52 protein-coding genes and 2 riboswitches (2 of these 54 cut by a window edge) are annotated in these 57,023 nt (G+C 72.0%); of the genes, 15 read left to right on the plus strand and 37 right to left on the minus strand.

The window, feature by feature from the left end; all coding sequences use genetic code 11:
- The 11 genes from NX794_RS23245 to NX794_RS23295 all read right to left on the minus strand — a co-directional run.
- On the minus strand, positions 1–1,956 hold the 5' portion of the coding sequence (locus NX794_RS23245; protein ID WP_258780700.1) for an MMPL family transporter. Its footprint begins 276 nt before the window's first position; only the first 1,956 of its 2,232 coding nucleotides appear in the window; the start codon lies at positions 1,954–1,956; its stop codon lies beyond the left edge, outside the window.
- Positions 1,957–2,203: 247 nt separating this feature from the next.
- Positions 2,204–3,718, minus strand: coding sequence for an Asp-tRNA(Asn)/Glu-tRNA(Gln) amidotransferase subunit GatB (gatB, locus tag NX794_RS23250; RefSeq protein ID WP_258780701.1), 1,515 nt, complete (start codon positions 3,716–3,718; stop codon positions 2,204–2,206).
- Positions 3,719–3,734: 16 nt separating this feature from the next.
- Entirely contained in the window at positions 3,735–3,974 is a 240-nt protein-coding gene (locus tag NX794_RS23255; protein WP_258780702.1) for a hypothetical protein, read from the minus strand.
- A complete protein-coding gene (gene gatA, locus NX794_RS23260) occupies positions 3,971–5,464 on the minus strand; it encodes an Asp-tRNA(Asn)/Glu-tRNA(Gln) amidotransferase subunit GatA (RefSeq protein ID WP_258780703.1) in 1,494 nt (497 codons plus the stop codon). The genes NX794_RS23255 and gatA overlap by 4 nt, the downstream gene beginning before the upstream one ends.
- Before the next feature lie 5 nt (positions 5,465–5,469).
- Entirely contained in the window at positions 5,470–5,766 is a 297-nt protein-coding gene (gatC, locus tag NX794_RS23265) for an Asp-tRNA(Asn)/Glu-tRNA(Gln) amidotransferase subunit GatC (RefSeq protein ID WP_018531282.1), read from the minus strand.
- A gap of 106 nt (positions 5,767–5,872) precedes the next feature.
- Positions 5,873–6,367 carry a cupin domain-containing protein gene (locus NX794_RS23270; protein WP_258780704.1) on the minus strand — a complete coding sequence of 165 codons (495 nt, stop codon included), beginning with the start codon at positions 6,365–6,367 and terminating at the stop codon, positions 5,873–5,875.
- A 234-nt stretch (positions 6,368–6,601) separates the two neighbouring features.
- A complete protein-coding gene (locus NX794_RS23275) occupies positions 6,602–8,857 on the minus strand; it encodes a putative bifunctional diguanylate cyclase/phosphodiesterase (RefSeq protein ID WP_258780705.1) in 2,256 nt (751 codons plus the stop codon).
- Positions 8,858–9,116: 259 nt separating this feature from the next.
- Positions 9,117–11,312 (minus strand): NAD-dependent DNA ligase LigA, encoded by a 2,196-nt coding sequence (ligA, locus tag NX794_RS23280; RefSeq protein ID WP_258780706.1) that lies wholly within the window; start codon positions 11,310–11,312, stop codon positions 9,117–9,119.
- 15 nt (positions 11,313–11,327) lie between these two features.
- Positions 11,328–12,335, minus strand: coding sequence for a methionine synthase (locus NX794_RS23285; protein WP_258780707.1), 1,008 nt, complete (start codon positions 12,333–12,335; stop codon positions 11,328–11,330).
- A gap of 31 nt (positions 12,336–12,366) precedes the next feature.
- Positions 12,367–13,065, minus strand: a complete 699-nt coding sequence (locus tag NX794_RS23290) for an SDR family oxidoreductase (RefSeq protein WP_258780708.1) — start codon at positions 13,063–13,065, stop codon at positions 12,367–12,369.
- Positions 13,066–13,072: 7 nt separating this feature from the next.
- The gene (locus NX794_RS23295) at positions 13,073–13,612 is read right to left on the minus strand and encodes an LOG family protein (RefSeq protein WP_258780710.1); all 540 of its coding nucleotides are present in this window, start codon (positions 13,610–13,612) and stop codon (positions 13,073–13,075) included.
- 51 nt (positions 13,613–13,663) lie between these two features.
- Here NX794_RS23295 and NX794_RS23300 point away from each other — a divergent pair, with 51 nt between their 5' ends.
- Together NX794_RS23300 and NX794_RS23305 are read left to right on the plus strand one after the other, a co-directional pair.
- On the plus strand, positions 13,664–13,987 hold the full coding sequence (locus NX794_RS23300) for a DUF427 domain-containing protein (RefSeq protein ID WP_258780711.1): 324 nt from the start codon (positions 13,664–13,666) through the stop codon (positions 13,985–13,987).
- Positions 13,988–14,038: 51 nt separating this feature from the next.
- Complete coding sequence (locus NX794_RS23305; protein ID WP_258780713.1) at positions 14,039–14,821, plus strand: alpha/beta fold hydrolase; 783 nt, start codon at positions 14,039–14,041, stop codon at positions 14,819–14,821.
- 12 nt (positions 14,822–14,833) lie between these two features.
- Here NX794_RS23305 and mnmA read toward each other — a convergent pair whose 3' ends face one another.
- Entirely contained in the window at positions 14,834–15,964 is a 1,131-nt protein-coding gene (mnmA, locus tag NX794_RS23310; RefSeq protein ID WP_258780715.1) for a tRNA 2-thiouridine(34) synthase MnmA, read from the minus strand.
- A gap of 59 nt (positions 15,965–16,023) precedes the next feature.
- Between mnmA and NX794_RS23315 the strand changes: the two genes are divergently transcribed.
- Positions 16,024–16,719: an N-acetylmuramoyl-L-alanine amidase gene (locus tag NX794_RS23315; protein ID WP_258780717.1), complete on the plus strand. Its 696-nt coding sequence runs from the start codon at positions 16,024–16,026 to the stop codon at positions 16,717–16,719.
- 260 nt (positions 16,720–16,979) lie between these two features.
- Here NX794_RS23315 and NX794_RS23320 read toward each other — a convergent pair whose 3' ends face one another.
- The 3 genes from NX794_RS23320 to NX794_RS23330 all read right to left on the minus strand — a co-directional run bounded on the left by NX794_RS23320 (position 16,980) and on the right by NX794_RS23330 (position 18,830).
- Positions 16,980–18,149 carry a cysteine desulfurase family protein gene (locus tag NX794_RS23320; RefSeq protein ID WP_258780719.1) on the minus strand — a complete coding sequence of 390 codons (1,170 nt, stop codon included), beginning with the start codon at positions 18,147–18,149 and terminating at the stop codon, positions 16,980–16,982.
- Positions 18,150–18,345: 196 nt separating this feature from the next.
- Entirely contained in the window at positions 18,346–18,630 is a 285-nt protein-coding gene (locus NX794_RS23325) for a DUF4190 domain-containing protein (RefSeq protein ID WP_258780720.1), read from the minus strand.
- Positions 18,631–18,662: 32 nt separating this feature from the next.
- The gene (locus NX794_RS23330; RefSeq protein ID WP_258780721.1) at positions 18,663–18,830 is read right to left on the minus strand and encodes a hypothetical protein; all 168 of its coding nucleotides are present in this window, start codon (positions 18,828–18,830) and stop codon (positions 18,663–18,665) included.
- A 144-nt stretch (positions 18,831–18,974) separates the two neighbouring features.
- On the opposite strand from NX794_RS23330, the gene NX794_RS23335 reads away from it, so the two are divergent.
- Positions 18,975–19,607: a TetR family transcriptional regulator gene (locus NX794_RS23335; protein WP_258780722.1), complete on the plus strand. Its 633-nt coding sequence runs from the start codon at positions 18,975–18,977 to the stop codon at positions 19,605–19,607.
- Positions 19,608–19,628: 21 nt separating this feature from the next.
- Here NX794_RS23335 and NX794_RS23340 read toward each other — a convergent pair whose 3' ends face one another.
- Positions 19,629–20,585: a helix-turn-helix transcriptional regulator gene (locus NX794_RS23340; RefSeq protein ID WP_258780723.1), complete on the minus strand. Its 957-nt coding sequence runs from the start codon at positions 20,583–20,585 to the stop codon at positions 19,629–19,631.
- Between the two features lie 122 nt (positions 20,586–20,707).
- Between NX794_RS23340 and NX794_RS23345 the strand changes: the two genes are divergently transcribed.
- Positions 20,708–21,319, plus strand: coding sequence for a TIGR03086 family metal-binding protein (locus tag NX794_RS23345; protein WP_258780725.1), 612 nt, complete (start codon positions 20,708–20,710; stop codon positions 21,317–21,319).
- On the opposite strand, the gene NX794_RS23350 is transcribed toward NX794_RS23345, so the two are convergent.
- A complete protein-coding gene (locus NX794_RS23350) occupies positions 21,306–22,163 on the minus strand; it encodes a thioesterase family protein (protein ID WP_258780727.1) in 858 nt (285 codons plus the stop codon). The two genes, NX794_RS23345 and NX794_RS23350, sit on opposite strands and share 14 nt — an antisense overlap.
- A 152-nt stretch (positions 22,164–22,315) precedes the next feature.
- Here NX794_RS23350 and NX794_RS23355 point away from each other — a divergent pair, with 152 nt between their 5' ends.
- The gene (locus NX794_RS23355) at positions 22,316–23,617 is read left to right on the plus strand and encodes an alpha/beta hydrolase (RefSeq protein ID WP_258780729.1); all 1,302 of its coding nucleotides are present in this window, start codon (positions 22,316–22,318) and stop codon (positions 23,615–23,617) included.
- Here the strand turns inward: NX794_RS23355 and NX794_RS23360 are convergent.
- From NX794_RS23360 to NX794_RS23405, 10 genes are all read right to left on the minus strand, one after another.
- Positions 23,526–24,185, minus strand: a complete 660-nt coding sequence (locus NX794_RS23360; protein ID WP_258780730.1) for a trimeric intracellular cation channel family protein — start codon at positions 24,183–24,185, stop codon at positions 23,526–23,528. The genes NX794_RS23355 and NX794_RS23360 overlap by 92 nt on opposite strands.
- Before the next feature lie 47 nt (positions 24,186–24,232).
- The gene (locus tag NX794_RS23365) at positions 24,233–25,624 is read right to left on the minus strand and encodes a M1 family metallopeptidase (protein ID WP_258780732.1); all 1,392 of its coding nucleotides are present in this window, start codon (positions 25,622–25,624) and stop codon (positions 24,233–24,235) included.
- Between the two features lie 98 nt (positions 25,625–25,722).
- Positions 25,723–27,117, minus strand: coding sequence for an ABC transporter ATP-binding protein (locus NX794_RS23370; protein WP_258780733.1), 1,395 nt, complete (start codon positions 27,115–27,117; stop codon positions 25,723–25,725).
- Positions 27,118–27,140: 23 nt separating this feature from the next.
- Entirely contained in the window at positions 27,141–28,238 is a 1,098-nt protein-coding gene (locus NX794_RS23375) for an ABC transporter ATP-binding protein (protein ID WP_258780734.1), read from the minus strand.
- Positions 28,235–29,233, minus strand: a complete 999-nt coding sequence (locus NX794_RS23380; protein ID WP_258780735.1) for an ABC transporter permease — start codon at positions 29,231–29,233, stop codon at positions 28,235–28,237. Before NX794_RS23380 ends, NX794_RS23375 begins: the two co-directional genes overlap by 4 nt.
- A 107-nt stretch (positions 29,234–29,340) precedes the next feature.
- A complete protein-coding gene (locus NX794_RS23385) occupies positions 29,341–31,128 on the minus strand; it encodes an ABC transporter substrate-binding protein (protein ID WP_258780736.1) in 1,788 nt (595 codons plus the stop codon).
- 70 nt (positions 31,129–31,198) lie between these two features.
- Positions 31,199–32,206 carry an ABC transporter permease gene (locus tag NX794_RS23390; protein WP_258780737.1) on the minus strand — a complete coding sequence of 336 codons (1,008 nt, stop codon included), beginning with the start codon at positions 32,204–32,206 and terminating at the stop codon, positions 31,199–31,201.
- Positions 32,207–32,496: 290 nt separating this feature from the next.
- Complete coding sequence (locus NX794_RS23395) at positions 32,497–33,282, minus strand: enhanced serine sensitivity protein SseB C-terminal domain-containing protein (RefSeq protein WP_258780820.1); 786 nt, start codon at positions 33,280–33,282, stop codon at positions 32,497–32,499.
- Between the two features lie 162 nt (positions 33,283–33,444).
- A complete protein-coding gene (locus NX794_RS23400; RefSeq protein ID WP_258780738.1) occupies positions 33,445–34,236 on the minus strand; it encodes an enhanced serine sensitivity protein SseB in 792 nt (263 codons plus the stop codon).
- A 494-nt stretch (positions 34,237–34,730) separates the two neighbouring features.
- Entirely contained in the window at positions 34,731–35,423 is a 693-nt protein-coding gene (locus NX794_RS23405; protein WP_258780822.1) for an AAA family ATPase, read from the minus strand.
- 172 nt (positions 35,424–35,595) lie between these two features.
- A riboswitch (glycine riboswitch) is annotated at positions 35,596–35,693 on the plus strand.
- Positions 35,694–35,807: riboswitch (glycine riboswitch) on the plus strand.
- A gap of 44 nt (positions 35,808–35,851) precedes the next feature.
- Here NX794_RS23405 and gcvT point away from each other — a divergent pair.
- The 4 genes from gcvT (at position 35,852) to NX794_RS23425 (ending at position 40,234) form a co-directional block, all read left to right on the plus strand.
- Positions 35,852–36,979: a glycine cleavage system aminomethyltransferase GcvT gene (gene gcvT, locus NX794_RS23410; protein WP_258780739.1), complete on the plus strand. Its 1,128-nt coding sequence runs from the start codon at positions 35,852–35,854 to the stop codon at positions 36,977–36,979.
- 121 nt (positions 36,980–37,100) lie between these two features.
- Positions 37,101–37,478, plus strand: coding sequence for a glycine cleavage system protein GcvH (gene gcvH, locus NX794_RS23415; RefSeq protein ID WP_258780740.1), 378 nt, complete (start codon positions 37,101–37,103; stop codon positions 37,476–37,478).
- Positions 37,479–37,492: 14 nt separating this feature from the next.
- On the plus strand, positions 37,493–38,758 hold the full coding sequence (locus tag NX794_RS23420) for a serine hydroxymethyltransferase (RefSeq protein WP_258780741.1): 1,266 nt from the start codon (positions 37,493–37,495) through the stop codon (positions 38,756–38,758).
- Positions 38,759–38,866: 108 nt separating this feature from the next.
- A complete protein-coding gene (locus NX794_RS23425) occupies positions 38,867–40,234 on the plus strand; it encodes an L-serine ammonia-lyase (RefSeq protein ID WP_258780742.1) in 1,368 nt (455 codons plus the stop codon).
- Between the two features lie 264 nt (positions 40,235–40,498).
- On the opposite strand, the gene NX794_RS23430 is transcribed toward NX794_RS23425, so the two are convergent.
- Complete coding sequence (locus NX794_RS23430) at positions 40,499–43,360, minus strand: AfsR/SARP family transcriptional regulator (RefSeq protein WP_258780743.1); 2,862 nt, start codon at positions 43,358–43,360, stop codon at positions 40,499–40,501.
- 986 nt (positions 43,361–44,346) lie between these two features.
- On the opposite strand from NX794_RS23430, the gene NX794_RS23435 reads away from it, so the two are divergent.
- Complete coding sequence (locus NX794_RS23435; RefSeq protein WP_258780745.1) at positions 44,347–46,587, plus strand: TOMM precursor leader peptide-binding protein; 2,241 nt, start codon at positions 44,347–44,349, stop codon at positions 46,585–46,587.
- A gap of 22 nt (positions 46,588–46,609) precedes the next feature.
- Complete coding sequence (locus NX794_RS23440) at positions 46,610–48,139, plus strand: SagB/ThcOx family dehydrogenase (RefSeq protein WP_258780747.1); 1,530 nt, start codon at positions 46,610–46,612, stop codon at positions 48,137–48,139.
- A gap of 22 nt (positions 48,140–48,161) precedes the next feature.
- Here NX794_RS23440 and NX794_RS23445 read toward each other — a convergent pair whose 3' ends face one another.
- Positions 48,162–48,971, minus strand: coding sequence for an alpha/beta fold hydrolase (locus NX794_RS23445; protein WP_258780748.1), 810 nt, complete (start codon positions 48,969–48,971; stop codon positions 48,162–48,164).
- Between the two features lie 29 nt (positions 48,972–49,000).
- Positions 49,001–49,459, minus strand: coding sequence for a cupin domain-containing protein (locus NX794_RS23450; RefSeq protein ID WP_258780749.1), 459 nt, complete (start codon positions 49,457–49,459; stop codon positions 49,001–49,003).
- 128 nt (positions 49,460–49,587) lie between these two features.
- On the opposite strand from NX794_RS23450, the gene NX794_RS23455 reads away from it, so the two are divergent.
- Together NX794_RS23455 and NX794_RS23460 are read left to right on the plus strand one after the other, a co-directional pair.
- Entirely contained in the window at positions 49,588–50,193 is a 606-nt protein-coding gene (locus NX794_RS23455) for a TetR/AcrR family transcriptional regulator (RefSeq protein WP_258780750.1), read from the plus strand.
- 93 nt (positions 50,194–50,286) lie between these two features.
- Positions 50,287–50,844, plus strand: coding sequence for a glycoside hydrolase family 25 protein (locus NX794_RS23460; RefSeq protein WP_258780751.1), 558 nt, complete (start codon positions 50,287–50,289; stop codon positions 50,842–50,844).
- A gap of 27 nt (positions 50,845–50,871) precedes the next feature.
- On the opposite strand, the gene NX794_RS23465 is transcribed toward NX794_RS23460, so the two are convergent.
- Together NX794_RS23465 and NX794_RS23470 are read right to left on the minus strand one after the other, a co-directional pair.
- Entirely contained in the window at positions 50,872–51,531 is a 660-nt protein-coding gene (locus NX794_RS23465) for an NADPH-dependent F420 reductase (protein WP_258780753.1), read from the minus strand.
- Between the two features lie 136 nt (positions 51,532–51,667).
- Positions 51,668–51,880, minus strand: coding sequence for an EF-hand domain-containing protein (locus NX794_RS23470; RefSeq protein ID WP_258780754.1), 213 nt, complete (start codon positions 51,878–51,880; stop codon positions 51,668–51,670).
- Positions 51,881–52,050: 170 nt separating this feature from the next.
- Between NX794_RS23470 and NX794_RS23475 the strand changes: the two genes are divergently transcribed.
- Complete coding sequence (locus NX794_RS23475) at positions 52,051–52,725, plus strand: GNAT family N-acetyltransferase (RefSeq protein ID WP_258780756.1); 675 nt, start codon at positions 52,051–52,053, stop codon at positions 52,723–52,725.
- Here NX794_RS23475 and NX794_RS23480 read toward each other — a convergent pair.
- From NX794_RS23480 to NX794_RS23500, 5 genes are all read right to left on the minus strand, one after another.
- Positions 52,696–53,880: a YncE family protein gene (locus NX794_RS23480; protein ID WP_258780758.1), complete on the minus strand. Its 1,185-nt coding sequence runs from the start codon at positions 53,878–53,880 to the stop codon at positions 52,696–52,698. The genes NX794_RS23475 and NX794_RS23480 overlap by 30 nt on opposite strands.
- Complete coding sequence (locus tag NX794_RS23485; protein WP_258780760.1) at positions 53,880–54,680, minus strand: polysaccharide deacetylase family protein; 801 nt, start codon at positions 54,678–54,680, stop codon at positions 53,880–53,882. The genes NX794_RS23480 and NX794_RS23485 overlap by 1 nt, the downstream gene beginning before the upstream one ends.
- Positions 54,681–54,778: 98 nt before the next feature.
- Entirely contained in the window at positions 54,779–55,282 is a 504-nt protein-coding gene (locus NX794_RS23490) for an ATP-binding protein (protein ID WP_258780762.1), read from the minus strand.
- A gap of 298 nt (positions 55,283–55,580) precedes the next feature.
- Complete coding sequence (locus NX794_RS23495; protein ID WP_258780764.1) at positions 55,581–56,348, minus strand: enoyl-CoA hydratase/isomerase family protein; 768 nt, start codon at positions 56,346–56,348, stop codon at positions 55,581–55,583.
- Between the two features lie 79 nt (positions 56,349–56,427).
- A protein-coding gene (locus tag NX794_RS23500; protein WP_258780766.1) for a L,D-transpeptidase crosses the window boundary here: on the minus strand, positions 56,428–57,023 show its 3' end. Its footprint extends 637 nt past the window's final position; only the last 596 of its 1,233 coding nucleotides appear in the window; its start codon lies off the right edge, out of view; its stop codon occupies positions 56,428–56,430.

The raw sequence follows: 57,023 nt of genomic DNA on the forward strand, positions 1-57,023 counted from the left end.
GAAGGCGAGGAAGACGCAGATCATGATGACCGCGGCGGAGTTGATGACCCGGCTGGTCTCGGCCAGTCCGACCCGGACGGCCCGCCGGTTGTCGCCGGTCTCCAGCCACTCCTCGTACATCCGGCTGACCAGGAACACCTGGTAGTCCATGGAGAGCCCGAAGAGCACCGAGACCATGATGACCGGCAGGAAGGGTTCGATCGGGCCCGCGCGGCCGAGGCCGAGGAGTTCGCTGCCCCAGCCCCACTGGAAGACACAGACCACGATGCCGAACGCCGCCGCGACGGCCGCCAGGTTCATCGCGGCGGCCTTCAGCGGGATGCCGAGCGAGCGGAAGGCGACGAGCAGCAGCAGGCAGCCCAGCCCGATCACCACGCCGACGAACAGCGGCAGCTTGCCGACGATGACGGCCGCGAAGTCGTCGTAGCCGGCCGTCACCCCGCCCACCTGGACGTCGAGGGAGGTGCCGCGCTCCGCGCGCGGCAGCACCTCGCCGCGCAGCCGGTCCACCAGGGCGCTGGTGTGCTGGGACTGGGGCGCGGTGGTGGGGACGACCGTGAGGTAGGCGGTCTCGCCGCCGGCTGAGTAGACGACCGGGGTGACGGAGGCGACGCCGTGGGTGGCGCGCAGGGCGGTGTCGAGGTTGTCCAGGGCGAGTTTGTCGTCGCCGCCGTCGACCCGGGTGACCAGGGTCAGCGGCCCGTTGACGCCGGGCCCGAAGCCGTCGGCGAGCAGGTCGTAGGCCTTGCGGGTGGTCGAGGAGCGCGGGTCGTTGCCCTGGTCGGAGGTGCCGAGATGGAGGGAGAGCGTCGGCAGGGCGAGCAGGGTGACGACGGCCAGGGCGAGGGCGGCGAGCAGCTTGGGCCGCCGCTCCACCAGCGCCGACCAGCGGGCGGCGAGCCCGGTGGGCAGCTCCGGGCGCGGACCGTGCTCGGCCAGCCTGCGCCGCTCCCGGCGGCTGAGGGCGCGCGGGCCGATCCAGCTCAGCAGCGCGGGCAGCAGCGTGACGGCGGCGACGACGGTCAGCACCACCGTCAGACAGGCGGCCACGGCGACGCCGTTGAGGAAGCTCAGCCGCAGTATCAGCATCCCGAGCAGCGCGATGCACACGGTCGCACCCGCGAAGACGACCGCACGTCCGGTGGTGGCCACGGCGTGCGTCGCGGCCTCGGTGACGTCCAGGCCGCGTTTGAGCCCGCGTCGGTGTCTGGTCACGATGAACAGCGCGTAGTCGATGCCGACGCCGAGGCCGATCAGCAGGCCCAGCATGGGCGCGAAGTCGGCGACGGTCATGGCGTGGCCGAGCAGCGCGATGCCCGCGTAGGCGGTGCCGACGCCGATCAGCGCGGTGGCGATGGGCAGCAGGGAGGCGGCGAGCGAGCCGAAGGCGACGAACAGTACGACGGCCGCCACGGCGACGCCGACGATCTCGGCGGTGTGGCCGCGCGGCGCCTCGGTGATCCCGACGGCGCTGCCGCCCAGCTCCACCTGGAGCCCGGGACGCTCGGCGGACTCGGCGGCGCGCACCACGGCCCGCGCCTCGGCGTCGGGGATGTCCTCGGCCTGCCGGGTGAAGGTGACGGTGGCGTAGGCCGTACGGCCGTCGAAGCTGACCTGGTGGGCGCCCTGTCCGCCGTAGGGACCGGAGACCGAGGCGACGCCGGGCAGCGCGGCGATCTCGTCCAGGGTGCGGGTCATGGTCCGTTCGACGGCGGGGGCGCGCACGGTGCCGGCGGCGGTGTACCAGACGACGGTGTCGCCGTCCCCGCCGAGGCCGGGGAAGCCCTCGGTGAGCAGCCGGGCCGCCCGGCCGGACTCGGTGCCGGGCACCTCGTAGTCGTTCGAGTACGACGCACCGGCCACACCGGCCGCGGCGGTGACCCCGCCGAAGGCGAGGAGCCACAGCAGCACGGTGGTCAGCCGGTGCCGGACACACCAACGCGCGAGGACGGCCACGGACGTGCTCCCAGAGGACGATGTGTGGATCTTTGGCCGGGAACGCTCGTCCGTAAACGGAACAGCCCGCAAAGAACGCATGAGCAACTGCGCGACACTCTTGCAGGTGAAAGCGATCGTTTGCCGGGTTCGTGGGCTTGTTCACAGGAATGCGCGGGACGTCACGGACTGTCGTCCGTCCGGCTGTCCTACGGCCACGGCCCCGGAGGGGATGCCTCCGGGGCCGTGCGCGTGACGGGGTGCGGGGTCAGCCCTCGGTGACGCCCAGCTGATCCAGGATCAGTTCCTTGACGCGGGCCGCGTCGGCCTGGCCGCGGGTGGCCTTCATGACCGCGCCGACCAGGGCGCCGGCCGCGGCCACCTTGCCGCCGCGGATCTTGTCCGCGATGCCCGGGTTGCCGGCGATGGCCTCCTGGACGGCGGCCGTCAGCGCGCCGTCGTCCGAGACGACCTTCAGACCGCGCTTGTCGACGACCTCGTCCGGGGTGCCCTCGCCCGCGAGGACGCCCTCGATGACCTGACGGGCCAGCTTGTCGTTCAGATCGCCCTTCGCGACCAGCTCGGTGACCCGGGCCACCTGCTGCGGGGTGATCGCCAGCTCGTCCAGCGAGGTGCCGGACTCGTTGGCGCTGCGCGCCAGCTCGCCCATCCACCACTTGCGGGCGGAGGCCGCGTCGGCACCGGCGTCGATGGTGGCGACGATCGGCTCCAGCGCACCGGCGTTCAGGATGGCCTGCATGTCGGTGGCCGAGATGCCCCACTCGGCGAGCAGCCGGCTGCGGCGGGCCAACGGCAGCTCGGGCAGGGCCGCGCGGATCTCCTCGACCCACTCCCGCGAGGGAGCCACCGGGACGAGGTCGGGCTCCGGGAAGTACCGGTAGTCCTCGGCCTCCTCCTTCACGCGGCCCGAGGTCGTGGACCCGGTGTCCTCGTGGAAGTGGCGGGTCTCCTGCACGATGGTGCCGCCCGAGGACAGCACGGCCGCGTGCCGCTGGATCTCGAAGCGCGCCGCGCGCTCCACCGAGCGCAGCGAGTTGACGTTTTTCGTCTCCGAACGGGTGCCGAACTTGTCCGCGTCCTTGGGCATCAGCGACAGGTTCACGTCGCAGCGCATCTGGCCCATCTCCATGCGGGCCTCGGAGACGCCGAGGGCACGGATGACCTCGCGCAGCTCGCGGACGTACGCCTTCGCCACCTCGGGGGCGCGCTCGCCGGCGCCCACGATCGGCTTGGTGACGATCTCGATGAGCGGGATGCCGGCGCGGTTGTAGTCCAGCAGGGAGTGGGACGCGCCGTGGATGCGGCCGGTGGCGCCGCCGACGTGCGTCGACTTGCCGGTGTCCTCCTCCATGTGGGCGCGCTCGATCTCCACGCGGAAGGACTCGCCGTCCTCCAGCTGCACGTCGAGGTAGCCGTTGAAGGCGATCGGCTCGTCGTACTGGGAGGTCTGGAAGTTCTTCGGCATGTCCGGATAGAAGTAGTTCTTCCGGGCGAAGCGGCACCACTCGGCGATCTCGCAGTTCAGCGCGAGACCGATCTTGATCGCGGACTCGACGCCGGTCGCGTTGACGACCGGGAGCGCGCCGGGCAGGCCGAGGCAGACCGGGCAGGTCTGGCTGTTCGGGTCCGCGCCGAGCGTGGTCGAGCAGCCGCAGAACATCTTGGTCCTGGTGCCGAGTTCGACATGGACCTCAAGGCCCATGACGGGGTCGTACGACGCCAGCGCGTCCTCGTACGACACCAGGTCGGTCGTGATGGTCACGGTGAAAACTTCCCTCTCAGCCCAGCAGGACGTCGTCGTCGCCCAGCCGCTTCAGCTCGCGGTAGAGGATGGCGAGGCCGGTGACGATCGCGACGGCGGACACGGTGGCGTCGATCAGCCGCAGCGTGTCCTGCTCGGCGCGCGCCTTCTTGATCTGCTTGGCCACACCGAGCGCGCCGAACGCGGTCCCGGCCATCGACAGGTAGGTGCCGGACTTCGACTTCTTGAAGCCCTTGGCCTTGTTCAGTGCGCTCACAGCGACGGAGCCTCCTCGATCAGCGGGTGTCCCCACTTTTCCACGAAGGCGGCCTCGACGGCGGCACCCACCTTGTAGAGCCGGTCGTCCTTCATCGCCGGGGCGATGATCTGGAGGCCGACGGGAAGGCCGTCCTCCGGGGCGAGGCCGCAGGGCAGGGACATGGCCGCGTTGCCCGCCAGGTTGGTCGGGATGGTGCACAGGTCCGCGAGGTACATCGCCATCGGGTCGTCGGCGCGCTCGCCGATCGCGAAGGCGGTGGTCGGGGTCGTCGGGGAGACGATCACGTCGACCTGCTCGAAGGCCTTCTCGAAGTCCCGCGTGATGAGCGTGCGGACCTTCTGCGCGGAGCCGTAGTAGGCGTCGTAGTAGCCGCTGGACAGGGCGTAGGTGCCCAGCATGACGCGGCGCTTGACCTCGGGGCCGAAGCCCGCCTCACGGGTGAGGGAGGTGACCTCCTCCGCCGAGTGGGTGCCGTCGTCGCCGGTGCGCGCGCCGTAGCGCAGGCCGTCGAAGCGGGCCAGGTTGGAGGAGCACTCGGACGGCGCGATCAGGTAGTACGCCGACAGCGCCAGGTCGAAGGACGAGCAGTCCAGCTCGACGATCTCGGCGCCCAGTTCCTTCAGCAGCTCGACGGACTCGTCGAAGCGCTGGATGACGCCGGCCTGGTAGCCCTCGCCGCGGAACTGCTTGACGACGCCGACGCGCATGCCCGTCACGCTGCCGTTGCGGGCGGCCTCGACGACCGGCGGCACCGGGGCGTCGACGGAGGTGGAGTCGAGCGGGTCGTGGCCGGCGATGACCTCGTGCAGCAGGGCCGCGTCCAGGACCGTACGGGCGCAGGGGCCGCCCTGGTCGAGGGAGGAGGAGAAGGCGACCATGCCGTACCGGGAGACCGCGCCGTACGTCGGCTTGACGCCGACCGTGCCGGTGACGGCGGCCGGCTGGCGGATGGAGCCGCCGGTGTCGGTACCGATGGCGAGCGGGGCCTGGAAGGAGGCGAGCGCGGCCGAGGAGCCGCCGCCGGAGCCGCCGGGGATCTTGGTGAGGTCCCAGGGGTTGCCGGTCGGCCCGTAGGCGCTGTTCTCGGTCGACGAGCCCATGGCGAACTCGTCCATGTTGGTCTTGCCGAGGATGACGACGTCGGCGGCCTTCAGCCGCTTGGTGAGCGTCGCGTCGTACGGCGGGATCCAGCCCTCCAGGATCTTCGAGCCGACGGTCGTGGGCACGCCCTCGGTGGTGAAGATGTCCTTGAGCGCGAGCGGGACGCCGGCCAGCGGGCCGAGCTTCTCGCCTCGGGCCCGCTTCTCGTCCACGGCGCGCGCCTGCGCGAGGGCGCCCTCGCAGTCGACGTGCAGGAAGGCGTGGACCTTCTCGTCCACGGCCTCGATGCGGGCGAGGTGGGCTTCGGTGACCTCGACGGCCGTCAGTTCGCCGGAGGCGATCTTCTCGGCGGTCTCGGCCGCGGTGAGCTTGATGATGTCCGTCATCGTGATCAGTCCTCCCCCAGGATCTGCGGCACCTTGAAACGCTGCTGCTCCTGGGCGGGGGCGCCGGAGAGCGCCTGCTCGGGGGTGAGCGAGGGACGGACCTCGTCCGCCCGCATGACGTTCGTCAGCGGGAGCGGGTGCGAGGTCGGCGGTACGTCTTGGTCGGCGACCTCGCTGACGCGGGCGACCGCGCCGATGATGTCGTCGAGCTGGCCCGCGAAGTGGTCGAGTTCTTCGGGCTTCAGCTCCAGACGCGCCAGCCGGGCGAGGTGGGCGACCTCCTCGCGCGTGATGCCAGGCATGCAGCGATCCTCTGGGGTGAGTGTGTGTGCTTTGGGGCCAATCCTATGGGGCGGGGCCCCGTGCCCGTGAAACGGTTTGCCGAGGGCCGCACCCGCCGGGTCCGGGTCAGCCGCGCCGGCCGTCCCAGGTCTCGCTTCTCAGGAAGTGGTTGTCGTACAACTCCTGCACCTCCAGCAGGCTCTCCGGGGTGGCCTCGCCGAGGCGGATGCGCTGGAGGTGGCGGAAGTAGTCGAAGCGTTCGACGCCGGGGGCGATGACGATCAGGAGGTCGGCGGTGCTGCCGGGCGCGGCGGCGAACGCGTGCGGGCGGTCGGGCGGGACGATCACCAGGTCGCCCTGGCGCGCGGTGACGACGTCGTCGCCGGAGAGCAGCTCGGCCTCGCCGTCGAGCAGGAAGAACATCTCGGCCGAGCGGTGGTGGACATGCGGCCGGGCACCATCGGCCCCCTCCGCGAGGGTGGCCCGCACGGTCGACAGCGCACCGCCCGCGTCACCGCTGTCGGCCAGCAACTTCACCCCCACCGGGACCCGCCCCACCACCTCGGCCTCGGCGTCCCGCACCACCACGGTCTCATCGAACCGCGGCACGAACAGCGACATCTGCCCGTCTCCCCCCTGCCTCGAACACCGCCGGCCCACACGAAACGGCCCGGCTCTCACGGGTACAACGACCGAGGGGGCGAAGTGGATCCCGAGGGCACGGTTTTCCTCCCGGCGGCCCGGCAGCGCAGCGCGCGGACACGGGAGCCCGCAGCCGCCGACGGCGAGCCACCCCCACGGGAAACGGCCACCTCTGCGGCGGGCGGTGACGGGCGGGCGGGTGGGAAAAGGGTGTTATTCGGCGGCCGGCAGCGCGGCGCGGGGACGTTGCCAGCCGTGGGAGCCGCGGGCCAGCAGCCACGCCGTGGTCTCGTCGGGCGGCATCGCGGCGGCCACCAGCCAGCCCTGCACCGCGTCGCAGCCGAGGTCACGGAGCCGTTCCCAGGTCTCGTCGTCCTCCACGCCCTCGGCGACGACGAGCAACCCCAGGGAGTGCGCGAGGTCGACGGTGCAGCGCACGATCTCCGCGTCCTCGGTGTCGACCGCCAGCCGGGCCACGAAGGAACGGTCGATCTTCAGCTCGCTGACCGGCAGCCGCCGTAGATGGACCAGCGAGGAGTACCCGGTGCCGAAGTCGTCCAGGGACATCTTCACGCCGTGCCCGGTCAGCGCGGCGAGCGTGTCGGCGGCCCGCTGCGGGTCCTCCAGCAGCACATGCTCGGTGATCTCCAGCTGGAGCGCCCCGGCGGGCACCCCGTGCCGGGCCAGCCGCGCGGCGACCGAGCCGGCGAAACCCGGCGTGTGGACGTCACGCGGGGAGACGTTGACGGCGACCGGGACCCGGAGCCCCTGCGCCCGCCACCGGGCGACCTGGCCGAGCGCGGTCTCCAGGACGTACTCGGTGAGGTGGGGCATCAGCCCCGAGGACTCCGCGATCGCGATGAACTCGTCCGGTGGCACCTTCCCGCGCTCCGGGTGCACCCACCGCACCAGCGCCTCCAGGCCGGCCACCTGGCCGTCGAAGCGGACCTTGGGCTGGTAGTGCAGTTCCACCTCGTGCGCGTCCAGCGCGCGCCGCAGGTCGCCGAGCAGGCCGAGCCGGTCGGGGGTGTTGGAGTCGCGCTTGGACTCGTAGACCTCGACGCCCGTACGGTCCCGCTTCGCCTGGTACATCGCCACGTCCGCCCGCCGCAGCAGCCCCTCGGCGTCCAGCGCGTGGTCGGGGTAGACGGCGACCCCGGCGCTGGCCTCCAGGACGAGGGTGAGGCCGTCGAGGTCGAGCGGTGAGCTGAGCGCGGTGACCAGGCCGCGGGCGATCCGGGTGGCGGAGGTGGTGGAGTCGGCGACGGGAAGTAAGACCGCGAACTCGTCGCCCCCGAGCCGCGCGGCCTCCGCGCCGCGCGGCAGGGCGAGCCGCAGCCGGTCGGCGATCTGGAGCAGCAGCCGGTCCCCGGCGAGATGGCCGAGGGTGTCGTTGACCGACCGGAAGCGGTCGAGGTCGATCAGCATGAGGGCGGCGCGGGCGCCGATGCGTTCGGCGTCGTCCAGCGCGGTCCAGATCCGCTCCAGCAGCCACTGCCGGTTGGGCAGCCCGGTCAGCGGGTCGCGCAGTTGCTCCTCGGCGCGGGCGCGGGCCATCCAGAGGGTGGAGTCGAGCGCGATCAGCGGGATGGCGAACAGCGGGAGCAGGACCGGCTTGGCGTCGGCGACCACGCACAGCAGGGGCGCGATGCCGAGCAGGGCGACGGCGACGAGGCCCTGCCTGACCAGGGCGGTGCGGGCGATGGCGGGCAGCTTGCCGCCGCGCGGCGCGTGCAGGTACCACAGCAGGCCACGGCTGACGGCGAGATAGGCGACCGCGGCGAGGACGACCTCGGGCACGGTGGCCGGGGTCCAGCTGTCGGGCCGCCAGGGCTCCTCGACGCTGGGCACCCGGCCGAACGCCCCGAGCAGCAGCGCGCCGGTGCCGATGCCGAGGATGTCCACCGCGCCGTGCAGCAGCCCCTGCCGCCAGCTGTGCCGGCGGGCGACGCCGACGAGGACGACGACGGTGAGGCTGACCAGGCCGGCGGGCACCCAGCCGTACAGCAGCAGGACGGCGAGGGTGAGGGCGGCGCCGGAGCCGGTGCCGCCCCACCAGCGGGCGCGGCCCAGCATGACGAGGTGGCCGACGATGACGCCGGTGAGCAGGGCCAGCGCCCAGCCGACGGTGCCGCCCGGGAAGAGGGCGTGGTGGCCGGCGAAGGCGCGGTAGAAGCCGGCGCCGAGGGCGAGCGCGGCGGCGGTGACGACGGCGGTGGTCGGGGAGGGCAGGGAGGGGCTCCGGGGTCCGGCTCCGGGCAGCCCGGGGGCGGGCTCCAGGGCCAGGGGTATCGGGGTGTGCGGTTCACCGGACGTGCACGGTGCGCCGGGGGTGCCCGGTCCGGGCGGGCGGGACCGCCCGGCCGTCCGCGCGCCCGCCCGCCCCGTCCACCGGTGTCCCCGCCATGCGACCGCGCGGCGGCGCAGGCGCAGCCGGGAGTCCGGGGCGACGCTCTCGGTCGGTTCCATTCCCGTCCCTCTCACAGCCGGCGGTGCCCACGCCACGCGGTCCGCTGTCCGACGACCCTCAGCGGCTTCGCGTCGAAGAAACCTTCCTCGCGCCCTCGCCGGGCAGGGGGATGCCCCGGCCGCAGCCGGCCACGGCAGGCGCGCCCCTCAACACTAGGCCGCTGAAGGCTTCCACGGGCAGCGGTCGCCGACGGTTGCCCGAATGCGCCCGGGCCACCCGTATGCAACTGATATGCGCCGATCGGGTGGCCTTCAACCGCTACTCCTCGGTCGGAAGCGCGACTTCGGCCGCCGCTTCGGGGCCCTGCTCCAACAGGACGGTGAATCCGTCCTCGTCGAGCACCGGAACCTTCAATTGCACGGCCTTGTCGTACTTCGACCCGGGACTGTCGCCCACGACGACGAACGAGGTCTTCTTCGACACCGAGCCGGTCACCTTGGCGCCCCCGCTCTGGAGGGCGTCCTTGGCGCCGTCCCGGGTGAACTTCTCCAGGGTGCCGGTCACGACGACGACGAGTCCCGCCAGCGGGCGAGGGCCCTCGTCCTCGCCCGTCGACTCCTCGACCAGCGGAACTCCGGCCGCCTTCCACTTGCGGACGATCTCGCGGTGCCAGTCCTCGGCGAACCACTCCTTGAGCGCGGCGGCGATGATGGGGCCGACGCCGTCGGTGCCGGCCAGCTCCTCCTCGGTGGCCTGTTCGATGCGGTCGAGGGAGCGGAACTCCCGGGCCAGCGCCTGCGCGGCGACCGGTCCGACGTGCCGGATGGACAGGCCGTTGAGGAAGCGGGCCAGCGGGCGCTCCTTGGCCGCCTCGATGTTCCGCAGCAGCGCGAGGGTGTTCTTCTTCGGCTCGCCCTCCTTGTTGGCGAAGACCGTGGCGACCTTCTCCTCGCCGGTCTTGGGGTCGCGCTTGGGCAGCCCGCTGTCCGGGTCGAGGACGTAGGCCTTGATGGGCAGCAGCTTCTCCACCGTGAGGTCGAAGAGGTCGCCCTCGTCCACGAGCGGCGGGTCGGCCGGCTCCAGCGGCTGGGTGAGCGCGGCGGCGGCGACGTCGCCGAAGTGCTCGATGTCCAGGCACTCGCGGCCCGCGAGGTAGGACAGCCGCCCGCGCAACTGGGCCGGGCAGCTGCGGGCGTTGGGGCAGCGGAGGTCGATGTCGCCCTCCTTCATGGGCCGCAGCGGCGTCCCGCACTCGGGGCACTCGGCCGGCATCACGAACTCCCGCTCGCCGCCGTCCCGCAGGTCGGCCACCGGGCCGAGGATCTCCGGGATGACGTCACCGGCCTTGCGCAGCACCACGGTGTCGCCGATGAGCACGCCCTTGGCCTTGACGACCTCCTGGTTGTGCAGGGTGGCGAACTCGACCTCGCTGCCCGCGACGGTGACCGGCTCGACCTGGGCGTAGGGCGTGACCCGGCCGGTGCGGCCGACGCCGACCTTGATGTCGACGAGCTTGGTGTTGACCTCCTCCGGCGCGTACTTGTAGGCGATGGCCCAGCGCGGCGCCCGCGCGGTGGAGCCGAGCCGGCCCTGGAGGCGGATCTCGTCCAGCTTGACGACCACGCCGTCGATCTCGTGCTCGACGGAGTGGCGGTTCTCGCCGTAGTGGGCGATGAACTCCCGTACGCCGTCGAGGCCGTCGACCACGCGGTTGTGCGGGGAGGTGGGCAGGCCCCAGGTCTTCAGCAGGTCGTACGCCTGGGAGAGGCGGGTCATGCCCGAGAAGCCGGCCAGGGCGCCGATGCCGTGGACGACCATGTGCAGCGGGCGGGTGGCGGTGACACGCGGGTCCTTCTGGCGCAGCGAACCGGCGGCGGCGTTGCGGGGGTTGGCGAAGGGCTTGTCGCCGGCCGCGACCAGGCGTTCGTTGAGTTCGAGGAACCGCTCCATCGGGAAGTAGACCTCGCCGCGGATCTCCACCAGGTCGGGGACCTCCTCGCCGTGCAGCCGGTCCGGGATCTCCGCGATGGTGCGCACGTTGGGCGTGATGTCCTCGCCGGTGCGGCCGTCGCCGCGGGTCGCCGCGCGGGTCAGGCGGCCGTGCTCGTAGGTGAGGTTGACCGCGAGGCCGTCGACCTTCAGCTCGCACAGGAAGTGGTACTCCTGCTCGCCCAGTTCGCGCGCGACGCGGTCGGCCCAGGCGGCCAGGTCGTCGTCGTTGAAGGTGTTGTCGAGCGAGAGCATGCGCTCGCGGTGCTCGACCGCGGTGAACTCGGTCTCGTAGGACCCCGCGACCTTCTGGGTCGGCGAGTCCGGGGTGCGCAGCTCCGGGTAGCGCTCCTCCAGGGCTTCCAGGGACTTCAGGAGTTGGTCGAACTCCGCGTCGCTGACGACGGGAGCGTCCTTCACGTAGTACCGGAAGCGGTGCTCCTCGACCTGCTCCGCGAGCTGCCCGTGCTTGTCGCGGGCCTCGGCGGGCACCGCCGTCGTCTCCGCCTGCTTGTCGCCGGCCACCGTGTGGTCCTCCCGTTACTCTGGGTTGTCCGCGAGGGATCTCGCCGCCCGGACGCAGTGGGCGAGCACCTGGCGCGCGTAGGCGGGCGAGGCACCCGCCAGACCGCACGCCGGGGTGACCGTGACCGCCTCCGCGAGCAGCCCCGGACGCAGGCCCAGCCTGCGCCACAACGTCCTGACACCCCTGACGCTACCGGCAGGGTCCGACAATGGGCCGTCCGTGCCGGGCACGACACCGGCGAACAGCCGGGTGCCGCCCTCGACGGCCTCGCCGATCACGTCGTCGTCACGCTCGGTGAGAAGCGCGAGGTCGAAGGAGACGGCGGCCGCGCCGCTGCGGCGCAGCAGGGCGAAGGGGACGTCGGGGGCGCAGGAGTGCACGACGACGGGGCCGCCGGCGTGAGCGCCGACCACGTCGCGCAGGGTGGACTCCACGAGCTGCCGGTCGACGGCGCGGTGGGTGCGGTAGCCGCTGGCGGTGCGCACCTGGCCGCGTAGCACGGCGGTGAGGGAGGGCTCGTCGAGCTGGAGCACGATCCGGGCGCCGGGGACGCGGTCCCGCACCTCGGCGAGGTGCAGCCGCAGGCCCTCGGCGAGCGAGGCGGCGAGGTCGCGGCAGGCGCCGGGGTCGGACAGCGCGGCCTCGCCGCCTCGCAGCTCCAGGGCCGCCGCGAGCGTCCAGGGGCCCACCGCCTGCACCTTGAGGTCGCCCGTGTAGTCCTGGGTGAACTCCTCCAGGGCGTCGAGGTCCTCGCGCAGCCAGGACCGGGCCCGCCGGGTGTCCCGTCCGGGCCGGTCCCCGAGCCGCCAGCCGCTGGGCTCCACGCGCGCGTACAGCTCGACGAGCATCCCGGCGGTCCGGCCGATCATGTCGGCCCCGGGGCCCCGGGCGGGCAGTTCCGGCAGGAACGGGAAGTCCTCGAAGGACCCGGTCACGGTCTTGACGGCTTCCCGGGCATCCCCGCCGGGCATGGACCCGACGCCGGTGGCCCCGGGGAAGCCGAACACGCTGTTTTCGCTCACCGGGGCAGCCTACGGAACGCGTCCGCGCCGGTCAGCGCCCCGGTCGTACCGTCAGGTCGTTGACCTCCGCGTCCCGGGGCAGGTCGAGGGCCATCAGAAGGGTCGTGGCGACCGACTCGGGGTCGATCCAGCGATCGGCGTCGTAGTCCTTGCCCTCCTGCTGGTGGACCTTGGCCTGCATGGGGCTCGCGGTGCGGCCGGGGTAGACCGAGGTGACCCGGACGCCGGCCGGGTGCTCCTCCTGGCGCAGGGCGTCCGCGAGGGCCTTCAGGCCGTGCTTGGAGGCGGCGTACGCGGCCCAGTCGGCGTGCGCGGCGAGTCCGGCACCGGAGTTGACGAAGAGCACGTGGCCGCGGGCCGCGCGGAGCTGGGGCAGGAAGTGCCGGGTCAGTTCGGCGGGGGCGATCAGGTTGACGTTGAGCTGGTGGCGCCAGGACTTCGGGGTCAGGTCGCCGACCGGGCCGAGGTCCACGACCCCGGCGATGTGCAGCAGGGAGTCCACCCGGTCCGGGAGACTCTGGTGGGAGAACGCCCAGGAGAGCTTGTCCGGGTCCGCGAGGTCGCCGACCAGGGTGCGCGCGCCCGGGTGGGCGGCGGCCAGTTCCTTCGCGCGGCCCGCGTCGCGCGCGTGCAGCACGAGGTCGTCCCCGCGCGCGTGCAGGCGGCGGGCCACGGCCGCGCCGATGCCGGAGCCGGCCCCGGTGATCACATGAGTTGCCATGCCCGCCATGCTCGCATCAGTAGAGACCGGCCCGCTCCTCCAGGTGGGCCAGCGCCCGGGCCGGCTCGGCGGCGAAGAAGACCAGCTCGGACAGGGGGCGCGGCAGGAAGCCCTCGGCCTCCATGCGGCGGAACTGCTCTTCGAGGCCGTCGTAGAAGCCGGCGGTGTTGAGCAGCACGACCGGCTTGGCGGTGCGGCCGTGTTTCTTCAACTCCAGGATCTCGGTGGCCTCGTCCAGGGTGCCGGTGCCGCCCACCATGATCACCACGGCGTCGGCCTTCTCCAGCAGCAGCCGCTTCCGCTCGGCGAGGTCGGCGGCGATGATCATCTCGTCGGCGCCGGGGCGCGCCTTGTTGGCGAGGAACTCCACGGAGACGCCCAGCAGCCGCCCGCCCGCCTCGTGCACGCCGTCCGCGACCACCTTCATCAGGCCGGCGTCGGAGCCGCCCCAGACCAGGGTGTGACCGGCCTCGCCGAGCAGTTTCGCGAACTCGCGCGCGGGGCGCGTGTACCGCTCGTCGAGGTCGGCGGCGGACAGGAAGACGCAGATGTTCATGGCGTCCACCGTACGCGGGAAGAACCGGGCCCCTCCCGGTGCTGTCCCGGTATGGCCCAAGGACACACGATCACCATCGAATCCGGCGAGCGGCACGTGCGCGTGGTGCACGGCGACCAGGTGCTCGCCGAGAGCGACCGAGCCCTCGTGCTGCGCGAGACCGGCTGTCCCGAGCGGTACTACATCCCCGCCGAGGACGTCCGCCTCGACCTGCTGACCCCGTCCGACACCCACACCGTCTGCCCGTTCAAGGGCACCGCGTCCTACTGGTCGCTGCCGGACGCGCCCGACCTGGCCTGGGCGTACCCCGAGCCGAAGGCGGACGTGGCCGCGATCAAGGACCACCTCTGCTTCTACGAGCCCGACGTGTCGTGACCGACGTGTCGTGACCGATGAGTCCCGTGCGGTAGGGCAGTCTGCACGGACATGGACAAGAGGACGACTTCCCGCGACGGCACGGCCCTCGCCTACGACGTGAGGGGCCAGGGGCCCGCGGTGATCCTGGTGAGCGGCGCGATGTCCACCGGGGGCACCGTGGCACCCCTGGCCGAGCGGCTCGCGGACCGGTGCACGGCCGTCGTGTACGACCGCCGGGGGCGGGGCGCGAGCGATGACACGCCCCCGTACGAGGTGGACCGGGAGATCGAGGACCTGGCCGCGCTGATCGACGCGGTGGGCGGCGAGGCGGTGCTGTTCGGGGTGTCCTCGGGCGGCGCGCTGGTCCTGCGCGCGGCGGCGAGCGGGCTGCCGGTGCCCCGCGCGGCCGTCTACGAGGTGCCGTACGCCGACTTCCTGCCCGGCGGCGCCGAGCGCGAGGCCGCCTACAAGGAGCAGCTCGGCAAGGCGCTCGCCGAGGACCGGCGCGGGGACGCGGTGGAGCTGTTCCTGCGGCTGACCGGGCTCGGCGAGGAGATGATCCGGGGCGCCCGCCAGTCGCCGATGTGGGCCGGCCTGGAGGCCGTCGCCCCGAGCCTCGCGTACGACGACACGGTGATGGGCGACGGCCTGCTCCCCGGGGACCGGCTCGCCGCGATCGGCGTGCCGGTGCTGTCGGTCGCGGGCGGGGCGAGCCCGGGGTGGCTGCGCGAGGCCTCCCGCGCGGTCGCGGAGACGGTCCCCGAGGGCATGCACCGGGTCCTGGACGGCCAGACCCACATGGTGGAGCCGGACGTGCTGGGGCCGGTGCTGGCCGACTTCGTGACCGGGTGAGGCGCGGCGGTACTACACCGCCGCCGCCGTCGCGCGCGTGGTCGTCGCGATCGTCGCCGAGCCCACCACGCGCGTGCCGTCGTACAGCACGATGGCCTGGCCGGGGGCGACGCCGCGGACCGGTTCGGTGAAGGTGACGCGCAGCTCGCCGTCGACCGGCTCGGCCCGCACCTCGCTCTCGCCGCCGTGCGCGCGCAGCTGGGCGGTGTAGGTGCCCGGTGCGGTGGGGGCGGTGCCGCACCAGCGGGGCTTGATCGCGGTGAGGGCGGTGACGTCGAGGGCGGCGGCGGGGCCGACGGTGACCGTGTTGGTCACCGGGGAGATGTCGAGGACGTAGCGGGGCTTGCCGTCCGGGGCCGGGGTGCCGATGCGCAGGCCCTTGCGCTGGCCGATGGTGAAGCCGTACGCGCCCTCGTGGGTACCCACTCGCGTGCCGGACTCGTCGACGATGTCGCCCTCGGCCCGGCCGAGCCGGCGGGCCAGGAAGCCCTGGGTGTCGCCGTCGGCGATGAAGCAGATGTCGTGCGAGTCGGGCTTCTTGGCCACCGCGAGGCCACGGCGCTCGGCCTCGGCGCGGATCTCCTCCTTGGTGGTGACCGTGTCGCCGAGCGGGAACATCGCGTGGGCGAGCTGCCGGTCGTCCAGGACGCCCAGCACGTAGGACTGGTCCTTGGCCATGTCGGAGGCCCGGTGCAGCTCGCGGGAGCCGTCCTCGCGCACGATCACCTGGGCGTAGTGGCCGGTGCAGACCGCGTCGAAGCCGAGGGCGAGCGCCTTGTCGAGCAGCGCGGCGAACTTGATCTTCTCGTTGCAGCGCAGGCACGGGTTCGGGGTGCGGCCGGCCTCGTACTCGGCGACGAAGTCCTCGACCACGTCCTCCCGGAAGCGGTCGGCGAGGTCCCACACGTAGAACGGGATGCCGATGACGTCGGCCGCGCGGCGCGCGTCGCGCGAGTCCTCGATGGTGCAACAGCCCCGCGCGCCGGTGCGGAAGGACTGGGGGTTCGCGGAGAGCGCGAGGTGGACGCCGGTGACGTCGTGCCCGGCTTCCGCGGCGCGCGCGGCGGCTACGGCGGAGTCGACACCGCCGGACATGGCGGCGAGGACGCGGAGGGGACGGGTGCGCTGCGGGGTGTCAGTCATAACCCTTCCAGGGTACGGGGCGCGGGAACCGGGGCCGCCGGATATCCGTTGGGGATCACATGGGGGCGAGCGAGGGCCGCGCGGGAGCGGCGGGGAAGGACGGCGACGGCCGGCTCGGCCGGCGTGCGCTGCTGGTCGGCGGGGCCGCGGCGGCGGTCGGCTCGGCGGTGCTGGCACGGCAGGAGCTGTCCCGGCTGTGGTGGCGGCTGCCGGGCGTGGACCGGCCGCGGGTGGCGGGCGCGGTGGACTTCCGGGGCGCGCGCTGGGTGGGCGCCTCCCCGGCCAACTACCGGCGCGCGGACCGGCCGGACGACTACCGGGTGGACCGGGTGGTCGTGCATGTCACGCAGGGCGGTTACGCGTCGGCGGTGAAGGTGTTCCAGGACCCGGCGCACGGGGCGGCGGCGCACTACATCGTGCGCGAGGACGGCCAGGTCACCCAGCTGATCCGGGAGCTGGACGTGGCGTTCCACGCGGGCGACCGGGAGTACAACGAACGCAGTGTCGGCATCGAGCACGAGGGCTTCGTGACGGACGCCTCCTCCTTCACGGACGCCATGTACACGGCCTCGGCCCGGCTGACGGCGGCGGTCTGCGGGCGGTACGGGATGCCGGTGGACCGCGAGCACATCATCGGCCATGTGGAGGTGCCGGGCACGGACCACACGGATCCGGGGCCGCACTGGGACTGGGACCGGTATCTGGAGCTGGTGCGGCGGGAGGCTCGAAGACCCCGGAGGGGCGGGGCCGCGTGATCCGGACGAAAAATCAAGGAACAGGCCCTTTTTGTCCGGGATGTGGAGGCTTATGCTGAAAGCCAGACCTACGAGACGAGTGAGGGAGTCCAAGCGGAGTAGCCGACTTCAGCGAGAGGCAGAGAGTTTCCGCTGGTGCCGACGTCGACGCTCGGGCTGAGAGGCCGGAAGGTTGCTCGTACAGGACCGGACGGCGACCCCCAGCACCTGATCCGGACCATACCGGCGAAGGGAACCCGCCTCGTAGGTCGCCTGACGTCTCAGCTCAGTCCGGCCGCGCGGGCGCGTTCCACCGCCGGGCCGATCGCCTCGGCGACCGCCTCGACGTCCGCCCGCGTGGAGGTGTGCCCCAGCGAGAAGCGCAGGGTGCCGCGGGCCAGGTCCGGGTCCACACCGGTGGCGAGCAGCACATGGCTGGGCTGGGCCACGCCCGCGGTGCACGCGGAGCCGGTGGAGCACTCGATGCCCTGGGCGTCGAGCAGGAGCAGCAGGGAGTCGCCCTCGCAGCCCGGGAAGGTGAAGTGGGCGTTGGCCGGGAGCCGGCCCCCGGGCGCCGGGTCGCCGCCGAGGATCGCGTCGGGTACGGCCGTACGGACCGCGTCGGCCAACTGGTCGCGCAGGGCGCCGATCTCGCGGGCGAACCACTCCTGCCGCTCGGCGGCGAGCCGTCCCGCGACGGCGAAGGACGCGATGACCGGCACGTCCAGGGTGCCGGAGCGGACGTGCCGTTCCTGGCCGCCGCCGTGCAGGACGGGCACCGGGGTGTACTCGCGGCCGAGGAGCAGGGCGCCGATGCCGTACGGCCCGCCGACCTTGTGGCCGGAGACGGTCATGGCGGCGAGGCCCGAGGCGGCGAAGTCGAGCGGGACCTGACCGAAGGCCTGCACCGCGTCGGCGTGCAGGGGGATGCCGAACTCGCCTGCCACGTCGGCGAGTTCGCGGACCGGCAGCAGCGTGCCGATCTCGTTGTTGGCCCACATCACGGTGGCCAGGGCGACGTCGTCGGGATTGCGGGCGATGGCCTCGCGCAGCGCGTCGGGGTGGACGCGGCCGTGGGAGTCGACGGGGAGGTACTCGACGGTGGCGCCCTCGTGCTCGCCGAGCCAGTGCACGGCGTCGAGGACGGCGTGGTGCTCGACCGGGCTGGACAGGACGCGGGTGCGGGCCGGGTCGGCGGCGCGGCGGGACCAGTACAGGCCCTTGACGGCGAGGTTGTCGGCCTCGGTGCCGCCCGCGGTGAAGACGACCTCGCTGGGGCGGGCGCCGAGCGCCTCGGCGAGGGCTTCGCGGGACTCCTCGACCGTACGGCGGGCCCGGCGGCCGGAGGCGTGCAGCGAGGACGCGTTGCCGGTGATGCTCAGCTGGGCGGTCAGTGCCTCTGCCGCCTCCGGGAGCATCGGGGTCGTGGCGGCGTGGTCGAGGTAAGCCATGGTGAGCCGATTCTACGGGGCCCCTGCGGTGGGCTTCGGCGGCGAGGGGGTGCGGGGTCGACTCCGGGCGCCTTGTGTGGGCTGTCGCCGGGCTTGGTGGCGCGGCGCCCTGTGCTGTGGGCCGTGCCCACCCGTTCCGCCCTGCGCAACGATTGCCCACGGCGGGCGGGCGGGCGCCCGTCCGTCCGTCCGTCGGCTACAGGCTCCAGGACACCGTGTTCGTCAGCTGCATCGCCACGATCAGGACCACCAGGTCGGCCACGCCCAGGGCGAGGCCCAGGTAGGCGCGCGGGCGGCGGGTGGTGCCGCGCCAGAGGGAGACGGCGGCCAGGGCGATCGCGATCGGACCGAGGAAGACATTGAGGACGAGCAGCCCGAGCAGGCCGATGATGAAGGACGCGACGGCCATTCCGTCGGCGTCCCGCCCGCGCGGACGGACTCCGGCGTCGACGTGGCCGGTGGCGGGTGCGGTGAGGCGCATGGTGCTCAGCTCCTGAGGTCGGTGACGACGGTTCAGCTCGCCGGCGTGCGGTGCCGGCGGCCGTAGCGCTCACGGAGCGCGAAGACGGCGAGCCAGACGGCGATGACGGCGGCGAGCGCGCCGGTGACGGGCAGCGGCGCGTGGGCGACGGTGCCCAGCACCGTGCCGAGCAGCATGAGTGCGGCGACGAGGAACAGCATGGGATCGGATCCCCCTCCGAGATGCCTCGTGTCAGGCCGGTGTGACATTTGGGTGAACAGTTGTAGTAACAGTTGTTCACTGACTTCGAGTCTAGCGCGTCCGACGGCTTTCCAATTCCGGAGAACAGTTGTTAACTGGATGACATGAGTCACACCCTCGGCATCCGGCAGGCCCAGAAGCAGAAGACCCGGCAGGCGTTCCTCGACGCCGCCCTGGCGCTGCTGGAGGAGCAGAGCCTGAGCAGCCTGGGCCTGCGCGAGGTCACCCGGGCCGTCGGGGTCGCCCCCACCGCCTTCTACCGGCACTTCCGCTCGACCGCCGACCTGGGTGTCGCCCTGGTGGACGAGGCGCTGGGCAGCCTGCACCCGATGGTGCGGACGACGGTCTCCACGACCGGGGACAGCGAGGAACGCATCGCGCGGGCCGTCGAGTTGATCGACCAGCACGTCACCGCGTTCCCGGCGCACGTCCGCTTCATCGCGCGCGAGCGGCACGGCGGGGTGCAGCCGGTGCGCGAGGCCATCCGGGACCAACTCGCCCGGTTCGCCGCGGAGGTGAAGACCGAGCTGGCCAACGACCCCGAGGCGGCGGGCTGGAGCGATGACGACCTGCTCATGCTGGCGCACCTCTACGTGGACCAGATGCTCATCACCGCCTCGCTGTTCCTGGAGGCGCTGGAGGCTCCGCGCGCGGAGCGGGAGCGGGTGCGGCAGCGCGCCGCCCGCCAGTTGCGGCTCATCAGCATCGGCCGCGACCACTGGCTCGACGCGGAGTGAGGGCGTCCGCGCGGCCGTCCGTCAGGCGTACCGCGACAGGACCGACCGGGCCCCGTCCACCAGTTCCGCCCGGGCCGCCGGCGGGTCCAGTACCTCCACCTGCCCGGAGAACGCGAGGAGTTGGCGCACCGCGCGCAGCGTCGGATAGGACAGCCGGGCGGTGACCCACTCGGCCTCCCCGTCGCCCTCGGGCGGGGCGGCCAGTGCGGTGGCCGTCATCCGGCAGAACAGGTCCAGCACGTCGCGCCGTACCCGCACGGTGACCTCGACCACGCCGGGCCGTTCCTCCACCTGACGGCGCAACTCCTCCCACACGTCGGCGAGTTCGACCCCGTCCCGGCGCCGTACCGGGTCCCCCAGCAGCCGGGCCGAGCGCACCCGGTCGGCGCGGAACAGCCGTGGGGCGCGGCGCGTGTCGGCGACCAGGTACCAGACGCCGGCCTTGGCGACCAGGCCGTAGGGGTCCACGGTGTACGTCCGGGGCTCGCGCTGTCCGCTGTGCCGGTAGTGCAGCCGCAGCCGCCGGTCGGTGAAGACCGCGTCCTGGAGTACCTGGAGGTCCACGGCCCGGCTCGGGCCGCTCTTCCAGCGGGTGGCGTCGACCAGGACCCGTCTGCTGGTGGCCTCGGCGGCGGGCCGGTGCGGTGCGGGCAGCGCGGCCATCACCTTGCGCAGGGCGGAGTCGAGGGCCGCGTCGAGACCGAGCGCGGCGTGGGCGCCCTGGGCGGCCAGGATGAACAGGGCCCGGGACTCGTCGGCGGTCAGTCCCGTGACGTCGGTGCGGAAGCCGGCCAGCAGCCGGATGCCGCCGTGCCGGCCGCGCTCGGCGTAGACCGGCACACCGGCGGCCGACAGCGCCTCGACGTCCCGGTAGATCGTGCGCACCGACACCTCCAGCCGGCCGGCGAGCTCGTGCGCGGGCACCCGTCCGCGGGTCTGGAGGAGCAGCAGGATCGACAGCAGCCGGTCGGACTTCACTCCCCCAGCCTCCCGCCGTCTCGCCGTCCCGCGCAAATGCTGACGGCCGGTGTCAGGTTTTGCCGGGAACCTCTTCCTCGTCAGCGGTTCGCCGCGGTCCCCCACAGAGGAAAGGCACCACCATGAGCACCACCACCGGCACCACGGGCCTCACCGACCCCCGCCCCGTCTACGCCCGCGCCGCCGAGCAGGCCGCGGCCCTCGTCCGGACCGTGCGGACCGAGCAGCTCGGGCTGCCGACGCCGTGCCCCGAGTTCGACGTGCGGACCCTGCTGAGCCATGTCGTCGCCGGTACCCGGCGGGTCGCCGTCGTCGGCGAGGGCGGCGACGGTCTCGCGCTGAGCCGGTTCGCCGAGGACGTCACGGACGACGGCTGGGGCGCGGCCTTCGACGAGGCGCGCGCCCGCGCGGTGAAGGCGTGGGAGGCCGACGACCGGATGACCGCGGCGGTCCGCGCGCCGTGGGGCGAGGTGCCCGGCCGCGCGGCGCTCTCCGGCTATGTGATGGAGGTCGTCACGCACACCTGGGACCTCGCCGAGGCCCTCGGCGACCGGACCGGACTCGACCCGGAGCTGGGCGCGTTCGCGCTCGAAGCCGCCCGTCTGACGCTGCCCGACTCCCGGCCGCGCGACGCGGCGACGCCCTTCGCCGCCCGCCACGAGGTGCCCGAGGACGCGGACGTCTACACGCGGCTGGCGGCCTGGACGGGCCGGGACCCGATCAGCCGAGCCTGACCCGGGCGAGCTGCCGGGACTGGGCGACCAGCCGGTCCGCGCTGTCCCAGACCTCGGCGTCCTCCTCCAGGAAGCCGCCGGCCAGGTTGCGGGTGGTGATGGACACCCGCAGCGGGCCGGGGGCCGGGCGGTGCCGGACGTGCACGGTGAGTTCGACCGTGGGCACCCAGCCCTTGAGGCCGATCTCGAAGGCGGTGGGCGGCAGCGCGTCCACGGCGAGGAGCAGCGAGAGCGGGTCGGCGTCGCGGCCGTCGGCCAGCCCGAACCAGGCCCGCATCTCCCCCTTGCCGGAGGGCGCGCCGAGCGCCCAGCCGAGGGTGGCGGGGTCCAGTTTGAGCTTGAGCCGGTCGGTGATGGCCGAGCTGCCGGGTATCGGGGCCGGGGAGTCGTCGGGGCCGAAGCACTGCTCGGCCGGCGGGATCGCGGGCGGGGTGGCCGTCGTCCGGACGTCCTCGGGGAGCGTGGCGAGGTCGCCGTAGGAGGCGAGGACGCGGATGCGCTCGACCTCCCGGTCCTGGTCGTCGTACTGGAAGAGCGAGGCCTGGCCGGTGGAGAGGGTGCGGCCGGTGCGGACCGTCTCGGTGCGGATCACGGCGGGGCCGGGCTGGGAGGCGGTGAGGTAGTGCGCCGAGATGGTGAAGGGGTCCGGGTGCGGCAGCGCGTCCGCGAGTGCCCGGCCGAGCACGGCCAGCAGATAGCCGCCGTTGACGGCGTTGATGATGGTCCAGCCGGCCGAGAGGTCGATGTCGTAGACGCCGGGTTCGCGCCGGGTGACCGCGGTGTCGCGGTCGAACTCGCCGGCGCCGATCGCGGCTCGCGTCGGGGCGGGGGCTGCTTCTGGCATGGGGGAACGGTACAGCAGGCAATTACTAAGCGGTAGCTTTTTGTGTTGCGGCGGGATGACGGTTCCCGCCTCCGGGTGAGGTTCCGGCAATTTCTCGGTAAGTGTCCGGACACATCACGAACCCGGGCCCCCGGATTCCCCTCTATGAGGGCATGAGCCTCACCGGGACCCCGTTCCTCTACACGACCATCGTGCTGTCCGTGGTCGCCCTCATACTGCCCTTCGTCCTGTGGTCGCGGCTGCGCGGGCCGAAGGCGCTGCGGGCGGCCGGGCGGGCGCTGATGCTGCTGTTCGCGCAGGGCACGGCGGTCACGCTGGTCTTCGTCCTGGTCAACAACCAGAACAACCTGTACGACAGCTGGGCCGACCTGTTCGGCACCGGCGACCACGTCCAGCAGGCCGCCGACCTCGGCCGGGACGGCACCGGCGGCATAGCGGTCAAGCGGCTGCCCAAGGTGCGGCAGACGTTCACTCAGGCCGCGGGTCCCGGCATGCGCAAGGCCGGCGGTGTCCGGGTCACCCAGCTCAAGGGCCGCGTCTCCGGGGTGAACGCGGAGGTCTACGTCTGGCTGCCCCCGCAGTACGACGACCCGGCCTACCGCGGCCGGAAGTTCCCGGTGGTGGAGCTGCTGCCCGGCTACCCCGGCTCGGCGAAGGCGTGGTTCGGGGCGATGGCGGCCCACGAGCAGCTGCTCCCGCTGATGCGCAGCGGACAGGTGGCGCCGTTCATCCTGGTGGCCCCGCGCACCAACCTGCTGGCCGGCGTCGACACCGGCTGCGCCAACATCCCGGGGCAGGTCAACGCCGACACCTGGCTGAGCATCGACGTGCCGAAGATGGTCATGGACAACTTCCGGGCGCAGTCCGCGCCGCGCGGCTGGGCGGTGGCCGGCTACTCGGCGGGCGCGCACTGCGCGGCCAAGCTGGCCGTGGCGCACCCCGACCGGTACCGGGCGGCCGTGAGCATGTCCGGCTACAACGACCCGATCGGTGAGCGCAACTCGCTGGCCGCCCAGACGCCCGCGCTGCGCGCCGCGAACAACCCCTACCTGCTGCTGAAGAAGGCCCCGGTGCCGCCCGCGGTCGCGCTGTACGTCTCCGGCGAGTCCGGCGACGGCTACGAGGCGGGTCTGGCCCTGGAGTCCATCGCCAAGGCGCCGACGACCGTGCACACGGTGTTCCTGCCGCGCAGCGCGGGCGGCCACACCATGGCGCTGTGGGAGCCCCAGGTGCCGGCGGCCTTCCGCTGGCTGACCCTCCAGATGGGCCAGAACCGCGCCAAGGGCCAGGACGGCTCCCTCACCCGGACCCCGCACGCGCCGGGCGGCGAGGCGGGGGAACCGGCGGGGAACGCCGCGGGGGCTACTCCTCCGTCACGGTCGACCGGCGGTTCCACGCACGAGGCGCTCGCCAGTGGAACCGCATCGCGAGGAGGCGCAGCACGAAAGCCGTGACGACGGCGAGCCCGCTGGTGAACGGGGTGAGGGCGTCGTACCGGATGCACAGCACGACCATCGAGGCGCCGACGATCGCCGGGACCGCGTACAGGTCGCGGTCCCAGCGCAGCAGCGAGGGCACCTCGTTGGCGAGGACATCGCGCAGCACACCGCCGCCGACGGCGGTGGCGAGGCCCAGCGTGGCCGAGGCGGTCAGGCCGAGGCCGTAGCCGTACGCCTTCGTCGTCCCGGTGACGCAGAACAGGCCGAGGCCGGCCGCGTCGAAGACCAGCACCGCCGCCTGGATGCGCTCCACGTGCGGGTGCAGGAAGAAGACCACGAGGGTGGCGAGCAGCGGGGTCACGAAGTACCCGAGGTCGGTGAAGGCGGCCGGGGGCACGGCTCCGATGACCAGGTCGCGGAACAGTCCCCCGCCCAGCGCGGTGACCTCGGCGAGGACGGCCATGCCGAAGACGTCGAAGTTCTTCCGGACGGCGAGCAGCGCGCCGGAGATCGCGAACACGAAGATGCCGACGACATCGAGCGTGTGCTGGACGGAGGGGCTGAAGAACTGCTGGAGCTGCACCCTGCCATTCTCTCCTGTCAGCAGGGCCCAACCTTACAAAGAAAGGCTCACAGGGCCGGTTTCCCTGTCGTGAACAACCAGGTGTCGAAGAAGCCGTCCAACTGCTGCCCGCTGACCCGCTCGGCGAGGCGGATGAAGTCGGCGGTGTCGGCGTTGCCGTACCGGTGCAGCCGCGTCCATGTCGGCAGCAGCCGGAAGAAGGCGCGGTCGCCGATCTTCTCGCGGAGCGCCTGGAGGGTCATCGCGCCCCGCTGGTAGACGGCGGAGGCGAACATGGTGTCCCGCTGCGGGTCGGCCACCTTGATGTCCCAGAACGAGGAGTCGGCCGGGCGGGAGTCGTAGCCCGCGCGGAAGGAGTCGTGGGCGGAGCGGGTGCCCTGGTGCTCGGCCCACAGCCACTGGGCGTAGGTGGCGAAGCCCTCGTTGAGCCAGATGTCCTGCCAGCGCGCCACGCTCACCGAGTCGCCGAACCACTGGTGGGCCAGTTCGTGCACGATGGTCGTCTCGTTGCGCACGGCCGAGTAGACGGGCTTGCTCTGCACCTCCAGCGAGAACCCGGCCTCGGGCATGTCGTCCACGATCGCGCCGGTCTCCTCGAAGGGATAGGGCCCGAACACCTGCGACCAGTAGTCCGTGGCGGCGGCCGTGACGCCGTACACGTCCACGCTGTTGGCGTCCTTCAGCACCGGGTCGACGGCGACGTAGACCGGGATGCCGCCGGGTGTGCGGCCGGTGCGCACGTCGAACTTCCCGATGGTCGCGGTGGCGAGGTAGGTGGCCATGGGCCGGGACTCGCGCCAGTGCGTGTACGTCGCGGCGCCCCGGTCGTACGTCGACACCAGCCGGCCGTTGGAGACGGCGGTCAGGCCCTTGGGCGCCTTGACCCGGATGTCGTAGGTGGCCTTGTCGGAGGGGTGGTCGCTGGACGGGAACCAGGTGGAGGCGGCGTTGGGCTCACAGGCGACGAAGACGCCGTCCTTGGTCTTCATCCAGCCGTACTGGGAGCCGAACACGATCGGCCCGCCGAGGGGTTCGGGTACGCCGCCGTAGGTGACGCGCACCTCGAAGTCGCGGTTCTCGCGCAGGCTGTCGCGCGGGGTGACGGTGATCTCGTCGCCGTCCCTCGTGAACCGCGCGCGTCTGCCGTCGACCTCGACCCGGGTGACGTCCAGTTGCTGGAGGTCCAGGTCGAAGGAGGACAGGTTCTGCGTGGCGCGCGCGGTGAGGGTCGCCCGCCCGTCCAGCCGGCCCGTGTCGGGGGCGTAGGCGAGGTCGAGGTCGTAGTGCCGGGCGTCGAAGCCGCCGTTGCCCAGCCGCGGGAAGTAGGGGTCGCCGATGCCGGGCGCGCCCGGGGCCGGGGCAGCGGAGGCGCCGAGGACGAGCGCGGAGGCCGCCGCGGTGGCGAGGGCCCCCAGACGTGCCGAACGGGAGAGTGCCATGAGTCGTCCCTTTCGAGCGGTGCCGGTCGGTGGACGGACACGGAGACTCTGCGCTCTCCCGTTCGGGCATGTACATGACTTTACTGAGTTGTCATGTGCTACTTGTCGGGTGACTCCTGGGGGGCGGTGCCGTCCTTGGGCTCACTGGTCTCGGCGGTCGGCGCGTCGGCGGTCGGCGCGTCGGTGGTCGGCGCGGTGGTGGTCGGCGCGGTGGAACCGGCGGGGGCGTCGGCGGCCGGAGTGGGCTTCTCGGTCGAGATCTTGGCACCGGGACCGGTCTTGGCACCGGCGGCAGCCGCCTTGCCGGCCTCGGCCTCCTTCTCGGCGGTAGCCGTCGGCTTCGCCGCCGGGGCGTCGGTGGCGGCCGCGTCCGGGACCAGTTCCGAGGCCTCCTTCGCCGCCGTCAGCAGGACCGTGTCCTGCGGGGCCTGGTCGGCGAAGTTCTCCGGGTGGTGGCAGGCGACCCGCTGACCGGGCTGCAGCTCCACGAGCTGCGGCTCGGTCGTCTTGCAGATCTGCGTCGCCTTCCAGCACCGGGTGTGGAAGCGGCAGCCGGACGGCGGCGCGATCGGCGAGGGCACGTCGCCGCGGAGCAGGATGCGCTCGCTCTTGGCGCCACGGCGCTTCGGGTCCGGGATCGGCACCGCCGACATGAGCGCCTTGGTGTACGGGTGCATCGGCGACTTGTACAGCGCGTCGCGGTCCGCCAGTTCGACGATCTTGCCGAGGTACATCACCGCGATGCGGTCCGAGACGTGCCGGACCACCGAGAGGTCGTGCGCGATGATCACGTATGTCAGGCCCAGCTCCTGCTGGAGGTCGTCCAGCAGGTTGACCACCTGGGCCTGGATCGACACGTCCAGGGCGGAGACCGGCTCGTCCGCGACGACCAGCTTCGGGTTGAGCGCGAGCGCGCGGGCGATGCCGATGCGCTGGCGCTGGCCGCCGGAGAACTCGTGCGGGTAGCGGTTGTAGTGCTCGGGGTTGAGACCGACCACCGACAGCAGCCGCTGCACTTCCTTCTTGATGCCGCCTTCCGGTTCCACTCCCTGGAGCCGGAAGGGAGCGCCGACGATCGTGCCGATCGTGTGCCGCGGGTTCAGCGACGAGTAAGGGTCCTGGAAGATCATCTGGACGTCACGGCGCATCGGGCGCATGCCGCCGACGCCCAGGTGTGTGATGTCCTTGCCCTGGAACTCGATGCTGCCGGCGGTCGGTTCGAGCAGCCGCGTGATGAGCCGCCCCATCGTGGACTTGCCACAGCCGGACTCGCCCACGACGCCCAGGGTCTCCCCGGAACGGACCTCGAAGTCGATGCCGTCGACCGCGCGCACCGCCCCGGACTGCCGCTGCAGCAGGCCCTTCTTGATCGGGAAGTGCTTCTGCAGCCCGGTCACCTTCAGCAGGACCTCGCCGGGCGCCGCGTCCTTGGTGAGGGTGGCCGTGCCGGCGGCCTCCGCCTCGGCGCCGTCGCTCTGGGCAGGGATGCTCACTGCCTTGTCCTCTGCGTTCTCGCTCACAGCTTCGGCGCAATCTCTTCGGTCCAGATACGCTCCCGCTGCTCCTGGGTCAGATGGCAGGCGGCCCAGTGCCGGGTGCTGACCTCGGCCAGCTCGGGGCGGATCGTGCGGGTGATGTTGTCCTTGGGGAGGTCGGCGTACGGGCAGCGCGGGTTGAAGGCGCAGCCGGACGGCACGTTGATCAGCGAGGGCGGGGACCCCTTGACGGGGATGAGGCGCTCCTGCTGCTCCCGGTCCAGACGCGGCATCGAACCGAGCAGACCCCAGGTGTAGGGGTGCCGGGGCTCGTAGAAGACCTTCTCCGCCGGGCCGCGCTCGACGCACCGGCCGCCGTACATCACCAGGATGTCGTCGGCCAGTTCGGCGACGACGCCCAGGTCGTGGGTGATGATGATGACCGCCGAGCCGAACTCCTTCTGCAGATCCCGCATCAGGTCGAGGATCTGCGCCTGGACCGTCACGTCGAGCGCCGTGGTCGGCTCGTCCGCGATCAGCAGTTCGGGGTTGTTGACCAGCGACATGGCGATCATCGCGCGCTGGCGCATACCGCCGGAGAACTCGTGCGGATAGCTGTCCACCCGCTTGTCCGGCTGCGGGATGCCGACCCGGTCGAGCATCTCGATCGCGCGCTTGCGGGCGGTCTTCTTGTCGACCTTGTGGTGGATCCGGTAGGCCTCCACGATCTGCGCGCCGATCGTGTAGTACGGGTGCAGCGCCGACAGCGGGTCCTGGAAGATCATCGCCATCTGACGGCCGCGCAGCTTGCGCACGTGGTCCGGGTCGGCGGACAGCAGCTCGGTGCCGTCGAGCCAGATCTCACCGGAGATCTGCGCCTTGCGCCTGCCGTACTGGCCGGCGGTGTGCAGCCCCATGATGCCGAGCGAGGTCACCGACTTGCCGGAGCCCGACTCGCCCACGATGCCGAGGGTCTTGCCCTTCTCCAGCTTGAAGCTGAGCCCGTCGACGGACTTGACCAGGCCGTCGTCGGTCGGGAAGTGCACCTTCAGGTCGCGCACTTCGAGGAAGGAGGTCGGGGCGGGCGACGTGCCCACAGGCTCGCTCACGGCCGCTCCCGTCTTGCTGAGTTCGGTCATGACAGCCTCACGCGGGGGTCGATCACGGCGTACAGGACGTCCACCACGAGGTTGGCGATGAGCACCGCGACGGAGGTGATCAGGGTGACGCCCAGGATGATGGGCAGGTCCTGGTTCTTGATGGCGTTGAGTACCGCCTGTCCGAGTCCCGGAAGGCTGAACGTGGTCTCGGTGAGGATCGCACCGCCGATGAGGGCGCCGAGGTCCATGCCGAGCATGGTGAGGATGGGCGTCATGGTGGAGCGCATGGCGTGCTTGCCGATGACGACCTGCTCGGTGAGGCCCTTGGCGCGGGCCGTGCGGATGTAGTCCTCGCCGAGGATCTCCAGCATGGTGGCCCGGGTGATCCGGGCGTACATCGCCGCGTACAGGAAGGCGAGAGTGATCCAGGGGAGGATCATGCCGCCGAACCAGCCGCCGACACTCTCGCTGAGCGGCACGTACTGGCCGTCGATCCATTTCAGTCCGTAGCTGAAGATCGCCAGCGCCAGCAGGCCGGTGAAGTAGATGGGCAGGGACACACCGCTGAGGGCGACGACCATCGCGCCGCGGTCCCAGAGGCTGCCCCGCTTGAGAGCGGAGAGCACACCGGCCGCCACACCGAGGACCAGCCACAGCACCGCGGCACCGAGCGCGAGACCCAGGGTCACCGGGAACCGGTCGGTGAGCACCGGCCAGACGGCCTGCTCACTGCGGAAGGAGTAGCCGAAGCACGGGGCCGCGCAGTGGGTGACGTCTCCGCCCCCGGAGTAGGTGCGGCCGACGAAGATGCCCTTGAAGAACTCCCAGACCTGGATGAAGATCGGGTCGCTCAGGCCCAGCTTCTCCCGTACCGCCTGCACCGCGGCGGGGTCGGCCTGCTTGCCCACGAAGCTCGTGGCGATGTCGACGCCCGCCCACTTGGGGACGAGGAAGAAGATGCCGAAGACCACCATGATGATGACCACCAGCATCACTGCGGCGGCGAACAGCCGCCTGATGAGGTAAGCGAGCACAGCTAACGGCCCGCTGCGGGGCCGCGGTCCCGGAGGTCGTCCGGGACCGCAGCCCCGCCGCGCCGGCCTTCACCTGCCTTTCGTGCCGTGCGGCGGGTGTGCCGGGACTACTTCGAGGACTTCAGACCGAGGTTGACGAAGTCGTACATGCCGCTGTAAGCGTCGGTCGTGTACACGTTCGCCAGGCGGTCCGAGCGCCAGTTGATGAACTTCTCGAAGGTGAAGGGCAGGTAGTAGCCGCCCTCCATCACCTTGTGGTTGATCTCGGTCGCGATCTCGGTCTTCTTGCCCGCGTCGAGGGTGTTGACGTACTGGTCGAACAGCCCGTCGATCTTCTTGTCCTTGATCAGGGCGTAGTTGTTGTTACCGCTCTGCGAGATGTACTTGCTGTCCCACAGCGGGAGACCGAAGCCCTGGACGGTCGGGAAGTCCGGGCCCCAGCCCATGATGATGATGCCGTAGCCCTTCTTCTTCACGTTCGAAGGGCTGCCGATGATGCCGGGGGTCTGCGAGCCGTCGTACTGGTCGATCTCGGCCTTGATGCCGACCTTGGCCAGCGAGGCCTGCAGCGACTGGGCCGTGGCGACCTCGACCGGCTTGTTGTTGCGCACCGCGATGGTGGTCGAGAAACCGTCCGCCTTGCCGCAGGCCTTCAGCTCTTCCTTGGCCTTGGCCGCGTTGCCGTTCTTGTTCGCGCCGGCGATCTGGAACGGGTCGTACTTCTGGCCCTCGGCGCCCGGGACGGACGGCGGCAGCATGTTGGTGCCGATGTCGCCACCCGCGACCGGGCCGCCGCGCGCGGTCTGCAGCGACACGTGGTCGGCGCCGTAGATGACGGCGTTGCGGCAGTGCACGTTGTCGAACGGCTTCACGCTCTGCGGGAAGACCGCGTACCGGATGTAGCCGGAGACCGGGTTGTCCAGGTTGCCCTTGTGCTGCTTCAGGGCGACGGTGCGGCCCTGCGGCGACATACCGGTCTGGTTGAGGTCCAGGTCGATGTCACCGTTGATCAGGCGCTGGTCGAGGTCGTTGGCGTTCGAGAAGAACTTGACCGTGATCTTGTCCGGGTACGCCTTGCGGACCGGGTCCGAGGACTGCTTCCAGGCGTCGTTGCGGACCAGGGTCAGGTCCTTGCCGGGGCTGTACGAGGCGAACTTGTACGGGCCCGAGGAGAACGGGTGCAGCGTGTACTTGGCCTTGGTGTCCTTGTCCTGGCGGACCGGGGACGCCGAGGTCAGCGCGAGCACTTCCTCGAAGTCGGCGTTGGCCTTGGGCAGGTGGAAGACGATCGTCTTGTCGTCGGGCGTGTCGATGGCCTTGAGACCGAGGTGGTCGGCCGACTTGTCCTTGTACGGGCCCTGGTACTTGCCGTCCGGGTCCAGGAAGTCCTTCAGGTAGGTCGGGCCGCCGGACAGCACGTCCTGCGCCCAGACGCGCTCGATGCCGTACTTGACGTCCTTGGAGGTGATCGGCTTGCCGTCCTCCCACGTGACGCCGTCGCGCAGCGTGTAGGTGTACGTCTTGCCGCCATCGGTGATCTTGGCGAGACCGGTGGCGAGGTCCGGGGTGACCTTGGCGCCGTCCGCGCCGGCCGACGTCTTGTTCGTGACGAGCTGGCGGCTGTAGTAGCGCATGAAGTTCCAGGCGAAGCCGTAGTAGCCGCGCGTGGTGTCCCACGAGTCCGCGTCCTGGGCGCCGCCGAACTTCAGGGTGCCGCCCTTCTTCGCGAGCGAGGCCTGGGCGACCTTGTTGTTCGCCGCGTCGAAACCGGCGGCGCCGTTCTTCGAACCGTCGCTGTCGCCGCCGCCGCACGCCGCCGTGGTCAGCAGCCCGGCGACCACGGCCGCAGCGGCCAAAGCCTGCTTGCGCCGCCCTGAGGTGCGTTGGGTAGTCACGATCTCGGATCCTCCGGAATTGATGAGAGACCCCGTGTGCGAAGCCACGGGACGCTTGGGGTCGGGCGGGTCAGCGGGAGCCCTTGGGGTCCAGCGCGTCACGGACACCGTCACCGAAGAGGTTGAAGGCAAGAACGGTGATGAAGATCGCCACACCCGGGACCACCATGTACATGGGGTCCGAGTCGTAGTAGTCGATCGCGTTCGACAGCATCTGGCCCCAGGAGGCCGTCGGGGGCTTCACGCCCACGCCGAGGAAGCTGAGCGCCGCTTCGGTGAGGATGTTGGTGGGGATCATCATCGTCGAGTACACGATGATCGGCGCGACGAGGTTGGGGAGCAGCTCCTTGAACAGGATGTAGAGCTGTCCCGCGCCCAACGAACGGGCGGCCTCGACGTATTCACGCTCCCGCAGTGACAGCGTCTGACCGCGCACCACGCGTCCGATGTACGGCCAGCCGAAGAACCCGATGACCAGGATCATCACGAACACGCGCACACCGGTGCCGCTCAGGCCCAGCATCTGGTTCGGCATGACGGAGACCAGCGCGATGATGAAGAGCAGCTGCGGGAAGGCCAGCAGGCCGTCCATGACGCGGCTGATGACGGAGTCGACCCAGCCGCCGAAGAACCCGGCCAGGATGCCGAGGACGGTTCCGAGGACGACGGCCACGACCGCCGAGAGGAAGCCGACGAGCAGCGAGATCTGGGCGCCGTAGACGATACGGGCGAAGATGTCGCGGCCGCTCACCGGCTCGACGCCGAGCAGGTGGTCACCGCTGATGCCGCCCAACGAGCCCTTGGGAGTGCCGAAGAGCGGGTCGATCATGCTCTCGTTGTAGGCGTTGGGGTCCTGCCCGACCAGCTTGGTGATGAGCGGCGCGAGCAGGGCGACCACGATGAGCAGGAGCACGACGATGCCGCCTGTGAGGGCGAGCTTGTCCCGCTTGAGGCGCTCCCAGGCGATCCGCCCCAAGGAGCGTCCCTGGACGGCCTTCGTGCCGGCGGCGGCCACCGCCGCCTCGTCGGCCGCGCTCGGGGCTGCTTCCGCGGTCGGCTCGTGCAATGGTGCCGTCATTAGGCAGGGACCCCTCTCAACCGGCGGTAGCCGGGCTGCACTTGCCGCTGGTCGCGGCGTCAAATCAGTCCGTCGGACAAAGGGCCGTGGGCCCTTGGAGAGGGAGTCTTCAATGCTTGTGTGACCCGTTGCCAGACTTGACGGCGAATGGATGCGCAACCGTGATGCGGGCTGCGGTTTCACGTTATGCGAACGGGGTGTCGCGGGAAGCGGACGCCGACGGAGGCATGGGCGCTGGACGCGCGGCGATTTGCGGCGGAGTCAGGCAAAGGGGGCCGGGTGGCGGCCGGTCAGTAACCGCCGCGCACCGGTGGGTAGCCGTATCCGGCGGACGGCGCGGCCGGCGGGACCGGGGACTGGAGTGGGGGCTGGGGCGGGGCCGCGTGGGCCTCGCGGTCGTAGAACGGGCGGGCGTTGGCGCGCATCCACATGACCACCGGGTCGTAGCCGTCGGTCATCGCGACCGTCGACACCGGGAGCCCGTCCGGGACCGCGCCGATGGACTGCTGCATCATCGCGCGCACCGAGTCGACCGCGGCGGGCGAGGTCTCGTACACGTCCAGGCCGATGGCGAGGTACGGCGCCCCGAGCGCCGGCTGCACCCAGGCGCGGCGCAGGGCGCGCAGGGCCGGGGTGCGGTGGGCGTTCTGCGCGAGCAGGGCGTAGAACTGCGGGATCTCGATGCCGGGTTCGGACAGCCGCAGCGGCCCCGCGGGCTGCCGGTCCAGGCCGGCGGCGATGCGGCGCAGGTCCAGCCAGGGGACGCCGACGCCGCCGCCGGGGGCGTGCGGGTTGAGCCAGAGGCCGTAGTGGTCCGGATAGAGGGTGCGGGCGACGTCCAGGCCGTCGACGACCTCGTAGGAACGGTTCCAGCCACTGGCCGAGAGCTCCTGGGCGGAGGTGACGCAGGGGGCGTAGTGGAAGCCGTCGACCTCCATGTCCCCGTACTGGGCGTCCGGGGAGCCGGCCTGGCCGTGCCACAGCAGCATCCAGATCTGGCCGGAGGACGGGGTGGCGAGGGCGCGCAGCAGGGCCTCGTAGGCGTCGTAGCGTCCGGGGGTGACCTGGCGCAGCATGTGCTCGACGCTGCCGCTGTGGCTCGCGCTCACCTGTTGTACCGGCCCTTCTTCGTTTGCCCCTCGTGTGGAGACAGCTTATGCGGCGGGTGACTCGGGTCCCCGGGTCCATGCGCGGGTGCGGGCCGCCTGCGGCCGGCGGGGTGGCCCTTCGGGGGCGCCTCAGATCCCGTGCTGGTAGAAGGGGCGGACCTTGGATTTCAGCCAGTCGGCCACCGGGTCGTCGGTCACGTCCAGGAGGACCAGGTTGACCGGCCATTTGACCGGGACTTTGCCGAGGGCCCTGCCGAGGGCGTCGAGCGGCAGGGCGCGCAGATCGCCCTCCCACTGGGAGAGTTCGACGCCGACGAACATCACCGGCTCGGCCGTCTCGATGGCGGCGAGGCAGCGGCGGGCGGTCAGCACGACGCCGGTGCCGGCGAACTCGGCGGAGGCGGCGGCGAGGAAGTCCACCGGGTCCTCCTGCCAGTCCGGCTCGAAGAGGCGGACCCGGCCGCCGCCCGCCGGGCCGTCGAGCGGGGTACGGCCGGCGCGGCACAGCTCGGCCACCGCCTCGGGCGGCACCGGGACGCCGACGACCCCCTCGGGGTTGACGGCCAGGCCGACCTGCGCGGGCAGGCCGCGGGCGAACTCCACGGCGGGGGCGACGGTGAACGGCATGTGCGAGCCGGCCACCTGGCGCAGTTGCTCCTCGGAGCTGAACACCGGGACGTGCACCTGGCCGTCGATCTCCAGGGTGGGCAGGTCCAGCGGGCCGCTGTCCGGGCCGCCGCCGTTGGGCAGCGGGATCCACAGGAGGCTGCGGCCGAGGACCTCGACGATCCGGCCGGCCGCCATGGGGATGCCGAGGGAGGCCGAGAGCACCTCCTCCAGCTCGTTGCCGGGCCAACCGCCGTGCGGGTGGGGGTGCGCCTGTGCCGGGAAGTCCGCGGGAAGTTCCGCCGGAAAGTCCATGTGCCTACCGCCTGCTGGGAACCGCTGCTGTGTCCAAGAAGGCTAACGGGTGCCGCCGACAGCGACGGGGTTCGTCGCCTACAGGTGAAGGCGGGGGCGCGTATCTGATAGGTGGGGCGAGGTCCGTGTCCGACGGGTGGGGCGGGGGCCCGTATCCGACAGGTGGGGCGGGGGCCCGTATCCGACAGGTGGGGCGGGGGCCTGTGTCCGACAGGTGAGTTCGGCGGAGCCCGGCACCGGCCGCCGAGGCCGTCGGGGCGACCGACGGCAGTCGGGACGGCGGGCGGGACGGCAGGGGGGCGGGACAGGTGACTCGGGTGAGCGGCACGGGTGCCGGCCGACGGCGGCCGCGGAAGGCGTCGGCGCCCGGCATCGGCAGACGGCACCGCAGAGACACCGGACGGCCGCCGGACGCATACGCTCGGCCCACCGCGGACGCACGCGCTCGGCCCATCGGCCCCCCGCGCCCCGAAACCAGCCGTCCGGCACCCGCCTCACCCCCCGAAGTCAATGCGCCGCACAGCATCCGCCGCCCGCCGGTCAAGAAGGATCGCGGAGCCGCAGCCGGCCGGGAGTTCGCCCCGTTCGACCGCGTCGAGGAGGCGGGCGGTGGTGTGGCGGTGGCGGGTGAAGGCGTAGCGGGAGACGCCCCGGCCGCGGGCGCGCTGGCCGTCGCGGGCGGTCTCGGGGGTGACGTCGAGCAGCAGCAGGCGCAGGGTGCCGCCGCGGCGGCGGGCCGCGCGGGCGAGCCAGGCGCGCACCCAGGGCTGGGTGCCGCAGTCGTGCACGACCACGCCCTCGCCGGTGCGCAGCGCGCGGCGCAGGCCGGCGTAGTGGGCGAGGCGGACCAGGGGGCGGTAGAGCGCGTACGGCAGGGCGCGGGGCAGCCGGGCCGCGAAGCGGTCGCGGACGTCCTGGGAGTCGATACGGCGGCCGGCGGCGGCCCGGCGCATGAGGGTGGACTTGCCGCTGCCGGGCAGGCCGGTGATCACCACGACGTCCCGGGGGTCGAAGACCAGGGTCCGGGGACCGTGGCCCGCGCGCTCGCGCAGATCGCGAACGACCGGCGCTGGGCAGCCGGCGCCACACGCGCGAGCGGAGGCGGGGGCGGAGAGCTGCTGCGGCACCGCTACGCCGGTCGTGGTGGCGGCGGCGGTGACGTACGCCGTGGTCCTGTTCACCGTGATCGTCCTCCCCGGGGCCTTGGTAATCCCTGTGCCCGCTGCGTGTAAAGAGAAGGTAATGCGCGGTGGTCGCCGACGGGTGCGCGTACTGCCACAGCTCGGTTACAGAAAGCGGCCCCTGACGAGCGGGGGCGGGCCGTGCAATGATGTGCGCGCCAACTGCATACCGGCCGTTTGAATCCGCGCGGGAGAGTTCCCAGCAGTCTCCGCTGGGGCGCCGAAGGAGCAAGTCCCTCCCTTGAATCTCTCAGGCCCCGTTACCGCGCGGGCGAGGCACATCTGAAAAGCGGGCCGCTGCCGGCAGTGGCCCCACCCAAGGTGCAAGCCGTGGTCGCCCCCGTGGCGGTCCCGGCGAACCTCTCAGGTTCCGATGACAGATGGGGAGGAACGTTCCTCGCCCTGTCCCTGTTGCCCTGGGAGACGACCGACCGATGAGCAGTACCGAATCCACCGAGCCGCGCCACACCGCGCTGGACGCGCTGCACCGCTCGCTCGGTGCGACGATGACCGACTTCGCCGGCTGGGACATGCCCCTGCGCTACGGCTCCGAGCGGGACGAGCACGTCGCCGTGCGCACCCGGGCCGGGCTGTTCGACCTCTCCCACATGGGCGAGATCACCGTCACCGGCGCCGGCGCGGCAGCCCTGCTGAACTTCGCGCTGGTCGGCAACATCGCCTCCGTCGGCGTCGGCCGGGCCCGCTACACCATGATCTGCCAGGCCGACGGCGGCATCCTGGACGACCTGATCGTCTACCGGCTCGCCGAGACCGAGTACCTGGTCGTGGCCAACGCCTCCAACGCCCAGGTGGTCCTGGACGCGCTCACCGAGCGCGCCGCCGGCTTCGACGCCGAGGTCCGTGACGACCGCGACGCCTACGCGCTGATCGCGGTACAGGGCCCCGAGTCCCCCGGCATCCTGAAGTCGCTGACCGACGCCGACCTGGACGGTCTGAAGTACTACGCCGGGCTGCCCGGCACGGTCGCCGGCGTCCCCGCGCTGATCGCCCGTACCGGCTACACCGGCGAGGACGGCTTCGAGCTGTTCGTGAAGCCCGAGCACGCGGTCGGGCTGTGGCAGGCGCTGACCGAGGCGGGCGCGGGCGTCGGCCTGGTGCCCTGCGGCCTGTCCTGCCGGGACACGCTGCGCCTGGAGGCGGGGATGCCGCTGTACGGGCACGAGCTGACCACGGAGCTGACCCCGTTCGACGCCGGACTCGGCCGCGTGGTGAAGTTCGAGAAGGAAGGCGACTTCGTGGGGCGCGAGGCGCTCGCCGAGGCCGCCGCCCGTGCCGAGCAGAACCCGCCGCGGGTGCTGGTCGGGCTGGTCGCCGAGGGCCGCCGGGTGCCGCGCGCCGGGTACGCCGTCGTCGCCGGCGGCGCGGTGATCGGCGAGGTCACCTCCGGCGCCCCCTCCCCCACCCTGGGCAAGCCGATCGCCATGGCCTACGTGGACGCGGCGCACGCGGCGCCCGGCAGCGAGGGCGTCGGCGTCGACATCCGGGGCAACCACGAGCCCTACGCCGTCGTGGCACTGCCGTTCTACAAGCGCCAGAAGTAGACACCGGGCGGCGCCGGGGACTCCCGTCGGTATCCCCCGTGCACGGCTCCCGAGCAGTCGTCCACGTACTCCCCCCTCCCCCCTTCACCAGCACTCCCGCGCGTACAGGAGAATTCAGGACATGAGCAACCCCCAGCAGCTGCGCTACAGCAAGGAGCACGAGTGGCTGTCGACCGCCGAGGACGGCGTCTCGACGGTCGGCATCACCGAGTTCGCGGCCAACGCGCTCGGCGACGTCGTCTACGCCCAGCTCCCCGAGGTCGGTGCCACCGTGGAGGCGGGCGAGACCTGCGGTGAGCTGGAGTCGACCAAGTCCGTCTCCGACCTGTACTCCCCGGTCTCCGGCGAGGTCACGGAGATCAACGAGGACGTCGTCAACGACCCGTCCCTGGTGAACTCCGCCCCCTTCGAGGGTGGCTGGCTGTTCAAGGTGCGTCTCACGGAGGAGCCGGCCGACCTGCTCTCCGCCGACGAGTACGCCGCCCACACCGCCGGCTGAGGAGTCGTAGCCCCATGACTGTCCTGAACACGCCCCTGCACGAGCTGGACCCGGAGATCGCCGCCGCGGTCGACGCCGAGCTGCGCCGCCAGCAGTCCACCCTGGAGATGATCGCCTCCGAGAACTTCGCGCCGCTCGCGGTGATGGAGGCGCAGGGCTCGGTCCTCACCAACAAGTACGCCGAGGGCTACCCGGGCCGCCGCTACTACGGCGGCTGCGAGCACGTGGACGTCGCCGAGCAGATCGCCATCGACCGGATCAAGGAGCTGTTCGGCGCCGAGTACGCCAACGTGCAGCCCCACTCCGGGGCCTCCGCGAACCAGGCGGCCCTGTTCGCGCTGGCCCAGCCCGGGGACACCATCCTCGGCCTGGACCTGGCGCACGGCGGCCACCTGACCCACGGCATGCGGCTCAACTTCTCCGGCAAGCAGTTCGACGTGGTCGCCTACCACGTGGACGAGGAGACCGGCCTGGTCGACATGGCCGAGGTCGAGAAGCTCGCCAAGGAGCACCGCCCCAAGGTGATCATCGCGGGCTGGTCGGCGTACCCGCGCCAACTCGACTTCGCCGAGTTCCGCCGGATCGCCGACGAGGTCGAGGCGTACCTGTGGGTCGACATGGCGCACTTCGCGGGCCTGGTCGCGGCCGGGCTGCACCCGAACCCGGTCGAGCACGCGCACGTGGTCACCTCCACGACCCACAAGACCCTCGGCGGCCCGCGCGGCGGCATCATCCTGGCGAAGAAGGAGTTCGCGAAGAAGCTGAACTCCTCCGTCTTCCCGGGCTTCCAGGGCGGCCCCCTGGAGCACGTGATCGCGGCGAAGGCGGTGTCCTTCAAGGTCGCGGCCGGCGAGGAGTTCAAGGAGCGCCAGCACCGCACGGTCGAGGGCGCCCGGATCCTCGCCGAGCGCCTGACCGCGGCGGACGCCCGCGAGGCCGGGGTGAACGTGCTGTCCGGCGGCACCGACGTGCACCTGATCCTGGTGGACCTGCGGGAGTCCGAGCTGGACGGGCAGCAGGCCGAGGACCGCCTCCACGAGGTCGGCATCACGGTCAACCGCAACGCCGTCCCGAACGACCCGCGCCCGCCGATGGTCACCTCGGGGCTGCGCATCGGCACGCCCGCCCTGGCCACCCGCGGCTTCACGGCCGAGGACTTCGCCGAGGTCGCCGACGTGATCGCCGAGACGCTGAAGCCGTCGTACGACGCGGCGGCCCTCAAGGCCCGGGTCGAGGCCCTGGCCGGCAAGCACCCGCTGTACCCGGGGCTGAACAAGTAGGTCACCTTTCGCGGGGCACCGCGCACACTGGGAGTACCGGCGTGCGCGGTGCCCGCACCGCCGCAACCCCCCATTTTTTCGCACCACCCCCGTCTTGAGGAGTCGTCCGTGGCCATCTCGGTCTTCGACCTGTTCTCGATCGGCATCGGCCCGTCCAGCTCCCACACGGTCGGCCCGATGCGCGCGGCCCGGATGTTCGCCCTCCGGCTGCGCAACGAGGAGCTGCTGGACTCCGTCGCCGCCGTGCGCTGCGAGCTGTACGGCTCGCTCGGCGCGACCGGCCACGGCCACGGCACCCCGAAGGCGGTGCTGCTCGGCCTGGAGGGCGCCGCCCCGCGCACCGTGGACGTGGAGCACGCCGACGAGCGCGTGGAGGAGATCAAGCGGGCCGGCCGGCTCGCGCTGCTCGGCGAGCACGAGATCCCGTTCTCCTTCGACGACGACCTGGTCCTGCACCGCCGCAAGGCCCTGCCGTACCACGCCAACGGCATGACGATATGGGCGTACGACGCGGCCGGCGCGGAGGTGCTGTCCAAGACGTACTACTCGGTCGGCGGTGGCTTCGTCGTGGACGAGGACGCGGTCGGCGCGGACCGGATCGTGCTGGACGACACGGTCCTGAAGTACCCGTTCCGCACCGGGGACGAGCTGCTGCGGCTCACCAGGGAGACGGGCCTGTCGATCTCCTCGCTGATGCTGGAGAACGAGCGGGCCTGGCGCACCGAGGACGAGATCCGCGCCGGGCTGCTGGAGATCTGGCGGGTGATGCGGGAGTGCGTGTCGCGGGGCATGTCCCGCGAGGGCATCCTGCCCGGTGGGCTGAAGGTCCGCCGCCGCGCCGCCGTCTCGGCCCGCCAGCTGCGCGCCGAGGGCGACCCGCTGGCGCACGCGATGGAGTGGATCACCCTCTACGCGATGGCCGTGAACGAGGAGAACGCGGCCGGCGGCCGGGTCGTCACCGCCCCCACCAACGGCGCCGCCGGCATCATCCCGGCCGTCCTGCACTACTACATCAACTTCGTGCCCGGCGCCGACGAGGAGGGCGTGGTCCGCTTCCTGCTGGCCGCGGGCGCGATCGGCATGCTGTTCAAGGAGAACGCCTCCATCTCGGGCGCCGAGGTCGGCTGCCAGGGCGAGGTGGGCTCGGCCTGCTCGATGGCGGCCGGCGCGCTGGCCGAGGTGCTGGGCGGCTCCCCTGAGCAGGTGGAGAACGCGGCCGAGATCGGCATGGAGCACAACCTGGGCCTGACCTGCGACCCGGTCGGCGGCCTGGTGCAGATCCCGTGCATCGAGCGCAACGGCATGGCCGCGGTGAAAGCGGTCACGGCCGCGAAGATGGCGATGCGCGGCGACGGCTCCCACAAGGTGTCCCTGGACAAGGTCATCAAGACCATGAAGGACACCGGCGCGGACATGTCGGTGAAGTACAAGGAGACGGCGCGGGGCGGGCTGGCGGTCAACATCATCGAGTGCTGAGAGCACTGATGACGCCGGCCCTGACCATCTCAGCGCCCCAGCGGCGAAGGTGCGCGGCCCCCGCCGCGGACGAAGCGGATGCGCCGGTCGGGGAGTTCCTCCAGGACCCGCCCAGCAAGGTCGCGGCGACGTCCGCGACGCCCTCCATGGCCGCCGGCCGGGTCAGCTCCCGTCGTGCCGCGTCCACGTCGTCCAGCCGACGTGCGTGGGGAAGGCGAAGGGCGGTGCGGAGGTGGCGCGTGCTCCGAGCCCGGTCAGAACCTCTCATCGACGCACTGCTGGTTGATTCAGTTTTGTTCGCACCTGTTCCGCTTCCGGCCGCTCGATCCCTTCGAACAGGGCGACGGAGCGACGCCAGGCGTCACGAGCGGCGTCCGGGTCTCCCGCGTCGCGGTACGCGTCGCCGAGCCGTTCCCAGACGCCCGCCTCGCTGTACGAGTCACCGAACCGTGGCAGCAGTTCGACCGACCGGTGGAAGCATCTGATCGCTCGCTCGAACTCGCCCAGGTGGTAGTGGGCGGTCGCCATGGTGTCCCAGACGGCGGCCTCGGTATACGTGGGACCGGTCGCGCGGAGAAGGCGGACGGCCTCCTCCGAGTGGACGATCGCCTGCCTGAGGTCTCCGAGCTGTATCCGGAGCCAACCCATGACGTTGAGGTTGGTGGCCTCCCCGTCCCGACGTCCGCCGGCCCGGTGCAGGCGCACGGCCGCCGCGGATTCGTCGAGCGCCTCATGGTGGCGTCCCTGTCTCTGCAGGACCCAGCTCGCAGCCGCGTGGGTGTAGGCCCGTTCCACGGTGTCGCCCAGCTGGTCGGCGGCTTCGAAGGCCAGCCGCAGCTGCGCGTGGGCCGTGTCGTACTCTCCCAGGTCGGCCAGCGAGCGAACGAGCTTGCGCCGCGCGGTGAGCTGTCCGAGCAGGTCCCCGTCCCGCTTCGCCGCCTCGACTCCGGTCCGCAGGGCGGACGCCTGGGCCTGCCAGCGCCCCTGTCCGTACAGGAAGGCGTGCAGGGAACAGGACAGTTGCCAGGCATGGGTGAAGAACCCCGTGTCCAGTGCGTGCCGGATGGCCGCCATCAGCACGTCGTACTCGTCGGCGCACCAAGCCTGGGCGTCGCGGTGCTCGGTGAAGGACTCGGGGGCCGCGCCGGGCTGGGCCGGGGTCAGCACCAGGCGGTTCCCGTTGGCACTCAGCACCTGATCCGCGGCATGGGCGGTGTGCAGGTAGTGGTCGAACAGGCGGTTCTGGGCGGCACGGCGTTCGGTCTCGGTGTCCCGTTCGGCGGCGAGTTCGGCGGCGTAGGCGCGCAGCAGGTCGTGGAAGACGTAGCGGCCGGGTGCCTGTTCCGTGAGGAGGTGAACGGTGGCCAGCTCCCCCAGCATGAGACGGGCCTGCCGCGCGGGAAGGGCCGCGAGAGCGCTCGCCGCGTGCACGGTGATGTCGGGTCCGGGGTGGAGGGCGAGCAAGCGGAACAGCTGGGCGCATGCGGGCGGCAGCAGCCGATAGGACCAGGAGAAGGCGGCACGGGTGTCGGCCGAGCCACTGCCGGAGAAGGCGTCGAGGCTGCCGTGGGACCGCCGGAGTTCGGCGGCGATCGCGGCCAGGGGAAAGCCGGGATGGCCGGCGGCACGCGCGGCCACGACGGCCAGGGCCAGCGGCAGACGACCGCAGCGGGCGATGATCTCCTCCCCCGCTTCGGGCTCGGCCGCCAGGCGGGCGGAGCCGACACGGGAGGCGAGCGAGGCACGGGCGTCCGTGTCCGACGGGAGCCCCAGGGACAGCGGGCGGGCTCCGGAGGCGACGAGACCAGCAAGCTGGTCGCGGCTGGTGACGATGGCCAGGCAGCCGGACGAGGCGGGCAGCAACGGCCGGACCTGATCGGCGTCATGGGCGTTGTCGAGCAGGACCAGTACCCGCCGGTCGGCCAGCAGACTGCGGTAGAGACCCGTCAGCGCGTCCAGCCCTGCCGGGAGGCGCCGCGGTGCCACACCCAGCGCGTGCAGGAATCCGCGCAGCGCCTCCGCGGGTTCCACCGGCTTGCCGACCGGATCGAACCCGCGCAGGTTCAGAGAGAGCTGACCGTCCGGGAACCGGTCCGCCACCTCATGGGCCCAGCGCACCGCCAACGTGGTCTTCCCGACTCCCGCCATTCCACTGATCAGACCGATCACCGGCGTAGCGGCCGAGGCACCGGTCTCGGTGGTGAGGGCCAGCAGACGGGAGAGTTCCGACCGCCTGCCCGAGAAGACGGCGAGGCCGGGGGGCAGTTGCGCCGGCCGGACGACGGGGCTTCCGGGTTCCGTCCGCGCGTGCGGCTCGGCAGGGCTCTCGTGCCCCGCGGGCTCGTCGTCGGCATCGTCGTCGCCACGGGGGACGACGGGCGTGGGCAGCTCCTGGCGGAGGACCCGGTCATGCGCCGTGCTCAGTTCGGGGCTCGGAGCCAGGCCCAGGTCGTCCATCAGCCGCCGCCGGATGTCCCGGTAGGCGTTCAGGGCTTCGGCCTGGAGTCCGGATGCCGCCAGCGCCGTGACCAGCCTCGAATGCAACGACTCGTTCAGCGGGTCGAGGAGAGCGGCCTGCCGGAGCGAGCCGAGTACCTGCTCCGTCCGACCGCACAGGAGAGCCGCGTCGGCGGCCACCCGCACCGTTGTCACCACCTCTTTGCCCACGGCGACGAACTGCGGAGTGGCCAGTACGGACGCGGGGAGGCCGCTCGCGACCGGCCCCCGCCACAGGTTCAGGGCCTGCGCGAAAAGCGCGACCGCCGCTTCGGTCCTGCCCGTCGTCACGGCCCGTCGGCCTTGCCGGGCGAGGTCGCGGAACCGCAGCAGGTCGAGTTCTTCCTCCCGCGTGTCCAGCAGGTAGCCACCGGCCCGTCGGATGAGCCAGCGGCCCGGGGCCCGGAGCGGAAGCCGTGGTTCGAGCAGACGCCGCAGGGAGCCTACGTAGCGGTGTACGACGTTCACCGCGCTGGCCGGTGGCCGCTCTCCCCACAGCACGTCGACGATCTCACTCAGCTGAACCGGCTGACCGGCCCGCACCAGAAGCAGCCCGAGAAGCGCGCGCTGCTGGGGAGAACCGAGGTCGAGTTCCGTCCCCTCCCGCACGACTCGTATCGGTCCCAGCACGTCGAAGCGCATCATTCGGCGAACCCCCACTCACGCGGCCCGGAAGCCGGCGACAGGGAGTTCCGGGCCTGGTGCGCTGGGAACGCGGCCCCGTGCACCGAGAGCTGAATTTACCGTGCCGTCCGTCTCCGCCTCGCCGCGGTGGCCTTCGGCGGGCCGCTTCACCCGCCGTGCCGGCGCGTGGCTGACCTGCGGTCCCCGTACGGCGCGCGGACTCGGCGTCAGCCGTGCCTGGCCCCTGGGTGGGCGAGTGGGTGTGCTGTCGTGCCTGGTGAGCACCGTGTTCCGGTTGTGATGATCGTGGTCGATCGGGCGGTGTCGGCGCGTCGGCTGTTCACGGTGGCCTCGGGGCGTCATCCCGCTTGCCGGGTCGGGGGTCGGCGATGCCGTGGCAGGCCGGCGTCGGGGGTCGGCGCCATGCCGCGCCGGGCGGGAGCGGGAGCGGGCCGCGGGTGCCGGCGGCCGCCACCGGCTGGTGTCCGTCGGCCGGCGGGTGGCCCCGCGGATCCGGATGCGCCACGACCTGCCGCACTCGGTGCCGGCAAGCGATCACACCGCCCGGAGATCCCAGGCCGGGAGCGCTGCCCGGTGGAGCGGCTGCCACGGAGTGCGCCTCCCTGACCAGCGGGGCACCGGTGGGGGGAACATCACCGGACTGCGGGGGAGGCCATGCTCGTGCGCTGTCAGCCTCTGGTCGTGCACGAGGAGTCGATCCGCGGGCCGCGCGGCGCCATAGCCTCACTGAGGTCGACGGGCGACGGAGTCGTCGCCGTCATACGAGAGAAAGGAGTTGTCCGATGAACATCACGCCGGAGATCGCCGAGGACGGCATCGTGATCGAGGAGCTGGACCAGACCCAGGAAGCCGCCTTCTTCTGCAACCAGGGCTGGCTTTCCGAGGACTGAGACCGCTCTCGCGGGCCGCACGGGAAGCGCCTCGTCGGCGTCCTGTGCGGCCCGTTCAGTCGCGGCCGGAAGGCGATGACCATGCACCACATCAGCTTCAAGAGACATATCGGTGTCCACCCGGTCCCGGGCGACGGCGTCTTCCTGCTGATCGGTGGCCGGACCGTGGCCCTGCACGGCGAGATGATCCAGTCGCTGGCCCCGCTTCTCGACGGCAGCCACACGCGGGACGAGGTCGTCCGACGGGCGTCCGGCGCCTTCCCCGCCGACAGGGTGGGCCGGCAGCTCGACAGACTGGCCGAGGCGGGCTTCCTGGTGGAAGGTGATCCGGCCGAGGATCCGCGGGCCGCCGGTTACTGGGAGCTGGCCGGAGGGGATGCCGACGCGGCGGAGCGCCGGATCACCCGGAGTGCCGTCAAGGTAACGGGCGTCGGCGGCGCGGACACGGCCCCGTTGACGGAAGCCCTGCGCGCGGCGGGGCTGCGGGTCACCGAGCACGGTGCCGATCTGGAGATGGCCGTCACCGATCACCTCCTGCACCCTCACCTGCTGACCGCCGATGAGCAGGCCCGGCGCTCGCGTCGGCCGTGGTGCGTGGTGAAACTGACGGGCGGCACCGCCTTCCTGAGTCCGGTGCTGGAGCCGGGCCGGACCGCCTGCTGGCACTGCGCCGCGTTCGGTCTCTCGGGACGCCACATCGAGGCGGCCTACGTCGAAGGCGCGACGGGCGGCGGCGTCGTACCGGCCGAGGTCCCCGTGGGTGACGGCCTGGTGACCGGTGTCGCCGCGCGCCTCGCCGCCCTGCGGGTGGCCCGGTGGATGGCCGGAGTCGGCGCGGCGGACTCGGATGTACTGACCTTCGACACGCTGACCCTGAGGTCCGAGCCGCACCGGCTGGTGCGCCGACCGCAGTGCCCGGCGTGCGGGGACCCCGACCTGCTCAGGGAGCGGGCGCTGCGCCCGGTGGTCCTGGCGCGCCCGCCCGGGCGCGGGGGCTCCGGTGACGGCCGACGCGTGCTCTCCCCCGAAGCGCTGCTGTCGCGATACGGACACCTCGTCAGTCCGGTGACCGGCATCGTCACCGAGCTGACACCGCAGGTGACGGGCACCGACCTCGTACATGTCTGCACGGCGGTCCACAACTTCACCCTGCGCGGACCGGGTGCCCGCGGGCGGCGCGGACCGCTGCGGGGCCAGAGCGCGGGCAAGGGCACCAGTGCGGTCCAGGCGAGGGCGGGGGCCCTGGGCGAGGCCATCGAACGGTTCTCCGCGGTCTGGCAGGGCGACGAGCAACGGGTACGCGCGGCCTACGGCGACCTGGCGGGAGAAGCGGTCCACCCTGACGCCCTCCAGCTCTACAGCGCGCGGCAGTACGCGAACCGGGCGGAGTGGAACGCCCGTGGTGTCCCGTTCCACCGGGTTCCCCGGCCGTTCGACGAGAAGGCCACGCACGACTGGACCGCGGTGTGGTCCCTCACCGGGCGGCGGCACGTCCACGTGCCCACTGCCGCGCTCTACTACGGGCATCCGCACCCCTCGGCGACGGCGTTCGTCACCGCGGACTCCAACGGCGCTGCCGCCGGTGGCACCCTGGAGGAAGCCGTGTCACAGGGACTGCTCGAACTGATCGAACGCGACAGTGTCGCGCTCTGGTGGTACAACCGGCTGCGCCGTCCCGCCGTCACCACGGACGCCTGCGCACGGGCGCCCCTCGGGGCCTGGCGGGAGGCCCATGCCGCGCTCGGCCGCGAGGCGTGGGTACTCGACCTCACCTCCGACCTCGGCATCCCGGTCGCGGCGGCCGTCTCACGGCGTGCCGACTCGCCGCGCGAAGGAATTCTGATGGGCTTCGGAGCGGGCCTCGACATGGGCGCCGCCGTCTCCAAGGCGATGAACGAGGCCGATCAGCTCCTGCCGGTCGTGGCGGGTTCCGAGTCCCGTGACGCGCCGTCGACACCGCAGACCGAACTCCCGCTTCACTGGTGGCGCGCCGCCACGGTGGAGAACCAGCCGTACCTGCGTCCCTGGCCGGACAGGGCCGGCACACCCGGCCCGGGCCGTCCCGGCCGGGACCGGGGCGACCCGGTGTCCGATGCCGACACGCTGCGGCAGGCCGTGGAGCGCGGTGGCATGGAGGTTCTGGTCGCGGATCTGACACGTCCGGACATCGGCCTGCCGGTCGTCAAAGTCCTGGTGCCGGGCCTGCGGCACTTCTGGCCGCGGTACGCCCCCGGACGCCTGTACGAGGTCCCCGTGCGCCTGGGCTGGCTCGCGGCCCCCACGGCCGAGGAAGACCTCAACCCGATTCCCTTGTTCCTGTGAACCGCCGCGAAGGATGTGTCTCGTGGAGAGCGACCCCGGCACGGAGCCGTCCGGCGCCCCGCTGTGTCTGACGTTCCGGTCCGGAACGGTGGTGACGGAAGAGACGGACGGCACGCTCCGGGTCGAACACCTCGCAGGCACCTTCGTCCTGCGCCGGGTGCCCGGGGACGTCCGTCGGTTCCTGCTGCGCATGGCCACCGGTTCGGTACCCCCCGACGTGCCCGTCTCGGCCGATGGAGCGGGACGCGCGGCGCTGTCCCCGTCGCTGGCCGTGGTGATCGGCCGGCTGGAGCGTCTCGTCGAATACCGTGTCCGGGACGCGTCGGGCGAGGACGCCCTGGCGGTCGAGACGATGGTGCGCGAGTCGCGCCATCGGCCGCTGCCACCGTCCCCGGACGTTCCGCTGCGCCTGTCACGCTTCGCGTATCTCAGGCGGGACACGGACGGTCTCGTACTGGAGTCACCGCTCTGCACCCGGCGCGTACGGGTGCTCACCCCCCGGGCTGCCGGGCTCGTCTGGGCTCTTGGCACCGCCACCACCGTGACCGGGCTGGCCGGCGGACTCGGCCTGGCCGAAGCGGAGGTGAGCCGGCTGACGGGCCACCTGACCGGTGCCGGGCTCGTCGAACAGGCCGCTGACGGAGTCTTCCCCGAGGACACGGCCGCCGCCCGGCAGTGGAGCTTCCCCGACATGCTGTTCCACTCACGGAGCAGGATGGGCCACCACGACTATCCGATCGGCGCCGCTTTTCCCTTCGCCGAGGAGATTCCCCCCGCCCCCGCCGTAGGACCGGCCCGTCCAGGGCCTTCGATCGCCTTGCCGCGTCCCGATCTCACGAGTGTCCTGGCCGCGGATCCTCCCCTGACGACCGTTCTCGAAGGCCGACGTTCGATACGCGCGGCCGGGCGGGAGCCGATCACACTCCGACAACTCGGTGAGTTCCTCTACCGGAGCGCGCGCATACGTTCTCTCACCGACCAGGACGCGCGCCAAGGTACTCGCTACGCTGTCACCTCCCGCCCCTATCCCAGCGGGGGAGCCGGTTACGAACTCGAGTTCTACCTGACCGTCCGCCGATGCCCCGGAGCCGAGCCAGGTGTCTACCACTACGACCCGCTCAGCCACCGACTCGTACTGGTGAACGACGATCCGGCCGACCGCGCCCGCCTCCTGCAGGGCGCCGTGCGCGCCGTCGGCGCCGGCCCGCCCCCCGATGTCCTGATCACGCTCACCTCACGCTTCCAGCGCCTCTCGTGGAAATACCTCGGTATGGCGTACGCGACCACGCTCAAGCATGTCGGCGTCGTCCAGCAGACGATGTACGTGGTTGCCACCGCGATGAACCTCGCCCCCTGCGCCCTGGGCAATGGAGACAGCGCCCAGGCCGAACGGATTCTGGGCCTGGACCGCCTTCAGGAGTCACCCGTCGGCGAGTTCGCGCTGAGCGCCGCTCCCCCGCCGTCCGAAGCTCCTGCCGGGCCCTCTGCTTGGCGGCCGGTCAACGACCACGAGTGGCACACGCTCTCCGTGGAACGCCTCACCGGGCGCTGACCCGGCACCCCCGCCGGCCCGCTCAGGCTTCCTGGGCGGCGCCGGTGTGCGCCTCGGCGAACTCCCAGACGACCGGCAGGAACTCCTCGGGTGTCTCGGCCTGGGGCAGGTGGCCCGTGCCCGGCAGGAGGCGGAACTCGGCGCCGGGTATCGCGCGCGCGTAGGCACGCCCGTACTCGGCGTCCACGACCTGGTCGCTCTCGCCCCAGGCCACCAGCGTCGGGGAGGTGATCCGGGCGACGCGTTCGGGCAGGGTGGGGTCGGCCATGTCGTGCGGGCCCGCGTAGACCTGGAGGGCCTCGCGGTTGGCCGCGGCGACCGCGCGCTGGGCGTCGGTGAGCGCGGCCGGGTCGAAGCGGAACTTCGACGGGTCGTGGAAGGAGAGCCGGGCCAGTTCCGGCGGGGTCAGCGGGTAGGTGTCGGCGATGGGGTGGCCGGGGACCTCGATGCCGACCGCGTTGGCGAGGACGACCGCGCCGATCCGGTCGCCGCCCAGGGCCGCGAGTTCGGCGGCGATCCAGCCGCCTATGGAGTTGCCGACGACGGTCACGTCCCGCAGGTCGAGGGTGTCGAGCAGCCGGGCGTAGACCCGCGCCAGGGTGCGGACGTCGGTCAGCCACGCGGGGCGCGCGGTGCCGCCGAAGCCGGGGTGGAGCGGGGTGAGCACCCGCGCGGGGCGCTCGGCGGCGAGGCGGGCGGCGAACGGGGTGACGGTGGCCGGTCCGCCCCCGCCGTGCAGCAGCAGGAAGGGGCGGCCCTGCTCGCCGTACGTCTCGACGGTGACGTCGACGGTGTCCTGGTCCAGCGTGAGGGTGTGGGTGGTGCTCGGCATGCGTGCTCCTCGGGTGGCGGTGCGGAAGGTCAGGCGTGGTCGGTCGCGGGGACCGTGGCATAGCGGCCCATCACCTCGGCGGTGGACTCGGGCGTCAGGGGCCGGCCGCCGGCGATCATGTCCCGCAGGTCGCGGAAGTACCGCACGTACAGGTCGGGCGTGAAGGTGTTGATCATGACGGCGGGGGTGTCGCCATGGTTGGCGAAGGTGTGCGGGACACCGGGCGGGACCATCGCGAGGGTGCCGGCCGGGGCCTCGTGGGTGGTCTCCCCGACGGTGAAGTGCACGGTGCCGGAGACGACGTAGAAGCCCTCGTCATGCTGGGCGTGGCGGTGCTGGGGCGGACCCTCGGAGTGCGGGTCGAGGGTGATCTCGATGATGCCGAGGCGGTGTCCGGTGGTGCTGCCGTCCTCCAGGACGCGCAGGTGGGCGGGGCCGAGTCCGATCGTCTCGCCGTCGTCCGGGCCGACCATGGAAACGCTGTTCACGGCTGCCTCCTTGGTGAGGGGGTGACCCTCAGGAGAGTAGAGAGGTCCACCCCCGTCATGCAAGTGCACTTTCATAAAGAGGGTTGAGTGTTAGGATGAGCCGGTTCCCATAGGAGGAGGGGTGACCGATGACGGCGCAGCTGGGCACCGGCCGCAGCAACCAGAAGCAGCGCACCCGCACGGCGATCCTGACGGCCGCCCGGCAGCTCATCGACACGGGCGCCGAGGTGAGCATGCCCGTGGTGGCCCGCGCGGCCCTGGTCTCCGAGGTCACGGCCTACCGGTACTTCCCCGACCTGCCCTCGCTCATCGCAGAGGCGCTGGCGGGCTCCTGGCCGCCGCCCGCGGAGGCGCTGGCCCCGGTAGCGGACTCGGCCGACCCGGTCGAGCGGGTCGCCTTCGCCTGCGACTTCCTGCTGCGCGGCATCCTGGCCCGCCAGGGTGCGGTACGGGCCATGATCGCGGCCACCGTCAACCGGCCCGGCACGGCGGGAGCGCGCCCCGGCATCCGGTTCGGCCTGATCGAGCACGCCCTGCTGCCCCTGGCGGACAGCCTCGGGTCGCGTGACCCGGAAGGCCTCGCCCAGCTCAAGCGGGACCTCGCCGTGGTGCTGAGCGCGGAGGCGCTGTTCACGCTGACCGACCTGTGCGGCCTCGCCCCGGAGGACGCCGTGCGCAGCGCCGTACGCACCGCGACGACGCTGACGAGGGCCGCGACCGACGCCCGCTCCTGACCACTACCGGCTCAGAAGTGACCGTTCGCCGCACACAGTTGACCAGACGTCAGCGGAGGTTCCGGATGCGGCCGCAGAGGGCACAAACCCTGCATGCTGCACGGCATCGACGTAAGCGCCTTCCAGTCCTCCGCATACGACACGGACGGCCTCTCCTTCGCCTTCATCAAGGCGACGGAGGGCCGTTCCTACACCAACCCCCGGCTCACCGCCCAGACCAAGACCGCCCGGGACGCCGGACTGGTCGTCGGCTTCTACCACTTCCTGTGGCCCGGCAACCTGACGGCTCAGGCCGACTACTTCCTCAAGCACGCCCCGGAGCGCTCCGGCGACCTCCTGGCCGTCGACTGGGAGACCACGGGCGACGGCACGCACGCCTCGAACGCGGAGAAGGACAGCTTCCTCCGCAAACTGAAACAACTGCGCCCGGACAACCGGGTGGTGCTCTACTGCAACCGCGATTTCTGGCTGAACATCGACACCACCTCGTACGCGGGCGACGGCCTCTGGATAGCCGACTACGTCAGCGCGGGCAAGCCCCGCGTCAAGGCGACATGGCGGTTCCACCAGTACACGTCCAGCCCGCACGACAAGGACGTGGCGAACTTCTCCAGCAAGGCGGCCCTGAAGGACTGGGCCGGCGACGCCTGAGCCCCGCCGGCCCGTCCCGGGAGACGGTCAGCCCCGGAACTCCGCCGGGCGCTCCGGGGAGGCCTCGGCGAGGGCCTTGCGGACCTCCGCCACTCCCCCGCGCAGGCCGTAGACCGGGGTGGCGGGCTGCTGGCGCCAGGAGTCGTCGATGCCGCCCGCGTCCACCGTGTCGAAGCCCAGTTCCTCGATGAGGTCGCGGACGGCACGCTTGGCCCGCTCGTCGTCGCCGGCGACCGGCAGGGCGACGCGCTCGGGGTCGCCCGCGGGGCGGTGGCGGTCCAGGATGTCCTGCGCGTAGGTGCCGTTGAAGGCCTTGATCACGGGGTGGCCGAGGTGCTGCTCGGTCCAGCGGCTCTCGGTGAGGCCGTCGTCCTCGACGCCCGCGATCCGGCCGTCCCGCTGCGGGTAGTAGTTGCCGGTGTCGATCACGGCGACGTCCTCGGCCGCGCCGTCCAGCAGGCCCGCGGGCAGGCCGGGCACGGCCTTCAGCGGGACCGTGACGACCACGACCCGCGCGCCCTGGGCCGCCTGCTCGGCGCGTACCGCGGTCGCGCCGGTCTCCTCGGCCAGTTCCCTGAGCGTCTCCGGTCCACGCGAGTTGGCCACCGAGACGTCGTGGCCGAGGGCGGTGAGCCGCCGGGTGAGGTTGCCGCCGATGTTGCCCGCGCCGATGATGCCGATCTTCATGACACGCCCTCCGGGGTGTTGATGCATGCATGCGCATACGTCGGTACAGAGGGCGTCAACCGGTGTGCCGCGCGGGGTATTCCGCGATGCGGCGACCGGGTGAGGGGGTGCCGGGCGGCGCCCCCTCACGGGCACGTCACTTGTTCAGGTAGGTCCAGAACTCGTCGAACGACAGCACCTTGTCGCCGTTGAGGTCGCGGGTCTTGATGATGCTCTCGGCCACCGTGTCGGTGACGTTCCAGTCGCCCCCCTGAGCCAGGGCGGACTTGAACTCCGCGGCGGTGATGAAACCGTCCCCGTCCGCGTCGATCCGCTGGAACTGCTTGCGTGCTTCCTCGATGTCCGCCACCGATCCGCCCCTTTTTGCTCGTGTTACTCATGCCGTGCTGGCGTACTGACGCAGGTCAGATTAACGGCCCGGACGGGCGGGTACGGGCGGCGGGCCACCTCTTCACCGGGGCCGGGGGCGCGTCTGCGAGGCTGGGCCCTCCAGCGGACGGGGACGTGAGGGAGTGGGCCGTGCGGAGTTTGCGGGACATTCTGGACGCGGCGGCGCGGGGCGTCCTCCCGCCGGCGGACGGGCGGACGACGGTGGTGCCGCAGCACTGCCGGCGGGACGCGGGGGTGCTGTCGTTCACCGCGCACGCGGTCGTCTTCACGGACGAGGACCCGCGCTGGGTGTACGACACGCTCGGCGCCGTGGACTGCGACCCGCTGGCCGCGCCCCTGCACCCCGCCTTCCTCGCCGCTTTCCTGTCCCGCACCGGGCGCACGGCCGAGACCGTCGACGCGATGCTCGTCGGCTCGCCCCTGCCGGGCCGGCCGGCGCTCGCGCTGACCGAGCTCCGGGACGCCGGTCATCCGCGCGTCGCCTACGCCCGCCGGCGCCGCGACCGGGTCAGGGTCTGGACGGCCGAGGGCGGGGTGCTGGTGCTGGGCCACGGGATCGGCGGGCGCCTTGAGGTGTCGGTGGAGGTGGACGAGGGGGTCAGGCACCGCGGACTGGGCCGGGCGCTGGTGACGGCGGCCCGGCAGCTCGCGGCGGAGCCGCTGTGGGCGCAGGTGGCGCCGGGCAACGCCCGCAGTGTGCGGGCGTTCCAGGCGGCCGGATACCGCGCGGTGGGCGCGGAGGCGCTGCTGCTGGCCCCGGAGAAGGGAGACCGGTCAGCGGAAGACGCCGGTGTGGCCCAGTGAGTAGCGGCCGGGCTGCGGGTAGACGGCGAGACCGTGCGGGCCGTTGCCGACCTTGACGCGGGCGAGCTGGGCGCCGGTGCGGGTGTCGATGGCGTAGACCTCGGAGTTGTAGCGGCCGGACAGCCACAGCACCTTGCCGTCGGCCGAGACCCCGCCCATGTCGGGGCTGCCGCCGCCGGGCAGCCGCCACTTCTTGGTGAGGCGGTCCTTGGTGAAGTCGAAGACGGAGACCGTGCCCTCGCCCCGGTTGGAGATGTACATCTCGCGGGAGTCCCGGCTGACGTAGAGGCCGTGGGCCCCCTTGCCGGTGGCGAGGAGGCGGGGGCGGGTGAACTTGTCGCCGTCGAGGATCCACACGCCGTCGGCGACCATGTCGGCGATGTAGAAGAGCTTGCCGTCCGGGGAGATCTTGACGTCCTGCGGCATGGCGCCCTTGAGCGGCAGCTTCTCCTGGGCGACGACCTTCATGGCGGCGGTGTCGACCTTGAGGACCTCGCCGCTGAACTCGCAGGAGACGATGAAGTAGCGGCCGTCGACGGAGAAGTCGGCGTGGTTGACGCCGTAGCAGCTGACCGGGAGGGCCTTGACGACCTTCATGGTGTGGGCGTCGCGGAAGACCAGCCGGCGGTCCATCGAGGCCATGACGACGGCGTACCTGCCGTCCGGCGTGAAGTACAGGTTGTAGGGGTCGTGCACGTCGACCGTCCGGCCGGCCTTGCCGGTCCTCGGGTCGATGGCGGTCAGGCTGTTGCCGAGGTCGTTGTTGACCCAGAGGGTCTTCAGGTCCCAGGACGGCACGACGTGCTGGGGCTGGCGGCCGACCGGGATGGTGTCGACGACCTTGTAGGTGGCGGGGTCGATGACACTGACGGTGTCGGAGTTGGTGTTCGGCACGTACACCCGGGAGGGGAAGCCCTTGACGACCGGGGAGAGCCGGCCCGGGCGGTCGGCGGCGTAGAGGTCGGCCGGGTCCTCCACGGGCGGCATCCCGGGCAGCACGTTCACCGTGGCCTTCCTCGCCTGCGATGAGGCCGGAGCCCGGCTCGCGGCGGTCCGGTCGGCACGGGGCTGGTCGGAGCCGCACGCGGCCAGCAGGGACAGGGCGGTGAGGGCGGTGCCGGCGGCCAGCAGGCGGGCGGCTTTCGTGGTGGGCATCAGCTCAGCAGCTCCGTGGTGGTGACCGCGCGCAGGCCGCGGCGGTCGAGTCGGTGCAGGAGGTCGGGCAGGGCGGCGACCGTGTCCGGATAGCCGAAGTGCAGGCTCACCACCGATCCGTTGGTCACCTCGGCCAGGACCTTCTCGGTGACGGCGGCGGCGCCGGGACCGGTGTAGTCGAGGGAGTCGACGTCGTACGACAGCACGTGCGGGTAGCCGGCCGCGCCCGCCAACCGGGTGACGAGCGGGGAGGCGGTGGGCGCCCGGGAGGGCCGGAACCAGGTGCCGATGGAGCCGGTGAGCCGGGTCAGCCGGTCGGCGCAGTCGGTGATCTCCCGGCGGGCCCCGGCCTCGGGGAGGTCGTTGACGGCGATGTGCCGCTGGGTGTGGTTGCCGAGGTCGTGGCCGCCGTCCAGGACGCGCCGGGCGAGGTCCGGGTGCGCGTCCAGCCAGCTGCCGACGGCGAGCACGGTGAGGCGGGCGCCGTGCTGTTCGGCCGTGGTGAGCAGGGAGCGCGCGAGCGCGGGGTCGCCCTGGCCGTGGAAGGTGAGGGCGACCTGGGGCTTGGTGCGCGGGCCGTGCGTGATCCGCACGGGCAGGCCCGGGTAGGCGCGGGGGGCGGGGGCCGCCCGGGTGGTGGCGCGGGGGGCGGGCCGGGACGCGGAGACGGGGGCGACGGTCGGGGCGGTGGGCGGGGCGGCCCGATCGGAGCCGCAACCGGCGGCGAACGCGCCGGCGGCGGCGAGCCCGGCACCCGCGCGCAGCACCCCGCGTCGGTTGGTGGTGGTCACGCGCACCATTTAAGGGGCGAATGGTAAGAAAACCGACGATTCGTCCGACTGAGGGGCGATGTCGGGTCGCGCACGCAACCCGTGCGCCGCGACGGAATCCGCGTGCTCTAGCGGTCGGCGACCCGCATCTCGAACCACGTGGTCTTGCCGCGCGGGAGGAGGTCGACGCCCCAGCGGTCGGAGAGCTTGTCGACGAGGTAGAGGCCCCGGCCGCTGACGTCCAGCTCCTGGACCGGCATCAGACAGGGCAGCCCGCGCGAGGGATCCCGGATCTCGACCCGCGTCCAGCCGGGGCGGCGGCGCATCCGCAGGCCGAAGGTGCGGGCCCCGGTGTGCCGTACGGCGTTGCCGACGAGTTCCGACACGAGTAAGACGGTGTCCTCGGTCAGCTTGGGCGACAGCCGCCAGGTGCGCAGGACGACGACCTGGGCGAGCCGGCGGGCGGTGGCCGCGGACTCCGGGCGGGACGGCAGCAGCACTTCCGCCTGCTCCGGGTTGCCGAACAGGTCGAACGCCTTGAGCGCCTGCTCGTCCTCGACCGCCGGCGACCAGCGCGCCGCGGCAGCACGGCTGTGTCCCCGCGGCTGTTCGATACCCTCCAGCCCCGCCATGCCCCCATGATGGCCGCCCGCCAGGACCCCGGGGGCCGTTCCCAGGGAATACGCCCCCCGCACGCCCCCGCTGCGAACCCGACCGCCGTCATATGCCGAGGGCATTGCGGCGGCCGGTGCGGACCCGCTGACCTGCGGCGACGGCTCGGTCCCGGGCAATCGTCAGGCTCCCTCGACGCGGCAGGCTTAAGGTCCGTTTAAGGCTCCCATAAACCGCCCCATCGAGGGACCGGGATGAGACAACCCGTCAATTGCAAGACCTGGCACGGGAGTTGCTCAAAAATTCACCTAGTGCGGCTCAGCGGAACTTCGCCTTGCCCGGCCCCTCCTCGACGAAGCTGCGCATGCCCCGCTCGCGGTCCTCGGTGGCGAACAGACCGGCGAACCAGCCCCGTTCGACCGCGAGCCCGGTGTCGATGTCCGTCTCCAGACCCGTGTCGACCGACTCCTTCGCGGCGCGCAGCGCGATGGCGGGTCCCTGCGCGAGCCGGGCGGCCCAGGCGTGCGCCTGCTCGTACACCTCGGCGGCCGGTACGACCCGGTCGACCAGGCCGAGGGCGAGGGCCTCGTCGGCCTTGACCTGACGGCCCGTGAAGATGAGGTCCTTGGCCTTGGAGGGGCCGATCAGCCGGGGCAGCCGCTGGGTGCCGCCGGCGCCCGGGATCAGGCCGAGCAGGATCTCGGGCTGGCCCAGCTTGGCGTTGTCCGCGGCGATGCGGAAGTCGGCGCACAGGGCCAGTTCGCAGCCGCCGCCGAGCGCGTAGCCGGTGATCGCGGCGACGACCGGCTTGGGGACGCGGGCCACCGCGGTGAAGGCCTCCTGGAGGGCGCGGGCGCGCAGGACCATCCCGGTGTGGTCCATGTCCTGCATCTCCTTGATGTCCGCGCCGGCCGCGAACACCCGCTCCCCGCCGTAGATCACCACGGCGCGCACGTCGTCGCGGCGGGTGGCCTCCTCGGCGAGTTCCTTCAGCCGGTCCTGGGTGGCGGTGTCCAGCGCGTTCATCGGCGGCCGGTCCAGACGCAGCGTGCCGACGCCTTCGGCGACTTCGAGAGTGACGGTCATGGGAGGCAGGTTAACGGGGACTAACGGCGCGGGGCCCGGTGCCGTTCCTCACAGCACCGGGCCCCGCGCACGGGACGGGTCACTTCTTCCAGTCGGCCCAGGACATGTTCCAGCCGTTGAGGCCGTTGGCCGGGTCCACCGTGCGGTCGTGGGAGTGCTTCACGACCACCACGTCGCCGAGCATCGAGTGGTCGAAGAACCAGGCGGCCGGGACCGACTTGTCGTAGCCGCCGCGCACGTCGCGCAGCCCGACGCAGCCGTGGCTGGCGTTGTAGTTGCCGAAGGCGTCGCCGCCCCAGTAGTTGCCGTGGATGAAGGTGCCGGAGTCGGTGAGGCGGATGGCGTGCGGGACGTCCTTGATGTCGTACTCGCCGCCGTAGCCGACGGTCTCGCCGTTCATCCGGGTGACGGTCAGCTTCTCGCTCATGACCATCTGGCCGTTCCAGGTGTCGTAGCCGGGCTTGCCCGTCGTCACCGGCAGGGTCTTGATCACCTTGCCGTCCCGGGTGACCTTCATCGTGTGCTTCTTGGCGTCCACCACGGAGACCTGGTCGCGGCCGATGGTGAACGTCACCGTCCTGCGCTGCTTGCCGTAGACGCCGTCGCGGCCTTCGACGCCGTCGAGGTCGAGGGTGACGGTGACCTTCGTGCCGGACTTCCAGTACTTCTCGGGGC

The organism is Streptomyces pyxinicus (assembly GCF_024753135.1).
Taxonomy (GTDB): Bacteria; Actinomycetota; Actinomycetes; order Streptomycetales; family Streptomycetaceae; genus Streptomyces; species Streptomyces pyxinicus.

Coding starts and splice junctions, on each gene's coding strand:
- gatA (WP_258780703.1), bottom strand. CDS start 5,464: ATGACGGACATCATCAAGCTCACCGCGGCCGAGACCGCCGAGAAGATC.
- gatC (WP_018531282.1), bottom strand. CDS start 5,766: ATGCCTGGCATCACGCGCGAGGAGGTCGCCCACCTCGCCCGGCTGGCG.
- NX794_RS23270 (WP_258780704.1), bottom strand. CDS start 6,367: ATGTCGCTGTTCGTGCCGCGGTTCGATGAGACCGTGGTGGTGCGGGAC.
- NX794_RS23275 (WP_258780705.1), bottom strand. CDS start 8,857: ATGGAACCGACCGAGAGCGTCGCCCCGGACTCCCGGCTGCGCCTGCGC.
- NX794_RS23290 (WP_258780708.1), bottom strand. CDS start 13,065: ATGGCGGGCATGGCAACTCATGTGATCACCGGGGCCGGCTCCGGCATC.
- NX794_RS23295 (WP_258780710.1), bottom strand. CDS start 13,612: ATGAACATCTGCGTCTTCCTGTCCGCCGCCGACCTCGACGAGCGGTAC.
- NX794_RS23300 (WP_258780711.1), top strand. CDS start 13,664: ATGGCCCAAGGACACACGATCACCATCGAATCCGGCGAGCGGCACGTG.
- NX794_RS23305 (WP_258780713.1), top strand. CDS start 14,039: ATGGACAAGAGGACGACTTCCCGCGACGGCACGGCCCTCGCCTACGAC.
- mnmA (WP_258780715.1), bottom strand. CDS start 15,964: ATGACTGACACCCCGCAGCGCACCCGTCCCCTCCGCGTCCTCGCCGCC.
- NX794_RS23315 (WP_258780717.1), top strand. CDS start 16,024: ATGGGGGCGAGCGAGGGCCGCGCGGGAGCGGCGGGGAAGGACGGCGAC.
- NX794_RS23320 (WP_258780719.1), bottom strand. CDS start 18,149: ATGGCTTACCTCGACCACGCCGCCACGACCCCGATGCTCCCGGAGGCG.
- NX794_RS23325 (WP_258780720.1), bottom strand. CDS start 18,630: ATGCGCCTCACCGCACCCGCCACCGGCCACGTCGACGCCGGAGTCCGT.
- NX794_RS23330 (WP_258780721.1), bottom strand. CDS start 18,830: ATGCTGTTCCTCGTCGCCGCACTCATGCTGCTCGGCACGGTGCTGGGC.
- NX794_RS23335 (WP_258780722.1), top strand. CDS start 18,975: ATGAGTCACACCCTCGGCATCCGGCAGGCCCAGAAGCAGAAGACCCGG.
- NX794_RS23345 (WP_258780725.1), top strand. CDS start 20,708: ATGAGCACCACCACCGGCACCACGGGCCTCACCGACCCCCGCCCCGTC.
- NX794_RS23350 (WP_258780727.1), bottom strand. CDS start 22,163: ATGCCAGAAGCAGCCCCCGCCCCGACGCGAGCCGCGATCGGCGCCGGC.
- NX794_RS23355 (WP_258780729.1), top strand. CDS start 22,316: ATGAGCCTCACCGGGACCCCGTTCCTCTACACGACCATCGTGCTGTCC.
- NX794_RS23365 (WP_258780732.1), bottom strand. CDS start 25,624: ATGGCACTCTCCCGTTCGGCACGTCTGGGGGCCCTCGCCACCGCGGCG.
- NX794_RS23375 (WP_258780734.1), bottom strand. CDS start 28,238: ATGACCGAACTCAGCAAGACGGGAGCGGCCGTGAGCGAGCCTGTGGGC.
- NX794_RS23390 (WP_258780737.1), bottom strand. CDS start 32,206: ATGACGGCACCATTGCACGAGCCGACCGCGGAAGCAGCCCCGAGCGCG.
- NX794_RS23395 (WP_258780820.1), bottom strand. CDS start 33,282: ATGCTGCGCCAGGTCACCCCCGGACGCTACGACGCCTACGAGGCCCTG.
- NX794_RS23400 (WP_258780738.1), bottom strand. CDS start 34,236: ATGGACTTTCCGGCGGAACTTCCCGCGGACTTCCCGGCACAGGCGCAC.
- gcvT (WP_258780739.1), top strand. CDS start 35,852: ATGAGCAGTACCGAATCCACCGAGCCGCGCCACACCGCGCTGGACGCG.
- gcvH (WP_258780740.1), top strand. CDS start 37,101: ATGAGCAACCCCCAGCAGCTGCGCTACAGCAAGGAGCACGAGTGGCTG.
- NX794_RS23420 (WP_258780741.1), top strand. CDS start 37,493: ATGACTGTCCTGAACACGCCCCTGCACGAGCTGGACCCGGAGATCGCC.
- NX794_RS23435 (WP_258780745.1), top strand. CDS start 44,347: ATGCACCACATCAGCTTCAAGAGACATATCGGTGTCCACCCGGTCCCG.
- NX794_RS23445 (WP_258780748.1), bottom strand. CDS start 48,971: ATGCCGAGCACCACCCACACCCTCACGCTGGACCAGGACACCGTCGAC.
- NX794_RS23455 (WP_258780750.1), top strand. CDS start 49,588: ATGACGGCGCAGCTGGGCACCGGCCGCAGCAACCAGAAGCAGCGCACC.
- NX794_RS23460 (WP_258780751.1), top strand. CDS start 50,287: ATGCTGCACGGCATCGACGTAAGCGCCTTCCAGTCCTCCGCATACGAC.
- NX794_RS23465 (WP_258780753.1), bottom strand. CDS start 51,531: ATGAAGATCGGCATCATCGGCGCGGGCAACATCGGCGGCAACCTCACC.
- NX794_RS23480 (WP_258780758.1), bottom strand. CDS start 53,880: ATGCCCACCACGAAAGCCGCCCGCCTGCTGGCCGCCGGCACCGCCCTC.
- NX794_RS23485 (WP_258780760.1), bottom strand. CDS start 54,680: ATGGTGCGCGTGACCACCACCAACCGACGCGGGGTGCTGCGCGCGGGT.
- NX794_RS23490 (WP_258780762.1), bottom strand. CDS start 55,282: ATGGCGGGGCTGGAGGGTATCGAACAGCCGCGGGGACACAGCCGTGCT.
- NX794_RS23495 (WP_258780764.1), bottom strand. CDS start 56,348: ATGACCGTCACTCTCGAAGTCGCCGAAGGCGTCGGCACGCTGCGTCTG.